Source organism: Glutamicibacter sp., assembly GCF_032154645.1.
In the GTDB taxonomy this organism is placed as follows: domain Bacteria; phylum Actinomycetota; class Actinomycetes; order Actinomycetales; family Micrococcaceae; genus Glutamicibacter.
Genome location: NZ_JALDXV010000002.1, coordinates 169,540 through 227,210, shown reverse-complemented (window position 1 = coordinate 227,210; position 57,671 = coordinate 169,540). Strand labels below are relative to the sequence as shown.

51 protein-coding genes (1 of these 51 running past the window's edge) are annotated in these 57,671 nt (G+C 53.3%); 33 read left to right on the top strand and 18 right to left on the bottom strand.

All coding sequences use genetic code 11. The features are described 5' to 3' along the window. Positions 1-89 precede the first annotated feature (89 nt). The 3 genes from RUH64_RS02915 to RUH64_RS02905 form a co-directional block, all read right to left on the bottom strand. Positions 90-569, bottom strand: a complete 480-nt coding sequence (locus RUH64_RS02915) for a hypothetical protein (protein ID WP_313811157.1) — start codon at positions 567-569, stop codon at positions 90-92. 584 nt (positions 570-1,153) lie between these two features. Next, positions 1,154-1,585 carry an RNA-binding S4 domain-containing protein gene (locus tag RUH64_RS02910; RefSeq protein WP_313811156.1) on the bottom strand — a complete coding sequence of 144 codons (432 nt, stop codon included), beginning with the start codon at positions 1,583-1,585 and terminating at the stop codon, positions 1,154-1,156. 42 nt (positions 1,586-1,627) lie between these two features. After that, positions 1,628-1,984: a hypothetical protein gene (locus tag RUH64_RS02905; RefSeq protein WP_313811155.1), complete on the bottom strand. Its 357-nt coding sequence runs from the start codon at positions 1,982-1,984 to the stop codon at positions 1,628-1,630. A 92-nt stretch (positions 1,985-2,076) separates the two neighbouring features. Between RUH64_RS02905 and RUH64_RS02900 the strand changes: the two genes are divergently transcribed. The 4 genes from RUH64_RS02900 (at position 2,077) to RUH64_RS02885 (ending at position 7,904) form a co-directional block, all read left to right on the top strand. Beyond that, positions 2,077-4,488 carry a Tex family protein gene (locus RUH64_RS02900; RefSeq protein ID WP_313811153.1) on the top strand — a complete coding sequence of 804 codons (2,412 nt, stop codon included), beginning with the start codon at positions 2,077-2,079 and terminating at the stop codon, positions 4,486-4,488. Positions 4,489-4,634: 146 nt separating this feature from the next. After that, entirely contained in the window at positions 4,635-5,132 is a 498-nt protein-coding gene (locus tag RUH64_RS02895) for a ferritin (RefSeq protein ID WP_313811151.1), read from the top strand. Between the two features lie 87 nt (positions 5,133-5,219). After that, the gene (locus RUH64_RS02890) at positions 5,220-5,939 is read left to right on the top strand and encodes an SH3 domain-containing protein (protein ID WP_313811149.1); all 720 of its coding nucleotides are present in this window, start codon (positions 5,220-5,222) and stop codon (positions 5,937-5,939) included. A gap of 495 nt (positions 5,940-6,434) precedes the next feature. After that, complete coding sequence (locus tag RUH64_RS02885) at positions 6,435-7,904, top strand: sugar transferase (RefSeq protein ID WP_313811148.1); 1,470 nt, start codon at positions 6,435-6,437, stop codon at positions 7,902-7,904. Positions 7,905-8,116: 212 nt separating this feature from the next. Here RUH64_RS02885 and RUH64_RS02880 read toward each other — a convergent pair whose 3' ends face one another. Together RUH64_RS02880 and RUH64_RS02875 are read right to left on the bottom strand one after the other, a co-directional pair. Continuing rightward, positions 8,117-8,680 carry a hypothetical protein gene (locus RUH64_RS02880; protein ID WP_313811147.1) on the bottom strand — a complete coding sequence of 188 codons (564 nt, stop codon included), beginning with the start codon at positions 8,678-8,680 and terminating at the stop codon, positions 8,117-8,119. After that, positions 8,680-10,251, bottom strand: a complete 1,572-nt coding sequence (locus tag RUH64_RS02875; protein ID WP_313811146.1) for a polysaccharide biosynthesis tyrosine autokinase — start codon at positions 10,249-10,251, stop codon at positions 8,680-8,682. Before RUH64_RS02875 ends, RUH64_RS02880 begins: the two co-directional genes overlap by 1 nt. Positions 10,252-10,950: 699 nt before the next feature. Here RUH64_RS02875 and RUH64_RS02870 point away from each other — a divergent pair. The 3 genes from RUH64_RS02870 (at position 10,951) to RUH64_RS02865 (ending at position 14,286) form a co-directional block, all read left to right on the top strand. After that, the gene (locus RUH64_RS02870) at positions 10,951-12,111 is read left to right on the top strand and encodes a hypothetical protein (RefSeq protein WP_313811145.1); all 1,161 of its coding nucleotides are present in this window, start codon (positions 10,951-10,953) and stop codon (positions 12,109-12,111) included. Further along, entirely contained in the window at positions 12,108-12,833 is a 726-nt protein-coding gene (lepB, locus tag RUH64_RS16880) for a signal peptidase I (RefSeq protein WP_396275971.1), read from the top strand. Before RUH64_RS02870 ends, lepB begins: the two co-directional genes overlap by 4 nt. 286 nt (positions 12,834-13,119) lie before the next feature. After that, positions 13,120-14,286 carry a nucleotide sugar dehydrogenase gene (locus RUH64_RS02865; protein ID WP_313811144.1) on the top strand — a complete coding sequence of 389 codons (1,167 nt, stop codon included), beginning with the start codon at positions 13,120-13,122 and terminating at the stop codon, positions 14,284-14,286. Positions 14,287-14,288: 2 nt separating this feature from the next. On the opposite strand, the gene RUH64_RS02860 is transcribed toward RUH64_RS02865, so the two are convergent. Then, positions 14,289-15,422 carry a nucleotidyltransferase family protein gene (locus RUH64_RS02860; RefSeq protein ID WP_313811143.1) on the bottom strand — a complete coding sequence of 378 codons (1,134 nt, stop codon included), beginning with the start codon at positions 15,420-15,422 and terminating at the stop codon, positions 14,289-14,291. 242 nt (positions 15,423-15,664) lie between these two features. Between RUH64_RS02860 and RUH64_RS02855 the strand changes: the two genes are divergently transcribed. The 13 genes from RUH64_RS02855 (at position 15,665) to RUH64_RS02795 (ending at position 29,488) form a co-directional block, all read left to right on the top strand. Then, a complete protein-coding gene (locus RUH64_RS02855) occupies positions 15,665-16,681 on the top strand; it encodes an NAD-dependent epimerase/dehydratase family protein (RefSeq protein ID WP_313811142.1) in 1,017 nt (338 codons plus the stop codon). After that, entirely contained in the window at positions 16,668-17,465 is a 798-nt protein-coding gene (locus tag RUH64_RS02850; protein WP_313811141.1) for a WecB/TagA/CpsF family glycosyltransferase, read from the top strand. The genes RUH64_RS02855 and RUH64_RS02850 overlap by 14 nt, the downstream gene beginning before the upstream one ends. A 53-nt stretch (positions 17,466-17,518) precedes the next feature. Further along, on the top strand, positions 17,519-18,403 hold the full coding sequence (locus tag RUH64_RS02845) for an ATP-grasp fold amidoligase family protein (protein ID WP_313811139.1): 885 nt from the start codon (positions 17,519-17,521) through the stop codon (positions 18,401-18,403). Between the two features lie 43 nt (positions 18,404-18,446). After that, positions 18,447-19,328 carry an ATP-grasp fold amidoligase family protein gene (locus RUH64_RS02840; RefSeq protein ID WP_313811138.1) on the top strand — a complete coding sequence of 294 codons (882 nt, stop codon included), beginning with the start codon at positions 18,447-18,449 and terminating at the stop codon, positions 19,326-19,328. Between the two features lie 203 nt (positions 19,329-19,531). Continuing rightward, on the top strand, positions 19,532-20,524 hold the full coding sequence (locus tag RUH64_RS02835) for an ATP-grasp fold amidoligase family protein (protein ID WP_313811137.1): 993 nt from the start codon (positions 19,532-19,534) through the stop codon (positions 20,522-20,524). Positions 20,525-20,569: 45 nt separating this feature from the next. Continuing rightward, complete coding sequence (locus tag RUH64_RS02830; protein ID WP_313811135.1) at positions 20,570-22,039, top strand: oligosaccharide flippase family protein; 1,470 nt, start codon at positions 20,570-20,572, stop codon at positions 22,037-22,039. Positions 22,040-22,103: 64 nt separating this feature from the next. Beyond that, positions 22,104-23,183: a glycosyltransferase gene (locus RUH64_RS02825; RefSeq protein ID WP_313811134.1), complete on the top strand. Its 1,080-nt coding sequence runs from the start codon at positions 22,104-22,106 to the stop codon at positions 23,181-23,183. Between the two features lie 81 nt (positions 23,184-23,264). Beyond that, positions 23,265-24,311: a glycosyltransferase gene (locus RUH64_RS02820; RefSeq protein ID WP_313811133.1), complete on the top strand. Its 1,047-nt coding sequence runs from the start codon at positions 23,265-23,267 to the stop codon at positions 24,309-24,311. Positions 24,312-24,336: 25 nt separating this feature from the next. Next, positions 24,337-25,542, top strand: a complete 1,206-nt coding sequence (locus tag RUH64_RS02815) for an O-antigen ligase family protein (RefSeq protein WP_313811131.1) — start codon at positions 24,337-24,339, stop codon at positions 25,540-25,542. Positions 25,543-25,986: 444 nt separating this feature from the next. Further along, positions 25,987-26,490 carry a VanZ family protein gene (locus tag RUH64_RS02810; RefSeq protein ID WP_313811129.1) on the top strand — a complete coding sequence of 168 codons (504 nt, stop codon included), beginning with the start codon at positions 25,987-25,989 and terminating at the stop codon, positions 26,488-26,490. Positions 26,491-26,646: 156 nt separating this feature from the next. Then, positions 26,647-27,537, top strand: coding sequence for an AraC family transcriptional regulator (locus RUH64_RS02805; protein ID WP_313811414.1), 891 nt, complete (start codon positions 26,647-26,649; stop codon positions 27,535-27,537). A gap of 232 nt (positions 27,538-27,769) precedes the next feature. Then, positions 27,770-28,429, top strand: coding sequence for a hypothetical protein (locus RUH64_RS02800; RefSeq protein ID WP_313811128.1), 660 nt, complete (start codon positions 27,770-27,772; stop codon positions 28,427-28,429). Positions 28,430-28,456: 27 nt separating this feature from the next. After that, the gene (locus tag RUH64_RS02795; RefSeq protein ID WP_396275970.1) at positions 28,457-29,488 is read left to right on the top strand and encodes a MauE/DoxX family redox-associated membrane protein; all 1,032 of its coding nucleotides are present in this window, start codon (positions 28,457-28,459) and stop codon (positions 29,486-29,488) included. Between the two features lie 111 nt (positions 29,489-29,599). On the opposite strand, the gene RUH64_RS02790 is transcribed toward RUH64_RS02795, so the two are convergent. The 3 genes from RUH64_RS02790 to RUH64_RS02780 all read right to left on the bottom strand — a co-directional run bounded on the left by RUH64_RS02790 (position 29,600) and on the right by RUH64_RS02780 (position 32,694). Beyond that, positions 29,600-30,982, bottom strand: coding sequence for an NAD-dependent succinate-semialdehyde dehydrogenase (locus RUH64_RS02790; protein ID WP_313811124.1), 1,383 nt, complete (start codon positions 30,980-30,982; stop codon positions 29,600-29,602). 280 nt (positions 30,983-31,262) lie between these two features. Further along, positions 31,263-32,324, bottom strand: a complete 1,062-nt coding sequence (mgrA, locus tag RUH64_RS02785; protein WP_313811122.1) for an L-glyceraldehyde 3-phosphate reductase — start codon at positions 32,322-32,324, stop codon at positions 31,263-31,265. A 232-nt stretch (positions 32,325-32,556) separates the two neighbouring features. After that, the gene (locus RUH64_RS02780) at positions 32,557-32,694 is read right to left on the bottom strand and encodes a hypothetical protein (RefSeq protein ID WP_313811120.1); all 138 of its coding nucleotides are present in this window, start codon (positions 32,692-32,694) and stop codon (positions 32,557-32,559) included. Positions 32,695-32,849: 155 nt separating this feature from the next. Between RUH64_RS02780 and RUH64_RS02775 the strand changes: the two genes are divergently transcribed. The 3 genes from RUH64_RS02775 (at position 32,850) to RUH64_RS02765 (ending at position 37,452) form a co-directional block, all read left to right on the top strand. Beyond that, on the top strand, positions 32,850-33,635 hold the full coding sequence (locus RUH64_RS02775) for an alpha/beta hydrolase (protein ID WP_313811119.1): 786 nt from the start codon (positions 32,850-32,852) through the stop codon (positions 33,633-33,635). Beyond that, on the top strand, positions 33,632-36,187 hold the full coding sequence (hrpB, locus tag RUH64_RS02770; protein WP_313811118.1) for an ATP-dependent helicase HrpB: 2,556 nt from the start codon (positions 33,632-33,634) through the stop codon (positions 36,185-36,187). Before RUH64_RS02775 ends, hrpB begins: the two co-directional genes overlap by 4 nt. A 197-nt stretch (positions 36,188-36,384) precedes the next feature. Further along, complete coding sequence (locus RUH64_RS02765; protein ID WP_313811116.1) at positions 36,385-37,452, top strand: DUF389 domain-containing protein; 1,068 nt, start codon at positions 36,385-36,387, stop codon at positions 37,450-37,452. A gap of 65 nt (positions 37,453-37,517) precedes the next feature. Here the strand turns inward: RUH64_RS02765 and RUH64_RS02760 are convergent, their stop codons facing one another. Both RUH64_RS02760 and RUH64_RS02755 read right to left on the bottom strand, forming a co-directional pair. After that, positions 37,518-38,750, bottom strand: coding sequence for an acyl-CoA dehydrogenase family protein (locus RUH64_RS02760; RefSeq protein ID WP_313811114.1), 1,233 nt, complete (start codon positions 38,748-38,750; stop codon positions 37,518-37,520). A gap of 102 nt (positions 38,751-38,852) precedes the next feature. Then, a complete protein-coding gene (locus RUH64_RS02755; protein ID WP_313811113.1) occupies positions 38,853-39,542 on the bottom strand; it encodes a TetR family transcriptional regulator in 690 nt (229 codons plus the stop codon). Between the two features lie 161 nt (positions 39,543-39,703). Between RUH64_RS02755 and RUH64_RS02750 the strand changes: the two genes are divergently transcribed. Both RUH64_RS02750 and RUH64_RS02745 read left to right on the top strand, forming a co-directional pair. Continuing rightward, complete coding sequence (locus tag RUH64_RS02750) at positions 39,704-40,135, top strand: hypothetical protein (protein WP_313811112.1); 432 nt, start codon at positions 39,704-39,706, stop codon at positions 40,133-40,135. Positions 40,136-40,193: 58 nt separating this feature from the next. Further along, positions 40,194-40,433, top strand: coding sequence for a hypothetical protein (locus RUH64_RS02745; RefSeq protein WP_313811111.1), 240 nt, complete (start codon positions 40,194-40,196; stop codon positions 40,431-40,433). 111 nt (positions 40,434-40,544) lie between these two features. Here RUH64_RS02745 and RUH64_RS02740 read toward each other — a convergent pair whose 3' ends face one another. The 5 genes from RUH64_RS02740 to RUH64_RS02720 form a co-directional block, all read right to left on the bottom strand. Then, entirely contained in the window at positions 40,545-41,702 is a 1,158-nt protein-coding gene (locus RUH64_RS02740; protein ID WP_313811110.1) for an acyltransferase family protein, read from the bottom strand. A 572-nt stretch (positions 41,703-42,274) separates the two neighbouring features. Continuing rightward, complete coding sequence (locus RUH64_RS02735) at positions 42,275-43,768, bottom strand: LuxR C-terminal-related transcriptional regulator (protein WP_313811109.1); 1,494 nt, start codon at positions 43,766-43,768, stop codon at positions 42,275-42,277. Between the two features lie 262 nt (positions 43,769-44,030). Further along, a complete protein-coding gene (locus RUH64_RS02730) occupies positions 44,031-45,497 on the bottom strand; it encodes an MFS transporter (RefSeq protein WP_313811108.1) in 1,467 nt (488 codons plus the stop codon). 61 nt (positions 45,498-45,558) lie between these two features. Then, positions 45,559-46,557, bottom strand: a complete 999-nt coding sequence (locus RUH64_RS02725; protein WP_313811106.1) for a PhzF family phenazine biosynthesis protein — start codon at positions 46,555-46,557, stop codon at positions 45,559-45,561. Positions 46,558-46,650: 93 nt separating this feature from the next. Beyond that, positions 46,651-47,205 (bottom strand): hypothetical protein, encoded by a 555-nt coding sequence (locus RUH64_RS02720; protein ID WP_313811104.1) that lies wholly within the window; start codon positions 47,203-47,205, stop codon positions 46,651-46,653. A 204-nt stretch (positions 47,206-47,409) separates the two neighbouring features. Here RUH64_RS02720 and RUH64_RS02715 point away from each other — a divergent pair, with 204 nt between their 5' ends. Continuing rightward, positions 47,410-48,507, top strand: coding sequence for a mechanosensitive ion channel domain-containing protein (locus RUH64_RS02715; RefSeq protein WP_313811103.1), 1,098 nt, complete (start codon positions 47,410-47,412; stop codon positions 48,505-48,507). 81 nt (positions 48,508-48,588) lie between these two features. Here the strand turns inward: RUH64_RS02715 and RUH64_RS02710 are convergent, their stop codons facing one another. Together RUH64_RS02710 and RUH64_RS02705 are read right to left on the bottom strand one after the other, a co-directional pair. Further along, a complete protein-coding gene (locus RUH64_RS02710; RefSeq protein ID WP_313811101.1) occupies positions 48,589-49,233 on the bottom strand; it encodes a YqaJ viral recombinase family protein in 645 nt (214 codons plus the stop codon). Positions 49,234-49,296: 63 nt separating this feature from the next. Further along, positions 49,297-49,551 (bottom strand): thioredoxin family protein, encoded by a 255-nt coding sequence (locus RUH64_RS02705; RefSeq protein ID WP_313811100.1) that lies wholly within the window; start codon positions 49,549-49,551, stop codon positions 49,297-49,299. Between the two features lie 136 nt (positions 49,552-49,687). Between RUH64_RS02705 and RUH64_RS02700 the strand changes: the two genes are divergently transcribed. The 7 genes from RUH64_RS02700 to RUH64_RS02670 form a co-directional block, all read left to right on the top strand. Next, a complete protein-coding gene (locus RUH64_RS02700; RefSeq protein ID WP_313811099.1) occupies positions 49,688-50,425 on the top strand; it encodes an ABC transporter ATP-binding protein in 738 nt (245 codons plus the stop codon). Then, a complete protein-coding gene (locus RUH64_RS02695; protein WP_313811098.1) occupies positions 50,422-51,747 on the top strand; it encodes an FtsX-like permease family protein in 1,326 nt (441 codons plus the stop codon). The genes RUH64_RS02700 and RUH64_RS02695 overlap by 4 nt, the downstream gene beginning before the upstream one ends. 637 nt (positions 51,748-52,384) lie before the next feature. Further along, a complete protein-coding gene (locus tag RUH64_RS02690; protein ID WP_313811096.1) occupies positions 52,385-53,242 on the top strand; it encodes a glycosyltransferase family 2 protein in 858 nt (285 codons plus the stop codon). A gap of 15 nt (positions 53,243-53,257) precedes the next feature. Continuing rightward, entirely contained in the window at positions 53,258-55,423 is a 2,166-nt protein-coding gene (locus RUH64_RS02685; RefSeq protein WP_313811094.1) for a glycosyltransferase, read from the top strand. After that, positions 55,420-56,205, top strand: coding sequence for a polysaccharide deacetylase family protein (locus RUH64_RS02680; protein ID WP_313811093.1), 786 nt, complete (start codon positions 55,420-55,422; stop codon positions 56,203-56,205). Before RUH64_RS02685 ends, RUH64_RS02680 begins: the two co-directional genes overlap by 4 nt. A gap of 11 nt (positions 56,206-56,216) precedes the next feature. Then, a complete protein-coding gene (locus tag RUH64_RS02675) occupies positions 56,217-57,278 on the top strand; it encodes a GNAT family N-acetyltransferase (protein ID WP_313811092.1) in 1,062 nt (353 codons plus the stop codon). Next, positions 57,271-57,671: the 5' portion of a glycoside hydrolase family 16 protein gene (locus tag RUH64_RS02670; protein ID WP_313811090.1), read on the top strand. Its footprint extends 547 nt past the window's final position; the window shows 401 of its 948 coding nt (coding positions 1-401); its start codon is at positions 57,271-57,273; its stop codon lies beyond the right edge, outside the window. Before RUH64_RS02675 ends, RUH64_RS02670 begins: the two co-directional genes overlap by 8 nt.

Genomic DNA, 57,671 nt, shown 5'->3' with positions numbered 1-57,671 from the left:
TAGCATCGAGTTAAAAGCCCAGTGGAGACGTCGCTGAATACGAACGCCTCCACTGAAGACAATTTATGGGGTGCGGCGAGCCTTGGTGACTAGGCTCCAGTTACCGTAACCGGATCGGAACTGAGCGTGCCGAATGGACCGGTGTAAGTCGCCTGAATGATAACAGTTCCCGTGACGTCACCCTTGAAGGTGACGCTAGTTTCACCAGGTGGCACGATGTAATTAAAGGTGTAGACGTCGCCATCCTGGCTAGAGCCGTTTGGGGTTGCTCCGGTGACCGAAGGGTTGGTAATAGTGCCGCCATCAACACTGGTGACCGTAATAGTCAACGTCGTTCCTTCGGGGAACGGCACCGGCTGGAAGTTTTCATCAATCAGGTGAGTTTCGATGCCGCGTGAAAGTTGTCCGGACTGGCCGAAGACCGTAACAGCTACGTCGGCAGGGTCTGCAGGAACGGAAGCGGAAGCCATTGGTACAGCGGTAGCTGCGGCAACTACTGGGACTGCCCAAGCAGCGCCCTTAACGATGGTGCGGCGGTCAATGCCAGACTTTGTACCTTGTTCGGTCACGAGATGATCTCCTTGGGGGAAGGCTAATCCTAAGATGTAGAGCCTAACAACCGGGAATCAGCCCGTTCGAGACCAACATTTAAGATTGGGACGAAAACTACACTATCAGTGGTTGGTCGATTGAGTATTAGCCATTCGGATTCTTTTTGAATAATGAACTGATACTCATCAGATTGTTTGATCGTCGAACGATGAACTGTTCTGAATCCTAGTTCCAATTCGCGAATCGTGAAATCGGAATGGAACTTGAACGGAAATGTGGAGTGTAGGAGATTTGAAAGCTCACTCCGAAGTGCTGATGACACTCTGAATCAATTGAGTCAGCCAAGCGGGGAACAATTTGCCTACATCGTGCATGAGGTTTCGTAGTCCAGAACCTGAAGCCACTAGAAGGTCCGGATAATGAGGTTGGGTATTCTAGAACTCTTGCATGAGAACCACGATATGTACGACTTGGTCCGTGACGGCGATGCGTCGCCACCAGCGGCTGAAATGCATTTGTTCAGTGCGGTACGCTGCTTGGATACAACACGTCGGTGAGGAGCCAGAGTTGCAATGCTCAGCTGCAATATCGCGAGTAGAACTCAGATATCCGAGTGAGTTGCATCGGGAAGTTCTAATGGCTCTTCCGGGACCTGCCACGAAGTGCGCAAACGATCCATTTCTCGGCGGTCCTTTTTCGTGGGACGACCAGCACCGCGCTCGCGAACGGGAACCTGAGGAACCATGACTCGTTCGCGCGGCGGAGTATGGTCGATGTAGCACTTGACCGCGAGAGCTGCACTGACACGTTTAGGAATCAGGCCCACGACTTCCAGCTCACGATCGAATCGGTTCTTGCGCACTCGTACTCGATCGCCGGGAACTATGGTCTGGGCAGCCTTAACTGAAACTCCGTTGAGCCGAACATGTCCGGCGCGGCACGCTGTTGTTGCTTCGGAACGGGTTTTGTAAACACGTACGGCCCAGAGCCAAGCATCGATACGAATTTTGCCGCTGGTAGGAATTTCGACCATAGATAAAGTTTAGATCAGATATGGCTGTGCCCTACGTGTTGGCTAGTTGGCTTGCGCAGTTGCGTCATCACAAGCCTGGACCAGCCGATCCTGCAAGGATTTCGAAACATTGTCACCGGAGTCGGCAAGTTCGTTGAGCACGTCGACCAATGACTGCGGCAATCCGCCGCCTTCTACGGAGCCCACCATTGATGAGAGGACGCGCAGTTCACTGGCGTCAATGGTTCCGTCCTGAACCGGTGCGCACGCCTGGCGGACGATTTCTTTAGAAGCTGCATCGGTGAGTTGGCTTGCTGCTGATGATGCGCTATCTTCGATGACCGAGCAGCTGGCGGTCATCAAGGTCAATGCAGACATCAGTACGAGAACTGATGCGTTACGAAGTTTCACTTTCCCCATGAGAAAAAGTGTATCTTCACACTTTTAGGATCTGCTGAATGTGAGCCGAGTTGATCATCAGAACCTTAAGTTGGATGGGGCACAATGGTTCGGTGAGTAGCGAACAGAAGATCAACGCAATTAAAACCTCCACTGAGCAACGCATTATCGAGCAGTTGGCGAAGGAACTATCTGCGGAATCAACCGTGCAGCCGTGGCAGATTAAGGCAGCCATAGAGTTACTGGATTCAGGTTCCACAGTTCCGTTTATTGCCCGCTACCGCAAAGAAGTCACCGGCATGCTCAGTGACAGTCAGTTGCGTTTGCTGGAAGAACGCCTTCGTTATCTACGTGAACTTGAAGAACGACGGGTCACTATTCGCGAAGCCATCACAGAGGCTGGGAAGCTGACGGACCAACTGGACGCCGCCATTGCTGCTGCCGCCACTAAGTCGGAATTGGAAGATATCTACCTTCCGTTTAAATCTAAGCGGCGCACCAAGGCTCAGATTGCGCGTGAAGCCGGCTTGGAGCCCTTGGCTGATTTACTCCTTAACAATCCGCAAACAGATCCCATGGAAGCCGCAGCGCAATACCTGAACGCTGAGGCTGGATTCGGTACGGATGCAGATGTTTTGTCGGGAGCGCGTTCCATCGTAACCGAACGAGTTTCACAAGACGTCGTGCTTGCTGCTGACTTGCGTGAACGCCTTTGGAACACCGGTAAGATCGGCGCAAGTACGGCTGCTGGTGCAAGCGCTGAAGGCACCGGCAAGTACTCCGATTACTTGGATTACGTGGCAGACCTCGACCACCTGCCTTCGCACCGCGTGCTTGCGTTGTTGCGCGGAGAACGAGACGGAGTGCTCAATCTGCAGTTGGCTGAAGCAGATCCGCGTGACGACGACGCGGTCGAGCATGCACGTGCAGGCTATGAGAATGCCATCGCAGCGTCTTTGGGGATCAATGCCCCCGCCGATGCACCTGCCAGCAAGTGGCTATCTCAAACCGTGCGCTTGGCATGGAAAGCACGTCTGCTAACTCGTTTCGAGTCTGACTTGCGGTCCCGACTTTTCGATGCAGCTGAGGATGAGTCAGTCAAGATCTTTGCAGCAAACCTACGCGATGTCCTTTTGGCAGCTCCGGCAGGAAACAAAGCAGTCCTGGGCCTTGACCCGGGACTGCGTACAGGAGTCAAAGTCGCAGTTGTAGACCTCACCGGCAAAGCAATCGAAACCGCAACCATTTATCCTCATGCCCCTGCCAACAAATGGAACGAGTCAGTGGCCATCCTGACTAATCTGGCGCAGAAGCACGGTACCAAGCTTATTGCTGTCGGCAATGGAACAGCAGGCCGTGAAACAGATCGCTTGGCAGCGGACGTGATCAAGGCACTGGGTACCAAGGACATTAGCAAGGTCATTGTTTCTGAGGCGGGGGCTTCGGTGTACTCGGCCTCAGAACTTGCAAGTCAAGAACTGCCAGGTATGGATGTTTCTTTGCGCGGTGCAGTGTCTATTGCCCGCAGGCTTCAGGACCCATTGGCTGAATTGGTGAAGATTGATCCTAAATCAATTGGTGTGGGTCAGTATCAGCATGATGTCACGGCCTCGAAGCTCGATCGAGCTCTTGACGCAGTTGTTGAAGATTGTGTGAACGCTGTTGGAGTAGACGTTAACACTGCCTCGCCGTCGCTGCTGGCCCGTGTCGCAGGCGTCGGGCCACTGCTGAGTCGAAACATCGTCGAGCATCGAGATGCGAACGGCCCCTTCGCAACCCGAAGGGACTTGCTCAAGGTACCCAGGCTTGGAGCCAAGGCCTTTGAACAATGTGCAGGCTTTCTGCGTATCACTGGCGGGAAAGAAAAGCTCGATGCCTCGTCGGTTCACCCCGAAGCATATGAATTGGCGCGCACCTTGCAGCAGGCTGCGGCTGATCAGGGGAGGCGCCTCGAAGAGCTGAGGCCAGCAGATTTTGTCACCGAGCAATTTGGTGAGCCGACCATTCGAGATGTTGTTGCTGAATTGCAGCGCCCTGCGCGAGATCCGCGCGGTGAGTTCGTGACAGCGATGCTCAAAGAGGGCGTGGAATCCGTTAAGGATGTCAAGCCCGGAATGGTTATGGAGGGCACGGTTTCAAATGTTGCAGCGTTCGGTGCCTTCGTTGATCTGGGAGTACATCAGGACGGCCTAATTCACGTTTCAGCGATGAGCAATAAGTTCATTTCTGATCCTCGTGAGGTCGTGAGCTCAGGTCAAATCGTCAAGGTAAAAGTATTGGAAGTAGATACTGTGCGCAAGCGTATTTCGCTGACGCTTCGACTCGACGATGAACTAGCTTCGGGGGAGCAGGGCAAGCGGGCGGAGCGAGGTGATCGTGGACCGCGAGGCGGTGCTCAGCAACAGAAGTCTGGACAGCCACGAGGAACACAGCGCAACCGTTCACAGAACGCCTCCAAGTCTCAGCAACCAGCCGCAAATACTGCAATGGCGGAAGCTCTGAGGAGAGCGGGCTTGGGAAAGTAATTTCCCACGCCTTTGGTAACGGTCGCCTTGGTTAGCACCGGCTTGCTTAACTACAGGCCAACTGTTGGTTATGGCCTAATTCGGAACTAACTAAGTGTGTCCAAACTTCGGTGACAAACCTCTGAAAGCGACCTAGTCTATTGAACATGGAACTTACAGGAAAACTGGCAGAAGCCTTCAACACTCAGGTAACCCTCGAGCTGACCGCGGCTACGGTTTACCGTCAGCTGGCAATTGAAATGGACGTTTTGAGCCTTCCAGGAATTGCTGGTTGGTTCCGCGCTCAAGCTGGCGAGGAAATTGAGCACGCAGAGAAGTTCATGAATCACATGACCGACCGCTCTGCCCATCCACAGATTGGTGAGCAGCATTCTCCTGTCGTCAACGTGAAAACGGTCGCTGACGCATTCGCAGCATCCTTGGCTCATGAGCAGAAGGTCTCGGAGGCCATCCGCGAGCTGTACCGTCTTGCACAGACCGAAGGGGACATCGACTCGATCCCTCTACTGCACTGGTTTATCGATGAGCAGGTTGAAGAAGAAGCTACCGTTGGCGAGATTCTTGACCGCGTGAAGCTGATCGGAAATGACGGCAGCGGTCTTCTCCGCTTGGACGCTGAACTTGGTTCGCGTAAGGAGAGCTAAAACTCAGAAGAAACAACTTCTAAAAATGGAATAAACTTAGGGAAGCAGCACATTTGCTGCTTCCCTAAGTTTTCTTTTGAGGTGGTCGTGAAACAAGTGGGCTATCGGCAGGCAACGGCAGTATCGTCGTCTGCGACGCGTACCCATCGCACAACTGCAACGTTGAAACTCCGCAAAGGAGCAGGACGCCACTACTTGGTGCAAGGCACGTTGGCACAAGGTACAGAACTAGCTTTAGTTGAAATCCAAGGTTCTTGGGCTCATGTTTATGTACACCAAAATTATGGTTGGGTTCCGAATATCTACCTTGAACCAATTCCTGCCGACTTGGAAGAGTCCGTGCAGAAAGTTCAAGGGACGGGCGAAGAGCCAGTGCTCAGTCGCTATGCACTTGTTGAAACTACTCATGAAACGACAGCAACGCTCAATTTGCGCAAGGGGAGCGGAACTGGTTATCCGGTGTTGAAGGTCATCGACCACGGCACTCGGGTACGACTGATCCTGCAGCAAGGCTTATGGTCGCAGATTCAATGTAATCAATTGCTGGGTTGGGTGCCTAGTATGTACCTGCACCGCTTACCTTCGCGCCCTGCTCAAGGTGGACTGATCGCAGTACCAAATCAGCGGGCGCTAACAACTATTCGATTGAATGCGCGCAGGGGCCCCGGAGACCACCACGGACTGGCACGGATACTACAAACTGACACTGCGGTCATCATTGTGGCGCGACAAGGGGCATGGCGGCAAATTGAACGCGATGGTGAACGAATGTGGGTGCCGGCGAGTCAGTTACGTACCGTTTACTAGACCGATAGTTCCTTGATACTCTAACTAGCCTGTGGCATATTGGGGTGAATGAATTTCTTGCAATTTTTCAAATCCTCTTGACAGGGCGAATAATTAGAACGCGACCAAGATCTTCTTTGTTGGAACGCAGTTTGAATCATGGAAGAGTTGTAAATATTCGTTGAGATTCCCATCGTTTCCACGTAATTTACTTATCCGCTAGCTCCATGTTGATTGGCCGATTTTCTGTTCCAACCGTTTACCTTTGAAATCTTAATTGCATTATTTTGGGTAATTAGAAGCAATACATCTGTGTTCGAATGTGTTGATCAAGGTTCAAAAAGAAAAAGTGATTCAAGAAACGTGCTTCGCATTTCTGCTTCAATTATGGTGTTTGATATTTTTGGAGCTAAAATACTGATGAACAGCATCTGATAAATACCTCGTTCACCGTTTTGTTACCTGGGGAAAAGTTGCAAGTACGTAGAGTTTCAAAGCAAGGCAAAGTGGGAATGCATGACCTTAATTGAGAGCGACACTTTACTGACCGATCCGAGCAAGTGGTGTCAGTTTCTTCCTCGTCTCGTCGGTTACGTAGACGCCTTGGCCATTATTGCCGCCATGACTACTGCTCAATTGGTTCGTTTCGGCCCAGATTCACACGCGCAGTTAACTTTTGTAAATTTCGATCCTAGTTATTGGATGATCTCGGTAGTTTTGGCCATTGTCTGGTGGTTGGCCATTGGCAGCTCCGGCAGTCGAGATATTCGCGTACTTGGCACGGGGATCGATGAATACAAGGACGTAACTCGCGCCACTGTGTATTTCTTCGGCGGAATTGCCATCGTTTCTTATGCCTTCCAACTGAACACTGCACGAGGTTACGTGGGAATCGCGTTACCTGTGGGTGCAGTGTTACTCGTCGTGGGACGTTGGGCCGTCAGCAAGTGGATCAGAAAGAACCGACGCAATGGTAGCTTCACGCGCAACGTCTTACTCTTAGGATCGCCCAGCGCTGTAGTTCATCTATTTGAGCGTCTAGAAAGCTCGCCTGAAGCGGGCTATCATGCTGCTGCTGCTGCACTTCCAGGTTTTAGCTTCACTTCGCCGACAGGAAATGAGTTACCTGTACCGGTACTAACTGTGTCGACCGAAGTGAGTGACATTGTATCGGCCATCGACAATAGCGAAATTGACGTCGTGGCAATTTCTGCTGGTTCAAATATCAAACCACGCAAGATCAGAGAGCTGGGTTGGGAATTGCAATCGCGCAGTATCTCAATGGTCATGGCTCCAGCCCTGACGGATATTGCTGGTCCGCGAATTCATACTCAGCCTGTTGCTGGACTTCCATTAATTCACGTCTCCACACCGAAGCTAGTAGGTATTCAAGCCGGAGTAAAACGGGGATTCGATATTGTCGGTGCCCTGCTGGCAATGGTTTTACTTTCACCAGTGTTTCTACTTACGGCGATTGCCATCAAGTTAGGCTCCCCTGGTCCTATTTTCTACAAGCAAGAGCGTGTGGGGACACTCGGTGAAGTATTCCAGATGCATAAATTCCGGTCTATGGTTGTCAATGCGGATGAACTGGTCGAAGAGTTGAAAGACGACTCCACCGGAAACGGTGTTTTGTTTAAGATGAAAGAGGATCCACGGGTTACCAAAGTTGGTGCCTTCATCCGCCGCTATAGTATTGACGAGTTGCCACAGCTGTGGAACGTATTAAAAGGCGATATGAGCATGGTGGGCCCACGTCCGCCACTCAAATCTGAGGTCGACCAGTATGAGCGATATGTAGAACGTAGGCTCTTGGTCAAGCCAGGAATTACCGGCCTTTGGCAAGTCAGTGGGCGTTCGGATCTCACATGGGACGAGAGCGTCAGACTAGACCTGTTTTACGTTGAAAACTGGTCGCTTATTCAAGATCTAACCATTATGGTCCGCACAGTCAAGGCCGTATTCGGCAAAGCAGGAGCCTACTAAACGTTCTCGGCATGGAGCTGCTATTGAAACGCCTAGCCGCTGACACGACGGCTGCAAAAACCATTTGCGGAACTAAGCTTCACAGTTGCGAAAGCTTATGGGGGGTAATTTAGAGTATGAAAGCTTGTCCCTGACCCGACGCACGAGTAGTTGATTCCTAGTTTCACCGGTAGACAAAGCATTGCCCCCCGCCAAGCGGCGGGGGCAATGTTCTATTTGGTGTTCAACAATGCTGGTGCGATCCTGTCGACCAAGGCGACAATTTGATTGCCGACTAGCTCGTGTACACCAGCCGAAGCATCGATCGGATCAGGAACATCGTCGGACTTTGACAATCTGGCTTGTGCCCGACCACGCGCGGCCCGAACGATGGTCTCGGTTGTTGATACTGAGATGTCCTGCTGCAACTCGGAAAGAGTAGCAAATTCAGCCATAGTAAATGTTCTCTGCATGGCGATCGGGAAACGACGAATGAGCTCGTCACGCTGCCCCTTGGTCATGGTGAGTATCAGATCTGCCGCAGCTGCGTGACTCTCTGTCAGCTGCTCACCGCGGAGCCCGGAAGGATTTCCACCATGTGCTTGGAGTTGTAAGGCTGCATCTCGGTCCATGGGGGAACCGACGACGGCATGAAGCCCGGCGCTGCTAACCTCAAAACGAGAATCATCGGCAAGCCGCATTTGCAACACCTGTTCTGCCAACGGCGACCGACAGATATTGCCCGTACAAACAGTGACGATCGTGATGATGTTTTGGCGCTGGGCTCTCCTGCTCATTATTCGGAGACTCGCCTACCTCGTCGAGCCTGCGGAATATCTGCATACTCAGCATCGAAATTGGGTTCGTTCTCAGGCTTAGAATCTGTACCCTCATCCTGCTTTTTCAGCAGCCCATCAAATTCATCGACCTGAATGGCACCGGTGGTTGGTGCCGGCTCTTGGGCTCGGCCGTAGTACGAGCGGTATCGGTATCCGTACCCATCTCCGCCGAGGCCCTTGCCTGTGATTCCGTTGATGATGATGCCCAGGACATGCCCGTTCACCTTGGTGACGTTTTCCAGAGCAGCCTTAAGTTCGTCATAAGTGGTTCGGTTGGCTCGAGTAACAACTAATGCACCATCGGTACGTGCTGTCAGAATTGCAGCATCCGTCACGGGCAACAATGGCGGCGCATCGATGAGGACGATAGCGTGTTCAGCGAGATCATCGATGATGTCGTGGAGAGCCTTGGAAGCCAAGAGTTCGCTTGGGTTCGGTGGAATCTTTCCGGCGCCCAGGACGAACAGTTTTCCGCTGGATCCCCAAGGCTGCAGAACGTCGGTGAGTCGAGCTCGACCAATGAGAACATCGGTAAGGCCGACTCCTTCAAGCAAACCGAAAGTTTTTGCGACCATTGGTCGGCGAAGATCGCCATCAATGACAACGACATTCTGACCCGAAGCGGCAATGGTGTTAGCCAAGTTGGCAATCATAGTTGATTTGCCCTCAGCCGGGAGTGCGCTGGTGATGACAATCTTGCGTGGAGGATTGTCAATGTTCATGAACTGAAGGTTCGTACGCAGTTCACGAAGCGCCTCTGCGATGGCATACTCTTCACGACCTTTTTGACTCTGGTCGTTGCCACCGGTGCTTTCGAGCATTCGCTGTTCGGCAGTGAATCCCTTGTGGTAGGGGATGGTGCCAATAACAGAAACACCCGTCTCACGTTCAACTTCCTCAACTGAGTGAACGCGGCGGTCAAAAATGTTGCGCAACAGTGCGTATCCAAAGGCAATGACTGCCCCTACGAGCAGCCCGATTGCCAGCGCTAACTTGTTATTAGGAAATATTGGGCTCCGAGGAAGGAGCGCAGAGTCCAATGACCTGAACGAAACTATCGACTGGGCATCTTGTGGACTGCCTGAACTGTCCGCATTTTCGATTTCTGAGACTTGCTTGCCAATTGCTTTGATCCAAGCTTCTGCGAGATCTCGCGCGTTTGCCGCGCTATCGGCCTCAGCAGTAACCTTCATGGTTGCCGTATCAAGTGGATTGGTGACTTCGATTTGTTGAAGAAGCTGATTGGGGGCAATATCTAACCCAAGTTCATCAGCCGCAGTCTGGGCCACAGTTGTGGATTTGGCAATGTCAATATAGGACTTAACGCGGGACTTGGCATAATTCTCGCCAATAGTTGCAGTGCTGATGTCGCTGTTAACACCGGTAGTCAATAGCCCACTGGCGGAGGCAGCATAGACCTTAGGCTGCATTAGAGCCCATCCAACGCCGATTAATCCACCTGCGACTGTGATGGCGACAATCGTAATCCAGTGAGCACGAAAAATTCGCCAATAGTCCTTCAACTCCACGAGCGTGGGCCTTTCGATCTTCTGCCCGAAGAGCAGGGGAAAACTATAAATCGTCAATTATCATGTTAGCTCAGTAGCTAACACGGACTGAAACATGAAGTCGGGCAAGTCCAAAGACTTTTCCCCGCACATTGAAGCACGTCAAATAATAGGAAGCATGAGCGGAAGCATCTCGAGGATTCTACCGGACAGTCCATTGACTTCGCATTAAATATTGAGATCTACTAGCTATTTAATTCAAAAAGCTTCTCTGTAATGCATCGGTGCTGATGGCTATTCAAGATAGTAGAGCATTCATTGGAACTTTTAGATATACCTTTCCGCAATATTCATGGTGGTTCTGTTGTCCTGATAACCTACCCGTGGAAACGATTGCGAGCTAAGAAATAACGGAATCTAGGAACTGTCACCAGCTGCCTCAGACCAGGTGAATTTCGTATGACCGGTCAGAATTGGTTGACGCTTAAAGCGCCATAGGAACGAATGACAGGCAATCTTTTGGGGAAGGAACATTCGTAAGCTACCACTACACCTAACTGCGAAGGTTGGCGGGACATGCCGAGTTGGAAATAGTGCTGGACCTGTCGCCCCGCGCATTGCGGTTTCAACTAAGCCACTATTCACGAGCCAAATATGAACATTGATTATCGTGAGCACTGGAGTTCACTGATTTCTTGATTGCCGTGGGAGGATATACGAGTGAGTGAGAAAGATGTGGTGGTAGTGAATCGCCTGACTCAAGAGACAGCTGAGCGCACCGTCAACGCTTTCGGAGTTCGCGTTTTAGTTAGGATCAAGGCTCCCCATGGTGCTGCAACGGGCTCTACTGCTGCCATGATCGAAAGATTGACAACGGCGTGGAGCGATTCGCCCCAACCGAGGTGTCAGCCGACGGAATTGCCAGTTGTCGATTTGGGCGAAGTTCACGATGAAAACTTCGAGCGAATTCACTCTATTATGAGCACTGAAGTCACACTCGCTGCTCTAGAATTCAATGCCGGAAGATTGCTCATGTTCCATGCAGGAGGCATTGCCCGTCACGATGGAAAAGTGGCTCTCATTACTGGTCCGTCAGGGCGAGGAAAAACCACGACACTACGTCACCTTGGACTTCACTACGGATACGTTTCTGACGAAACGATAGCAATCGATTTTGGCGGCACTGTTCATCCATACCGTAAACCACTCTCAGTTATTACTGAAGGTCACCGACACAAACTGCAGATTTCGCCGTCAGAACTAAACCTGCGGCCGTTGCCGAACGTACCGCTCAAAGTAGGCGGGATCGCGGTTTTGGAGCGCGCTGGTAGAAGCGATAAAAAGTCGACAGTAACTCAACTTGGATTTGCAGCTGGAATTGTCGCAGTCGTTGAACAGTCGAGTTACATGATCAGTTTGGAGCGGCCTCTGACGCAAGTTGCTGAACTTGCAGCCTCGATTGGTGGCTTCAAGATCTTAACTGTCGGTAAGCCTGAGACCATCCATCTAGTCGCCGAGGAGTTGTTCGTCCCAGGCACAGACACAAATTGGACGCGAGCGATGCCTTCCGACAACGCATCGAGCTTTCATGATGCTGCGTACCTAGTAGCGGACGTCATTGACGCCGTTGCATGCGATGACGGCACGGTAGTTTTTACTCAATCTCTCAAAGTAGTTTTGCTCGATGGGATTGGGCCGGAATTATGGAGCGCTGCGTGCAAAGGGGAAAGGTGGGAAGAGCTCGTTGACCGCATCGAATCCGTACATGGTCCTGCCCCGAGTTTGGATACGCGCGGTGCTGTCAAAGAAGTTGCCGAAGAATTGGTCTGTGCCGGCATCTTGCGTCCGGGTAAAGAGAGAACCGTAGGGGTTCCTGGATGATGAGTGAGAACACTGAATCGAGCAAACCGAAACCGACCCTCTGGAAACGTGTCCGATCCTCGCCGTGGTTTCACCTAATTGCGGCCCTGCTGGTAATTGCCACAGTTCACGGATTTATCGTCAAGCCGTATGCGGTGCCGAGTGGATCGATGGAGCGAACCCTTGAAGTCGGAGACCGTATATACGTAAGCAAATTGCCAACTGCAAAAGCGGAAGCGCAACGCGGCGACATCGTAGTATTCAACGCATCCGATGCGTGGGGCCAAGTCCCATCTCGGACGGGAGTACGTTGGTTCGTTGGCGAAGTCGGAGATTTTTTCGGAATCGGGCCTTCTAATCAGCATGCCCTGGTCAAACGGGTTGTTGGCACGCCGGGGGAGACTGTGAGCTGTTGCAGTTCTCAAGGAGCTGTCGAAGTGGACGGGGAAGCTCTGTCCGAACCATACATATACGAGGACTTGCCATTTGAAGCAGGTGCGTTGGACTGTTCGTCGACGCCTCGATCGATGCGCTGTTTCCCTCCCATAACTGTTGGTACCAACCAGTATCTAATGATGGGAGATCATAGGTCGAATTCTAATGACTCGGTGTTTGCTTGTCGCGGAGCCCCCACAAAACAAGAACCCGACGAGCAAAACTGCACAAAGTTCGCTGCAAATGAAGATATTGTCGGAAAAGTAATATTTCGAGCCTGGCCGTTATCGAAGATTCGCAGTTTTTGACATAAGTATCTTTACTTAATTTCCTGGGTGGGTCTTCCTATTAATAGAATTTAGTTAAAAGAGTATTCAGGTCGTTTCGAAGTTACCTGCTGATGCCAAGTTGTGGAGATAGCTGCCAAAACTTCGATCGTATGTAATTCGCGGCACTGGACTGGATTGCAGATTCGTCATTTAGAAAGCATTCATTGGAGCTCTTTGGCGAATCTAAGTATGTTCATTGACGAACCAGCGTCGTGTGTAAGACAAATTTGTAGGATTTTTGGAAAACGAGTATTGGAGTAAGTGGATGAAGATCGTAGTCGTTGGCACTGGATATGTCGGATTGTCTAATGCAGTCATTCTTGCTCGTCATCATGAAGTTGTCGCGGTTGACATTGATGCGGATCGAGTTAATTTGATTGCTGAAAGAAAGTCACCGATTATCGATACTGAATTGTCGGATTATCTAGCCAATGCTCCACTAAACCTTCGCGCAACCCTAGATAGCAAAGAGTCTTACATTGGTGCGCAGTACGTCGTCATCGCAACGCCTACGAACTACGATACCGAAACGAACCACTTCGATACATCAACGGTTGAGAGCGTTGTTGCAGATGTAGTCGCATCAAACCCAGATGCGAATATCATCATTAAGTCAACGATTCCAGTTGGATTTACGCAGGCGCTTCAGGAACGGTATCTGGATACGAAGATCATCTTCTCACCGGAGTTCCTCCGCGAGGGCCGGGCATTATTTGATAATTTGCATCCTTCGCGAATTGTCGTGGGTGATCGTGGACCGGTTGGACAAGAGTTCGCGGCGCTACTACTTGAGGGCAGCTTGGAGACTGAAGTTCCAGTTTTGTTGACTGACCCAACTGAAGCCGAAGCGATCAAGCTCTTTTCTAATACCTACCTCGCGTTGCGTGTTGCTTACTTTAATGAGCTGGATACTTATGCCGCTTCGCGAAAATTGGATTCGTCGCAAATTATCAACGGAGTGGGCTTAGATCCTCGAATTGGCTCGCACTACAATAACCCGTCGTTTGGCTATGGTGGTTATTGCTTGCCCAAGGACACGAAGCAGCTGTTGGCCAATTATGCAGAAGTACCGCAGAATTTGATCACCGCGATTGTGGATGCCAACCGCACGCGCAAGGACTTCGTAGCAGATGACATTCTTTCACGTGAACCGGAGGTCGTTGGCGTCTATCGCCTCATCATGAAGGAAGGCTCTGATAACTTTCGGGAGTCGGCAATCCAAGGCATTATGAAGCGCATAAAGGCCAAAGGTGTCCCAGTCATCGTTTATGAACCAACCCTTCACTCTACAGAGTTTTTCCATTCGGAAATTGTTGGTGATCTCGATGAGTTTAAGAGCAGGGCCAGCGTCATTATTGCTAACCGACGTACAGACGAACTTGATGACGTTGCAGAAAAGATCTATTCACGCGATATTTACGGTCGAGACTAGACTCATACGCGGTGCTTGGACGAGAATGTCGCGAGCACCGCGTATCTAAACCGGTTCATTCTTGCCTGGAGTGGAGTTCTTGACCTACCTCCGTGCAACTTGTCGAAACGCATCGCAACCGTGTCTTCGGGCCACACTAGGCGTGATATGAAGCGTGGCCATTCGCTTGCCTTTACTGAACGTGATGCCAAGAAAGTTCGTTTGATGGGGTTTCCTTCTGCACGGTATCTCCAATTAAGTGGTGGAAGATAACCAATTTTTAGTTCTGTGTCAGGGAATGCCCGCTGAAATGCAGGAGCTAGTGCTGCAGTAGATCTAATACTGTCAGAGAACGCAAGCGTTTCGACACCGACAAGATCCAAAACTCTGACGGCGTTGTCTTCAGAACTTTGAGGATTTGGCGTCGGATGCGGTCTCGTGAAGTGCAGTGCGGAAATGACCGCATTGGCAACGCGATTAGGCGCGATGACATCTACGCCCGCGAATTCCACTGTACTAGTTTCATTGATCAGAATATTGAAAACATCGCTGTCAGCTAGTGAACAACCTGGCATATGCCGATGCAAATCAATCTCGCACCCCCACGTTGTCGGAGCAAGCGTGAGCGAATGGTAGGTCGGAAGGTCGCCCCAGAAACCAGGAACTAATTCCCAGCCCCACACTTCCAAAAGTGAAGCGAACCGCTTAATTTGAGACGGATCCACCCACACGTCAACGTCGCCCGAATGCTCGCGCGTGCGTAGTCCCTGCTGATGAAGAATGGGTCCCTTAATGAAAATTACTCGTACGTTATTTGCTGCTGCAACTCGGGCAATTAGCGAGTGAATGAGCTCATGAAACGGAGAACTTAACCAAGGTTTTGGGATTGACCTTTGCCTCCACGGACTGTCGGTTCTAGAACTGGCAATTCCAGCAGACTCGAATTCGTTGATTAACTGAAGCTCGTCGTCCGTCAACGATTTAGTGTGGAGTGGACCTTCGGTAACTAAACGACGCCATAGACTGGCAGGCTGTCCGGCTAGGCCCAAAGGTTCAGAAGGAATAGTACTTAGAAGCATGATTTCAGCGCCTGAGTTGTTTTCAGATAGCTCTGTCAGGTCTAGTGCCCCGTTAGCTGTTGCAACCCAATTAGTCATCGAAGAGTGACTCCATATTTTTCCCATGCTTCGTTTCAAGTTCATGCTACGCCTAGACTAGGGGTTTTCGCGCAACCCGACAAACGAAGCGTATGCGCTCCAAAGCTATCTGGTTTCTAGATGGTTGAAATGAACAATTGCGTAGACATTATTCAATGATGCTTCACGGAATTGCCGTCTGAATCGTTCCCGAATAAGCTGGACAGGACTGACAGTTCTGTGCAATTTTAGGGAAACAACATATGAGCGTACTTATCACTGGTACTGCAGGATTTATTGGTTTTCACACGGCTAAGCGTTTCCTTGAAGAAGGCCACAAAGTCGTTGGCTATGACGGATTTACTGACTACTACGATCTTACGTTGAAGCATAAGCGGGTAGAGATCCTTGAAAGCTACGAGAACTTTACCTCTGTTGTTGGAATGTTGGAAAACGCTCATCTACTTACAGAGACCGTTGAAACGCACAAACCTGAAATTGTAGTTCACCTCGCTGCACAAGCTGGTGTTAGATACAGTATTGAGAATCCCAGCGCCTACATCAGTTCCAATGTGCAGGGCACATTTAACTTGCTGGAAGCCCTTCGGCACAATGTACCAAAGCATCTCTTGCTAGCTTCAACATCTTCCGTCTACGGCGGCAACACAGTATTCCCATTTGAAGAGACTGCACGCGTTGGATTCCCTGTGTCTTTATACGCCGCAACCAAGAGCGCTGGGGAAGCAATTAGTCATTCGTATGCAGGGCTTTTCGACATACCGACGACATGCTTCCGTTTCTTTACGGTCTACGGACCCTGGGGGCGCCCAGATATGGCTCTCTTTAAGTTCGTGGATCGCATGTTGCGCGGCGAAGAGATTGAAGTCTACGGCAATGGCGCAATGTCCAGAGACTTCACGTATATAGATGATATTGTAGAAGGCATTGTGCAATTGTCTCGCACTGTCCCAGTAGTCGGTACGGGTGATTCCGAAGTGGGAGAACTCGATTCCATTTCACCGGTAGCTCCTTGGCGCGTTGTCAATATTGCAGGTGGTCAGCCTGTACCACTGATGAGCTTCATAACTGCGATCGAGAATGCACTAGGCGTCGAAGCTAAAAAAACAATGCTACCTATGCAGGCAGGCGACGTTACAGATACTCTGGCGAGCCCTGAGCTGTTAGAGGCCCTGACCGGTTTTATTCCCAATACGCCATTGGAAGAAGGAATTAGTAACTTCGTGGATTGGTACCAGGAGTATCACGATGACCGTAACTGAATCTCGCTATCCAGAAGTGACAGTCGGCGGTTTCAAAACGATTTCATGTGACAGAACCGAATTGGCTGAATACATGTTGGAGGACTGTCTCGTTGCCAGAGACCAAGGCGATAGTTGGCTTCCAAAACTAGTATTTTCGTCAAATGGCCAAGGTCTTGCCCTTGCCGGCAAATCTGACGAGTTCAAAAAAACAATGGACAAGGCGGACATCATCCATGCGGATGGGATGCCGGTAGTTTTTGCGTCGAAATTCACCGAAGCGCCATTGCCAGAGCGTATCCCTACCACTGACTTTTTCCATGATGCAGCAAAGGTCGCAGTACCAAACGGTTTGAGATTCTTCATGCTGGGTGCAACAGAAGAACAAAATGATCTTGCAGTCAAAAACATGCAAAGTAAGTATCCGGATATAAAAATCGTTGGTAGCCACCACGGCTATTTTTCCGAAGATGATGATGAATTCGTTTGTGGACTGATCCGACAGAGCCAAGCAGACGTAGTATGGATCGCACTGGGGAAACCACGGCAAGAAGCTTGGTGCGTACGAAATCGTGAGCGTCTACGTGGTGTTGGTTGGCTTAAGACCTGTGGCGGGTTGTATTCGTTCCTTGCGGGTGACGCTCCGCGTGCCCCTCAATGGATGCAGAAAACCGGCTTGGAATGGTTATACCGTTTGCTTGATGACCCCAAGAGACTTGCGTGGAGATACTTGACGACCAATCCGCATGCAATGTATCGCTTGGTACGGCACACCAAAAAGTCCGGTCAAAGTTCAATCGCCTGATGCTTCACTGAAACTATTCGAAGACGTTGGCCTGAAAGGTCGTATTCACGCTGATGAGCAAGAGCCGCAGTTATCCTCAATTCGTTAAGAACGTCGTGCGAAAACTTCCCGACACGGTTTACCTGCAACTTCGATACTTCTCAAAGTTCAAAACTTTCTATAGTATGCGCCACCCCCGAACTTACAACGAGAAGCTTCAGTGGTTGAAAGTTAACTATAGAGTTCGCGATGAACCATTACTGGTTGACAAATATGAAGTTAAATCGATTGTCGCTAGAAAAATTGGAAACGAGTACGTGATTCCCACTTTAGGGATTTACAATTCGGTTGATGAAATTGATTTTGACTCTCTTCCCAGTTCGTTCGTATTGAAATGTACCCACGATTCTGGTGGTGTTGTATTGGTTCAGGACAAGAATGATGCAGACATAGAAAAAGTTAGGGCAAGACTGGCGAAATCTATGCATCGAAACTATTTTTACAGCGGACGTGAACCACATTACTTGCAAATCAAGCCTCGGATTATTGCTGAACCATATTTTGCAGATGATCGAAGCGGGCAGCTTCTAGATTACAAATTCTTCTGCTTTGACGGGCAAGTGAAAGCGATGTTCGTTGCGTCTGATAGGGCATCAGGCAATGTTAAATTTGATTACTTTGATCCACAGTTTGAACCGCTTGAGCTGAAGCAACCATATCCGAATTCTGCTGTGCTCCCCTCAAAGCCAACCCAGTTTAATAAGATGATCGAACTATCGAGAATACTTTCCGAAGGTCATCCTCATGTACGGGTTGATCTATATGAAGTAAATGGAAAAGTATTCTTCGGAGAACTAACATTTTTTCATTTCAGTGGAATGGAACCTTTCAAACCTGAAAAATGGGATCGTTTGTGGGGCGATTGGTTAACTCTCCCTGCGGCCATAAAGAGTTATTAAGAAATTAAATTATAGGACCTACCTTCGGAAGACTCTGAAATCTATGAGTAGTAGCATCTATTTAAAACCCCTAAAGCAAGTACTCCGACACTTGCCAGATCGGGCTTATATTCAGCTCTATTACTTCGCAAAGTTTGGCAAATTCTGTAATTTAAGAAATCCTTCAACATTCAATGAAAAACTTCAATGGCTCAAGTTGAATTATCGGATTATTTCAGATCAGAAGCTGGTTGATAAATCTGAGGTAAAACAGATAGTCGAACAGAAAATCGGAAAAGAATATATTGTCCCGACATTAGCATTATATGATAATGCCGAACAGATTGATTTCAGCAGTCTTCCAGATTCGTTTGTTCTAAAGTGTACGCATGATTCCGAAGGCGTCGTGATTGTTGAGGACAAGAAGGATCTAGATTTAGATGCTGCCCGAGAAAAATTACGACGAGCTCTTAAACAGAATTTTTACCCGATCGGTAGAGAGCCACATTATCGTGATCTAGAGCCCAAGATTATTGCTGAACCATATTTGAAAGATGAAGTTCATGGTCAGCTTCTGGACTACAAATTCTTTTGCTTTGACGGCGAAGTCAAGGCAATGTTCGTTGCATCAGACCGTGTATCAGGTAATACTAAGTTTGATTACTTCGACGCTGACTATCATCCCTTGGAGATGCAACAGGCGTATCCAAATTCGAGTTCAAGACCTAGTAAGCCGCAGCGATATCAAGAAATGCTAGACATTTCGCGAATACTGTCCGCTGGACATCCGCATGTCCGAGTCGATCTTTACGAGGTCAATGGTCGGGTCTACTTTGGAGAATTAACGTTCTTCCATTTCAGCGGATTTTCACCGTTCAAACCAAAAGAGTGGGACCAACGTTGGGGAGATTTGATTTCGCTCCCGGTGGCTAGAGTCGAATACTAGTTGGTATTAAAGTTACTTGCGATGGTGGAATGTACAATTGATCAAGAGGCATAAGATCTAAATGGTATTCGCATGGGCCTAATCTCGATCCATAGTGGATATTTCCAAAGATACCGTAGCCGCCTGGACACGGAATAAGTTCAGTTATCCCGTGACTTGATTTGGACTAATGAATAGTTATTCGACGCGGGAAAGAATTTTGAATGAGTTACAAAAAGCGCATTAAGAGTAAAATACTATATTTGCTAAAGCTGGAAAAGCATCTTAAAAAATGGGATGACGAACGCTACCTAAAGCTTATTTACTTTATTCGCATGGAAAAGAGGCTCAATCTAGAGCCCCCAAAGTCATTTAATGAGAAGATTCAATGGTTAAAAATTAATGATCGAAAATCAATATATACGACATTAGTTGATAAGCATGCTGTGAAAGCATGGGTCTCTAGATCGATTGGTGAAGATCATATCATTCCAACTCTAGGTGTTTGGGATACATTTGAAGAAATAGATTTTGATTTATTGCCCGATCAATTTGTACTTAAATGTACACATGATTCAGGTGGGCTAATCGTGTGTGAAGACCGAGACTCTTTTGACATCGAAGCTGCAAAGGCAAAGATCAAGCGATCTATGGCTAAAAACTATTTTTATTTGGGGCGCGAATGGCCCTATAAAAATGTCAAGCCTCGCATCATTGCCGAAACCTACTTCCCTTCCTGGATTCCAACTGGCAATTCTCGAATAGACGGTATCGAGGATTTACAGAATAAGAGTAAGCAACAGATTGCTGATTTTGCTCATCCGCAAGGACTGATCGACTATAAATTTTATTGCTTTCATGGTGAACCAAAATTCCTCTCGGTTTCGCAAGGCCCAGTAGGACCACAGCCAGGAGCCAGAGATTTTCTCAATCTCAATTGGACTGAAACTGATTTTGAAGGCCCAGGTTTTCCTAGCTTCAGTACGAGACCCCCAAAGCCAGCGCATTACGATGAGATGATTCGAATCGCTCGACAACTGTCAGCTGGCATTCCATTCGTCCGTGTTGATTTGTACGAGCATTTAGGGTGCGTCTTATTCTCAGAGATGACTCTGTCTCCAGCATCGGGAATGGTTTGGCTTGAACCAGCGTCTGCCAATCTTGAACTTGGTGACCTTATCGATCTATCTGAGGTTGGTCATGACAAGACTAAGTAAGAAGGCTGCGAGTTACTACTGCTACTCGTTAAGTACAGCAGCTCAGTGAATGAAGATATCAGTCGTACTGCGACTAAAGCTGTCAAATGGTCCTTTGCCTCTGAGGCCGCGGCAAAGATTATTATTCCGGTTACGCAACTTGTGCTGGCGAGAATTCTAGCGCCGGAAATTTTTGGTGTTCTAGCAATCGTAGTGATGATTACTAGTTTTGCTGAAATGTTGGCTGACGCGGGATTTCAAAAATACTTAATTCAGTATGAGTTTTCTGACAAGAGAAAACTCTATGAAGCCGCGAATGTAGCCTTCTGGTCAAGTATGTTCATCGCAATTCTGTTGTTGGCCCTTATAGTAGTTCTCAGGGACAACCTGGCAAGTTTAGTGGGATCACCAGAGCTGGGTCTACCTATTGCCATTGCAGCACTGTCCTTACCAATATCCGTATTCGTGAGCACGCAACAGGCATTGTTTCGACGCGCGTTTGAATACAAAAGATTACTTCCGATTCGTGTAGTTGTAGCTACTATCCCTCTTGTGGTTTCAGTCCCTTTGGCACTTGCAGGATTTGGCTATTGGTCTTTGCTTGCAGGTACCCTTGCGGCGAGCCTTTATAACGCTGTTGCTATGACCGTCATTTCCGAATGGAAACCGCGTTGGAGCTATTCTGTCTCCTTGTTAAGGAGAATGTTTTCATTCAGCGGGTGGTCTCTACTTGAAGCGATCTCAATCTGGGCCACTATTTGGTCGGGTACATTTGTCGTTGGAACGCTACTCACTCCTTATGAGCTTGGGCTTTACCGGCAACCGATCCTAGTGGTCAACTCCGTCTTCGCACTAATTACAAATGCGACAACTCCAGTTTTATTCGCCGCTCTTTCCCGTTTACAGAATAACATGACGGAATACCGACGCTTCTTTTTCTCTTTTCAATATTCAGTTGCAATTATGCTATTCCCAATCGGGGTTGGAGCATTCTTCTATCGTGATTTCTTCACTTCGTTATTATTCGGCCCTAAGTGGGCTGATGCCGCACTCATGTTCGGATGTTGGGCGTTTGTTACAAGTTTAGGAATTGTATTCTCACATTATTGTAGTGAAGTATTCCGTTCACTAGGAAAACCGCGCGTTTCGTTTCTGTCCCAGTGCCTGTATATGTGCGTGATGATTCCCGCAATTTATATTGCAGCATCAGAGAGCTTTTCTGCCTTAGTGATTGTGAATTCAGCAGTAAGATTCATTGGAATGGGTATAAGTCAGTTGCTTATGTACTTAACTGCTGGATTCGGATTTTTACAGGTGATGAAGAATCTCTATGCACCGTTACTTTCTGCCTTAATAATGGGGATTGCGGCCTTCTATTTATCAAATTTTGCTGGTGGCAAAGTTTTATGGTCTGCAATTGGAATAATTGTCTGCGCCCTGATTTATATAGGAGTAAGCTTATCATTCCCTCGTTCGCGAAAAGTTATCTTTGCCTTCGCTGGTAAAATCTATAAAAGAAACAATAGGGTAAGTTAAGTCGTTTCGTCGAATTACTGTTTAATAAAGATTATCGAATGGAAACTCTAATTTAAGGGATCGAATGAAACGTAAGATTTTGTTCTTCACAACAGGCATGACTGTAGGCGGTGCCGAACGTGTGATTGCGACGTTGGCTGACAGGCTGCATTCGCGCGGATATCAGATAGTTATCACGATGCTCAAAGGTGAAGAGAGCGAGTATCCGCTAGCGGACGGGATCATTGTTCATTCAGCGCGCCTTGAGGCTGGAGCCCGCAATTTTCCACGGGCTCTACGATTCTATCGCCGCATCGTAGCTTTAGAACGTCCAGATGTCGTCATCTCATTCTCAACAAAATCAAACTTGCTTTCGTTGCTCTCCAAGCGCGTTTTTAAGACCCGAGTACCGTTAATAGTGTCTGAGCGCTCAGATCCGCATACTCGTGACAATAAGATGCAACGTGCTTGCAATTTCTTCTATAGATTTGCCGACAGCGTTGTTTGCCAGGGCAAGAAAGTAGCTTCGTACTATGAGCATCATTTGAACGGAACTCAGGTACTAATAGTTTCAAACCCACTTAACGAGGAAAGTACAGGAGCAGTGACCGGGACGGAACGGGATCCAGTTATCGTTTCCGTTGGTCGACTAAGCCGAGAAAAGAATCATAAACTCGGGATTGAAGTTTTTTCGAAGTTGCAAGTCGAGCGTTCTGATCTGAGAATGAGAATTTATGGAGCGGGACCACTTCAAAAAGAACTGGAGTCTCAGATTGCTGAGATGGGTCTTATCGGGAGGGTGACTCTTGAAGGTGTCGTTCCGAATGTCCTGTGTTCTAACGAGAATGCTGCAATTTTCCTATTTACTTCGAACCATGAAGGTTTTCCCAACGCACTGCTAGAAGCTGCGGCCACCGGAATACCGTCAGTTACCACTGACTTCTCGCCGGGGACAGCACATGAAATTATCAAAGATGGTGTTAACGGCTTCATCGTCCCCGCAGGTGATGGAGATGCATTGATAACGGCTTGTCGAAAGGCACTTGACGGAGAAATTGATCAAAACGATCTAGAAGTCGCCTCTAGGCGTATACGAGAAGTGCATGACGTTGAACAGATTGCTGATTCGTGGATCCGTGCTGTTGATGATGTCTTGGTTAACTAGAGCATCCTGAAAATCGCTAGAATGTACCAGCCGTCAATATTGTTTGTTGTTTGAAGATTGGTGAATATGAAACTCTTGTTCGTGAATTCTAGCCTGAGCGATGGCGGTTCGGAGAAGGCGTTATTGCTAGTTGCGCAATCGTTGGTTGAACGCGGCCACGACGTTACTATGGCGCTCGTTCGAAACAAGCCGCGGACGTATAAGGCTGATTCAAGAATAAGAATTATCCAATTTGAGTACGGACGAGCGAGTAAGGTTCTGATGCTATGGCATCGGATGAGGCAACTCAGGTTACTTAGTGATCAGGAAAAATTTGATTATGTAGTTTGCTACATGTGGGACCTAAATGTCATGACATTAATGGCAACGCTTGGGCTAGATACTAAAGTCGTTGTCTCAGAAAGGGCATATCCGGGCGCCAAATCCAGACGGTCCTACACTCGGCTTCTTGAGCGTCTCTTCTATAGAGGTGCGCATAAAATTATCTATCAAACAAATGGTGCTAGAAAGTACTGTCCTGCTGAACTAACAGACAAGAGCTTCGTAGTACCAAATATTATAGAAGATCTTGAATTGAGCAATCCTACAGGGAAACGAGAGCGGCGAATCGTTTCAATCGGGCGGCTGGATACACAGAAAAACTTTCCGCTGCTGTTGAATTCATTCGCTGAGTTTCATCGAGTAAACAATGAATGGACGTTGGAAATTTACGGGCAAGGCCCTCTTGAGCAATCCTTAAAGTCGCTAACATCGAAGCTTGGTATTGAGGACTTTGTTCATTTTCGTGGCTATGTGAGTGATATCCCTGAGCAAATCAGAAATGCTGGAATGTTTGTTCTGACCTCCGACTTTGAAGGTATCTCGAATGCAATGACCGAGGCAATGGCAGCAGGTATCCCAACGATCTGTACCGATTGCCCTGTTGGCGGCGCATCCTTGATGATTGAAAATGGAAAGAGTGGAATTCTAGTTCCAGTTGGAAAGCAGGACGAGATTGTTGCGGCGATGAATCGAATCGCCCACGACTCAGAATTAGCATCAAATCTCTCAATAGGTGCAATCCAGTCGGTTCGTCGGTTTACTCCTGCGAAAATGTCAGTTTTATGGGAAGACGAGGTGTTGAAGTAGGATGGAGATCTCTTTAAACCAGAAAATGAATAAAACGCAGCACTCCAAGAAAGGAGTAGCGTTCTTAGTATTTTTGGCAATTCCGCTTTTCTTGTCTGTCGATCTTTATAATATTTCCTTGTCACTTGATCGATTTATGAATACATGGAAAGTTGCCAGCACGGTAATTATTCTATTTTTACTCGTCAACAGTCTGATAGGTAGAAAGAAGATTTCCACAAACATTCTTCCAATGTTTGTGTTAGTAGTTGTTCTTTTGATATCAACAGTAATTAATGACGGTAGCTTAGGTCGTTTCTTTACGGTTTGGGGTGGTTTTTTAGCGGTATGTTTGCTAGTTGAAGCCAATATAAGAGAGCGTCCGCTACAACTGTTGCTTGCACTTAAGATCTCACTAGGTCTAATTCTTTTCATAAATTTTTCGACCGTTCTCATGGCACCAGAGGGCCTCTGGAGAACGGCAACCGAAGGTTATTGGCTATTAGGGCACAGAAACAATTTTGGTGCCCCAATTATTGCGACGATTGTCGTATCTGTTGCGTATGACTTACTAAACAAAGGTCGTATGACCTTTTCTACATTGCTTATCTTAGTCGCATCATTCGCATCTGTTATGTTGACATGGTCTGCAAGTTCTGTTGTTGCCACGGCACTCGTTATTATTGCTTCTTTAATGGTCGTTTTTGGGCGCGGTATAGGGTTTATTAAACCTATTGTTCTTCTGGTTGTATATATCGTCATTGATATAGGTATTGTCTTTTTTCATATACAGGATCGATGGTCAGATTTTATTGAAAACGTCTTGAATCGTTCGACGGACCTTACAGGACGAACTAGGATCTGGGGTCTTGTAATGGATCGAATTGAGGAGTCCCCGATATGGGGCACGGGGGTTCAACTAGCTGAGAATAACGGGTTGACACAATATAATGCCAACTTTGTTCACGCACATAATGGCGAACTAGATATCATATTTCAAGGAGGGTTTGTAGCGTTCATTCCATTTGTTGTAATGATTCTAATGGCGACAATCAGGGCAGATCGTTTCTATTCCTCACGCGCAGTTCAAATATTGTTTATTGGTTTGATTCTTATAATGTTCCGAGCGATCACTGGATTATTCTTTAGTTCTTATGCTTGCCTCCTTCTTTATCTTGTGCTCAATTCTTCGACCATTTGGAAGCATGAGCCCAACGGGATTGGGCGGAATTCTGCGCTTAAACTGAAATAGGTGTTCACCTACGCCGAACCAGTTGCAAACACTTTGCATGCGAACTTGCGTAGCTCCCATGCACTTATCGAATTGCAATAATTGGCGAGTAAATGGCACTTGTATGAATTCGACGATAAGATGTTCCCATTTCTTGGCAGTACATACCGCAGGACTATGTTCGAGTCGAAGATCGAAAGTTCATCTTTAGTAGATTGCGGCGTGTAACTGAGAATTATCGTCACTATCCTCAGGCAGGTTCAACCATTCTATGAGTATTTCTTCCTGTCTTGACACCCAAACAAGATAGAAATTCTTAACAATGCCAGCCAAAGCAGATCAGTCGGTGGCCTCTGTCGAAGTCAGCACTGGTACTTTTTGGACGGAGCATGAGTACCATTTCGTCCTAAGTGGCTGCGATACTAGATTCTGCACAAACACATTGGATTTATGCTTCCTTCCACCATGAAGACTTCCCATCTCAGGCTTTCCATAGCCGTCTTTTTGACTTATCTGATCGCTGTACTTCTAGTCGCTTTTTGGCCAGTTCCCGTCGATCGCCCGATACGTGGCAGCTTGGACGGATTCATTGAATGGCTTCATCGCCATGGATTGCCGAAAATTTTCGGATATCGTGAGATTGAATTCACCGCTAATATACTCTTCTTTGTCCCAATGGGATCCATCCTCGCAATGTGGAACAACAATCGTTTTGTGGCTGTATCTATCGCAACGTACGTTTCGATTTCTATCGAGACGGTTCAAGAGTTGGCTTTGCCACAAAGGTACTCTTCCGTATTTGATATCCTCGCAAATACTTTAGGTGCTGTGCTGGGCACTTTCCTATTCTATCCCTTGGTCAATTTGCTTATTACTAGGTATGATCACTACAAACTTGTTCGACGGATCGATGAGGTCGAAGAACAGGAAAATGCTGGAGCGTGGCTTTCTGAAAGATTGACGGATTAGTCCTGATGCATTGAGCAAAAGCTTGGAATGAACAGACCGGTCAGTTTGGACCTTCATTGGTTTGACCTTGCTTTAATCCAAGTCTTTTATTCACAATTATTCGATTAGCGATCATTTTGTGAATATAATTCGGTTGAGAACTTTAGGGGTCGAGTGATGTTTGCAGCTGGGTTGCAAGAATATAGCCTGAATGACTATTTTGGGGTTTATGGAAGGCCCTTGCGTCAGCCCGTAGAAAATTATGGACACGCACGAGTAATTGGACAATCGACCGTAATTTCGTTGCGCGGAGAGGCCACGGAATTTGTCCTGCATGCCGTGAGCTCTGGGAGCCCGCATCTCGATTTTATCTTTTTTGTCTCCGGCGGTTGTTCATATTTCGGCGTTGATGATTGGGTTACAGTCAATGCGCAATTGATAGTGGTACCCAATGGGCTAACCAAAAAATTCCGGTTCGAAGGTGACTGGGATGTTCTCATTATTCGACTACCTCGTGAGGCTACGGTGTCGATGACTCCAAATCCTCCAAAAGTCGTTACAGCTTTCGATCGTGCCAGCGTTCTGGAACGCGCTATGTACAACTTTGCTTGCACTTTGCTCGAAGAAAAGGACGAAGTTTCAGCGGTGGAGCTCTATGCCTTTGAACAATTGTTGCTTGAGATGGGTGGTGCAAGCATTCTTGACCGCGTTGGTGGAGGTTGGGCGCAAGGTGCGCCGCATTCGGTAATGCTGGATCGGGCGAAGGCAATTATTGCGCAGCAATGCGCTGATCCGACCTTATCGCCAGCTACTGTCGCTTTCGAAGTGCAGTCGTCATTGAGGCAATTGCAGAGCATTTTTAGTGAGGCAGGAACAACGATAGCTGCGGAAATTCGATCCAGGCGTGCGTATGAAGCGTATTCATTGTTGAGGGACGCACGCTATGACGTACTGACTACGGATCAAGTTGCGGAGCGTTCAGGTTTTGGGACGACGATGAGTATGCGTCGTGCACTTGTCGAAATCTACGGATTAAGTCCTAAGCAGGCACGTCGACAACGAGATTAAGCGAACTTTCTGAAGCAAATTCAAATCGCGGCCAGACTATCTTTTATCGCTTTTACGCATTGAAAACTAACTTTTTGCGCAGGGAAGAATCAAGTCGCGCGGAATAATGAAAGAAGTACTTAAATTGCTTTCTGGCTGGACTATATTGAAATTTGTTCGGCATTGACATCGGGAAACCCGCTTTGGGGCTCATTCCGAACACCGCACCGTATTTGAGATCAAAGGGGAAAGTGTGTCTGAAAAGATTGACATGAGTAAGGGCCTATCACGCCGCACCATGGTGAAGGGCGCGGCATGGTCTGTTCCTGTAGTTGCCACCGCAGTTGCCGCACCAATGGCTGCCGCTTCGACGGTAAATCCAGCTTGGAATGGCCGCGTTACTGGTTTCTGCTCGAACGACTATGACCTGAGCCTTCTTCGAAGCATCGTCGGCAACGTGCTGGTTGGTACCGTTCAGACCGCATTGAAGACGCTCTTGGGGCTTGATCCTGGAGCTGCTCGTGGATTCACCATTGAGGCAACTGTTCCTAACGAACCGATTCCAGCAGGTACTGTGTACCGAATGGTGACACCCCCTGCGCTAATTGATCTTAGCCTGCTTCAGGGCTTGATTAACGCGAATGTTCTCGGCGTTGTGTCGGTGAATAGCTCGACTTTTGATTTCACCCTCTTGCAGCCTATTGCTGTCGGTTCACCAGTGACTATCAATCTCTTCGGTTCGATCATTGATGCAGGTCTTGCATCGACGATCACTCTTAGCCAGGTGGATGCGGATGCGAATACCGCTGACAACTCTGGATCAGTCAGCTCGCTTGTAGGTGCTGCAGTCAACCTTGGTTCCCTTGGAATTCTAGGAGTCAGTGGTTCACTCGCAGTGCAGGTATGTGGCTAATAACCGCTGAATAGATAGACTTTGTCTATGCAGATAAGTCCCGTTGACCTAGTAACAGCTTGGTTGACGGGACTTTTGGTTTTTTCATTCATAGTTTCCGGATGCGTCAAATTATTTACCGTGTCTAATACCATCGACGCAATGTATGCGCTTCGTGTTCCTGCGATGCTTCGGAACAAGTTCGTTGCGTTGGCCGTACCGATCTGCGAGACCTCATTGGGTCTGTTGCTGTTATTTGGCTCCGGAATACTTCGGAGCGGTGCAGCGATTCTGTCCGCGCTCATGCTTGTGATCTTCTCGGTGTTGCTCTTGGGCGTTCTCAAACGTGGGGAACAGGTTGATTGTGGCTGCTTTGGAGGTCTATGGGGGCAGTCCAACGTATCGGTTTGGTCTATTGCAAGAAATTGCTTCCTCATAGCTGCTGCCATCAGCACCGCCGTTTTTAGTCTCGGTAATAGTAGTCTTGCCGCCGCAATTTTCATGCTTGACTGGGAACAACTCATGACATTGTTGTTCGGGTGGTCAGCCGTGGCAACTATTCTACTTTCAGCGACCCTCAGACGAGAGCGCAAGAGGCAAGCGCACAATGAGCCCTTTGGGCATTCTTCGCAACTTTCGGAAGCAGGCTCGGACCTACCAGAAATGGGCGACCCGATTCCGAAAGCTGAAGTTGTCGGCGCTAATCTACAAACCACGCTCTTGGAGAATGTCGGTCGTGGTAAGCCTGCACTCTTGATTTTTCTTAGTGGTGAATGTGGAAAATGCTCGCAAATCGCCGAACAAGTTCCATTGTGGAGTGCGAAGCTTGCACCCATCAAGATTGCTGTCGTTACGTCGTCACGGCCGGATATCGTTGATGCTCGGCTTGCTGCTGCGGTTCCGTATATGTATTACGGTGCAAAGTCGGCCCGTGAGGCGCTGGGGGTCAGTGCTCTACCGGCCGCTGTTGCCTTAGGGGATGCAAATCAGCCGATCTTGGCCTCTCCTGTAGTTATGGGGAAACACGACGTTGAGGGCCTTGTCGCAGCGCTCGGTGCGGCGCTGTCGTCCACAAATTGAACTATGGCGTTGCTCGCGTTGTCACTCAGATCTTCATTGGTGCGGCAAGTGAAAAGAGGCCGTGTTGGAAGCTTTCAAAAGCTTCCAACACGGCCTCTTTAGCAGACTGGATTAGTCGGCAACGAAGAACAGGCGCTTGTTGACGAATTCATCCATACCTAGTGGGCCGAGCTCGCGGCCGTAGCCTGAACGCTTGACGCCGCCGAATGGCATTTCGGCGCTCTCGGCAGAAGCGATGTTCACGTTGGACATGCCAACCTGCAGCTTCTGAGCTACCTTGGCTGCACGGTTCTCGTCCGTGGAGTGCACCGAGCCGCCCAAGCCATAGATGGTGTCGTTGGCCAGCTCTGCTGCTTCCTCATCGCTGGCGACCTTGTAGACCACTGCTACCGGGCCGAACAGCTCCTCGTAGTAGGCGCGCATTTCCTTGGTGACGCCGGTGAGTACTGCAGGGGAGTAGTAGGCCGAAGGGCCGTCGTGCAGGACGCCGCCTGCGTGCAGGGTTGCACCCTTGGAAACTGCATCCTGAACCTGAGCGTTCAGGTCCTCGGCCGCCTTGCGGGAAGACATTGGAGCGAAGGTTCCCTCTTCGCCCTTCATTGGGTCCCCGGCCTTCAGGCCATCTGCACGCTTGGTCAGTTCTGCAACGAACTCGTCATAAATGTCATCCATAACGATCATGCGCTTGTTGGAGTTGCAAGCCTGGCCGGTGTTGTCGATGCGGAAGCCCCATGCTGCATCGGCGGTAGCCGAGACATCTGAGGAGTCGAGAACCACGTATGGGTCCGAGCCGCCGAGCTCCAGCACAGCCTTCTTCAGGTTGCGGCCTGCCTGCTCGCCGATGATGGCGCCAGCGCGCTCCGAACCGGTCAGCGAGACGCCCTGGATGCGGGAGTCCGCAATGATGGTGGCGATCTGGTCGTGGGTGGCGAAGACGTTGTTGTATGCGCCAGCCGGGACACCAGCGTCATCCATGATCTGCTGGATGGCCAGTGCCGAGCGTGGACAGGACTCAGCGTGCTTAAGCACGATGGTGTTGCCCAGCATCAGGTTAGGAGCTGCAAAGCGGGCAACCTGGTACAGCGGGAAGTTCCACGGCATGATGCCCAGCAGCGGGCCTACTGGAAGCTTCTGGACGATGGCCTTGCCACCGGAGAAGGACTTGATTTCCTGATCTGCAGCCAGGGTTGGACCTTCGGTAGCGAAGTACTCGAAGATGTCCTTGCAGAACTCTGCTTCACCGATGGCTTCTGCCAGTGGCTTGCCCATTTCGGTGGTCATGATCTTGCCGAGCTCTTCGGCGCGTTCTGCGAAGAGCTGCGCAACCTTGTTGACAACCTTGGCCCGCTCGTTGATGTCAACGTCCTGCCATGCCTCGTAGGCCGATTGTGCAGCGGTTAGCGACTGCTCAATCTGCTCATCGGTGGCTGCTGGGAATTCCTCGACTACCTCGCCGGTGGCTGGATTCAAAACCTTGTACGTTGGGGCGCTCATCGATGCTCCTGTCATAGTGCATAGTTGTCGGTTTTACGCGAACTTGGCTAGTTGTTAATGAACTATAGCCAATAAATGAATGTAATTCACTTCATACCTCGTCCACTCTGAGCTTATCCATAGTCCGGGCAATCTGCTAGCAAGAAAACGGTCTGCTAAACCAAGGCTTGTCGGCACGGGGGACATGAAACAGCAAATGTCGCACTGCCTAGGACTTTGATCCAAAGCGGTGCGACATTTGCGAAGCTAGTTCTAACTTCGAGACGGGTGCAGAAATCGCTTAGCCGATGGCCGAAGATTTCCACCAATCAATACCTGCGTCACCTTGCGTGATGGCAGAAATCTCGTCCAGCTCGGCCTGAGTAAACTCCACATTCTTCAATGCGCCAAGGTTTTCATCCAACTGCTTCGTGGATGAAGCTCCGATGAGCACCGAGGTGGCTGCCCCCTCACGCAGCAGCCAGGCAATTGCCATCTGGGCCAGGGACTGGCCGCGGCGCTGGGCAACGTCATTGAGGCTGCGTACCTTCTTGAGATTCTCCTCCGTAAGATGGGCTTCCAGCGAGCGGCGGCCACCCTGACGCTCTACCTCAGTGGTGGTGAGGTATTTGTCGGTGAGCAGGCCCTGAGCCAGGGGCGTAAAGGCAATGGCTCCCATGTTCTCTTCTTGAAGGGTCTGCAACAGGCCATGTTCAACCCACGGGTTGAGCATGTTGTAGGAAGGCTGGTGAATGACCAACGGTGTTCCAAGCTCCTTGGCGATCGCCTTGGCATGTGCGGTGCGCTCAGCAGAATAGGAGGAGATCCCTACGTACAGTGCCTTGCCTGAGCGGACCAACGAGTCAAGTGCGCCAATGGTTTCTTCTAGGGGAGTCTTTGGATCAAAGCGGTGCGAGTAGAAAATATCCACGTAGTCCAACCCCAGCTTTTCAAGGCTCGAATCGCAGGAGGCCATCAGGTACTTGCGTGATCCGAAGGTTCCGTGGGGACCTGGCCACATGTCCCAGCCGGCCTTGGAAGAAATGACTAGTTCGTCGCGGTAGGGCTTGAAGTCCTTGCGCAGCATGCGTCCGAAGTTTTCTTCGGCTGCACCCGCGGGAGGACCGTAGTTGTTGGCAAGGTCGAAGTGGATGATGCCGTTGTCAAAAGCGTGGCGGAGTACTTCACGCTGGGAATCAAAGGTTCGGTTGTCGCCGAAGTTCCACCACAGTCCCAGGGATAGCGGGGAGAGCAAGAGTCCTGAATCTCCCACACGGCGGTAGCCGTAGTGCTCATAACGGTCAGCCGCTGCGACGTAGGGACGGTGCGAGTCGGCTACCGGATTGACGATTTCGTATTCCACAAAATACCTTTCTGCCAGCTTGGTCTACTTCCACCCTATGCTAGAAGCCTTGGGCCGAGGTCGAGTGAGAAATGTGATTAAACAAAGAACCGATCTGTCAGGCCAAGGAGGTAACGCCTGCGCAGATCGGTTCTTTTAGATCACTCGCACCTTGAGAAGGTACTACCAACGATACGAGTCGACTCTTGGTGTTCACTGAGAGCACGGTGTGCCCTCACTTAGGGCTTGCTCCCTAGTAGTTCGATGGTGGGTCAGAGGCTGGGAATGATTCGTCTTCCCACTCCTCAACAAGCTCTTCATCATGCTCGTCGTGAGCCTTCTTCTCTAATTCCTCTTTTGTTGGTTCTTCGCCCAGTGGTTGCTCGCTCATCATTCTTCTCCTTTCCTAGTCTCCCAGAGTGTGGCAGCTGGAATGCGTGGCCCGGTAACTTCAGTCTTCCCCTACTTCGCTCCATTGTCGAGGGGTAGGCACGAAACAAGAATTTCCTTCGGGGCAGGCGAAGGGATTTAATCGAAGATATGCCTATGATCAACAATCCAGTAGATAACGCAGAGATCTTCTTTGATGACGACAAAGCCGAGGGAGAGCCCATTCTGTTTCTCCACGGCTCGGCGCTGTCGCGTTCCATCTGGCGTGGATTGGGGTACACCAAGGCGCTGGGGGACGGGCACCGCACCATCCGCATGGACCTGCGTGGCCATGGACGTTCCTTCAAATCCTATGAAGTCTCCGACTACACCATGGAAAAAGTCGCCAGCGACATCCATGCACTGCTTGATCATCTGGGGATCGAGAAGGTGCATATCATTGGCTATTCCTTTGGTGCACGTACCGGGCTGCACCTGGCCATGAAATCACCGGAGCGAATGGCCTCGTTGATCATGCTGGGCGGCACCTACGAAATTTCCGATGGCGAGATTGGAAAGCTTTTCTTCCCGGGCTACTTGGACGTCTTGCGGGCGGGAGACATCGAAGGATTCGTCACAGGTCAGGAGACCCGGGGTCGACTTGATCCTGCAACCCGCCTTGCTTTTATGTCCAACGACCCGCTGGCGCTTGCCGCCTACTATGAGGCGGCGGAAACCCTGCAGAATATTGACGTGGGTGAATTGGCGAAGATCCGAATTCCCACCCTGCTGCTCATCGGCACCCGCGACCAGCCGCGCTTTGATCAGAACAAGGTCATGGTGCACGCCATGCCCAATGCCCGCATGGTCGCGCTGCCCGGACGCACCCATGGAAGTACCCTGTACCCGATAGAGCCGGTGGTGCAGGCCATCGAATCGTTCTGGACCGGACGCAGGCCATGAGTACTGCCGCATTCGACCTCGACGCCATTGCCAAGGGGCTTGCCTTCGGTCCGAGCCGGGACGAGATTGCCCGGGCACTGCACGCGGACGTTGCCCAGCCGCTGGTGATCCATGCTCCGCCCGGTTCCGGAAAGACCACTATTGTTCCGCCCACGGTAGCCAATGTTTTGGCGGAGCAATCGCTGAATGGGCGAGTCATCGTAACCCAGCCTCGGCGGGTTGCGGCCCGTGCCGCAGCTCGCCGCCTGGCCCACCTTGACGGCAGCGCACTGGGGGAGCGGGTTGGCTTCTCGGTGCGCGGGGAACGCAAGGCCGGTGCAGCCACCCGCGTCGAATTCGTCACCGCAGGTCTGATGCTCCGCCGACTGCTCAATGACCCCGACCTCGACGGTGTCAGTGCGGTCATCATCGACGAGGTCCATGAGCGATCCATCGACACCGACCTGTTGGTGGCAATGGTCAATCAGGTATCGCAGCTGCGTGACGATCTGAGCTTGATCTTGATGAGCGCCACCCTGCACGCCCGAGAACTCTCCGAACTTCTCATACGGGACCAGCCGGCACCGGTGATCAGCGCCAATACCCAGCAATATGAAGTGGCTGAATGCTTTGACAGTTTCTCTGGCCAGCGCAATAGCGAACGCGGATTATCGGATGGCTACCTCAAGCACGTCGCCCAGGCCGCGTCACGGCACTCAGCCTTCGTCAACCAGACGTCCGCCGAACCGGTTGATACCTTGGTGTTCCTTCCTGGCGTGCGCGAAGTGCAAAAAGTCTGTTCCCATCTAGAGCATTCCGGCCTAAAGGCCCTTGCCCTGCATTCGCAGATTTCTTCTCAGGAACAAGACGAGATCCTGAGCGAGCCGGCGGCGGGAACCGCTGCGCGGATCATCGTTTCCACCTCCATCGCTGAATCCTCACTGACCGTTCCCCGCGTGCACCTGGTGGTTGATTCCGGCTACGCCCGTGAACCGCGCAGAGATACCGGCCGCGGGTTCAGCGGGCTGGTGACGGTGGTCGCCAGCCGCGCCGCCGCCACCCAGCGCGCGGGTCGTGCCGGACGTCTGGGCCCCGGCCAGGTGGTGCGTACCTTAGATGCCAAATCGTTTGCCGCAGCCCCGGCACATTCAACTCCTGAAATTCGCACCGGCGATCTGGTGTCCGCCGGCCTGCAGCTTGCAGCCTGGGGTACGCCGCGCGGCGAGGGGCTGAGCATGTGGGAAGCCCCCGCGCCAGCTGCCATGAAACTTGATGAGCAGGTGTTGCGCTCGCTGGACGCGGTGGACGGTGCCGGACGGATCACCGCCCACGGCGAGAAGATGGTTCGGATCCCCACCGACCCGAGAACAGCACGCGCGCTGCTCGATGGCGCCATGCATTTCGGGGTGCAGCCCACAGCCGAAGCGGTAGCCTTGCTGGCAAGTTCCGAGCGCGTCGCCAGCGCGGATCTTGCAGAACTTCTGGCCGCGATCGGCAGATCTTCACACCCAGGTTACCGCGCATGGAAACAGGAAACACGCAGGCTGGTTCAACTGGCCGTGGGCCTAGAGCGCACCCCGGCCGCTGACGACCGGCACTCGGCAATGGCGGGCGTCTGCGCCTTGGCCTACCCGCAATGGGTGGCTCGGAAAGTTGGGGACAACGAATACCTTCTGGCTTCGGGAACCCGCGCGCTGCTGCCCCGAGGCAGCCATCTGGGGCATAGCGAGTTTTTGGCGGTGGCAGAAGTTTCCCGCACGGGAAATACCGCAATGATCCGCCGTGCCGCAGCACTCGAAATAGAGCTGGCTCGCGACCTCCTGCCGCATATGTACCAGGTGCGGGAGGCGGCTCAATTCACCGACGGGAAAATCAGCGCCCGCAGAATTGAGGCTTTTGGCCAGATCGAATTGTCCTCAAGACCAATCAAGGTTACCGAAGAACTCGGCGTCCAGGCAGCAAGGTCGGCCGTGCAGGAACACGGGTTGGCGCTATTCGGACCGCAAGAGGAATTTGACGCGCTGCGCCGACGGTTGGCGGTGGCCTATCGAATCCTCGGGGAACCTTTCCAGCCTATGGACGAGGACGCGTTGTTGGCTCGGGCAGATGACTGGCTCGCCCCGGCCCTGCGCTCGATGGCTTCAGGAAAGCCTGCGGAGAAGGTTGATTTGCACTCCGCGCTGCGTTCGCTGATGCCGTGGGAACATGCACATGACTTCGACCGGTTGGTTCCACTCCGACTGCAGGTGCCTTCTGGCTCATGGATCAGCATCGAGTATCCGGCGGTGGGGGAAACCGGCCCAGCCGTGGTGGCGGTCAAGCTCCAAGAATGCTTTGGGTTGCAATTTTCTCCGCGGCTGATCAAAGACCAGCTGCCGGTACAGTTCCATCTGCTTTCCCCGGCGGGGCGTCCGCTGGCAGTCACGGAAGACCTAGTGAGTTTTTTCAACGGCCCCTACGCCCAGGTGCGTGCAGAAATGCGTGGACGCTATCCGAAGCACCCATGGCCTGAGAACCCGTGGGAGCATGAGGCCACCGCCTTCACCAAGAACAGGCTCAAGCGCGAAGGCTGAAACAACGTCCGAGATTTCCTCGGTGAAATCTTTTCTGCATTGTTCGGCAGACAATCGTTCGTGCATTCCTGATTGAGCCATCAATTGTTGATTTCGCATTTAAAGAGTTCTCACGAATTGTGAAATATTCATCATTAATAATCGGAAGTACGCGTCAGAACACTTTGAATTGAACAGTCCGAGTACGATACTGAATCATGGCCACAGAACCACACGAGCACGTGCCTCCATCAGCGAATATGGACACGTCAAAAGGCACTTTCTTCGCCTCAATTTTTCGCGCAGCTGATGCAGATGACCTGCGGCGGATGCGCAGCAAGCTGTACCTGACGGATGGGAATGCGGCAAGGAATCTATCGGCCTTCTGCGTCTTGCTGTTCCTCGCGGCGGTCATTGCCACCGCAGGTGTCGTAGCTGACTCCACCGCTACCGTCATCGGCGCGATGATCGTCGCCCCGCTGATGACCCCCATTCTTGGCACCGCCTTGGCAATGGTGCTGGCCAATAGGCGACAGATCGTCCACAATCTCTTGCTGGTGATCAGCGGATCAATTGTCGTGATCTGCATCGGCTATCTTCTTGGCATGATGGATCCTGTGGACGTCGTTGCTGCGACGAACTCGCAGGTGGCATCCCGCATCAGCCCACGCATGATCGACCTGGTGGCAGCGCTCGCCACAGGTTTCGTCGGCGCCTTTGCCGTCACCCGAAGCGACGTTTCCGATGCACTGCCTGGCGTGGCCATCGCGATCTCGTTGGTCCCGCCACTCGCGGTTGTCGGTTTGACCGCTGAATCCGGCGCCATCGATGAGTCGCTCGGAGCCTTGCTGCTGTTTGGCACCAACGTTGCGGCAATCATTTTCACCGGATTGATCTTCTTCCTCGTCTCACGACTGCGGCAGACCGCCCTGGACGCCCGCATGCAGATTGGCAAGCTCAGCGTCCGCTCGATGACCTATGTTGTCGTGGCGCTGATCTTACTTGCCATTCCCCTGAGCGTTGGCAGCGCGAAGGTGATTCAAGAGCAAATGACAATCAACAAGGCGCAGCCGGTGGTCAGCGCCTGGGCTGATGAACAGGGATCAGATATCTCCTCGGTGGCCTATAGGTCGGGGACCCTGGAAGTAGTGATCGTCGGGGAAAGCATTGAACGTACTCAGGCCCTGCGCAACACCCTGGACCAGGCCGGACTTGAGGATGTTCCGGTCGATGTCACCCTCATCCAAGGGAAAACCGAACATCTAGAGCTCACGCCCTCGGCATAGTGCCGGAAGCGAGTCAGGTCCCTGCGGGGCAACCGCAGGGACCTGAAAATTTTTAAGGCTCGAATTTAGGCAAAGGCAGAGAAGCCTGTGATGTCGCGGCCCATGATCAGTGCCTGGACCGTCTCCGTGCCCTCATAGGTATGGATGGCTTCAATGTCGGCAAAGTGGCGCGCCACCCGGTTGCTGGTCAGGATGCCGTTGCCGCCCAGCAGGTCGCGGGCGTTGGAAGCAATCGAGCGCGCTGTGCGGGTTGCGGTGTACTTGGCCAGGGAGGCCTGTGGACCGGTGAGCTCGCCGGCGGCCTCGCGCTTGGTAGCCTGCATGGTCAGCACCTGAATGGTTGCCAACTCGGACTGCATGCGGGCAAGGCGTTCCTGAACGATCTGGCTGGCAGCCAGGGGACGGCCGAACTGTACGCGCTGCTTGGCGTAGTTCACCGCCGACTCGTAGCACGCAGTGGCGTGGCCCACCGCTGACCATGCGACGCCCAGACGGGTGGCAAAGAGCACGCGGGAAGTATCCTTGAAGCTCTTGGCCTCCGGCATGACATCCTCATCGGGTACGAAGACGTTCTCCATGCGGATATGCGCCTGCCAGATGGCCCGCAGCGAGAGCTTGTTTTCGATGGTGGTGGCACTGTAGCCCTCGGCATCCTGGTGGACGATAAATCCGCGGACGTTGTTCTCCTCATCGCGGGCCCACACGATGGATACACCGCCCACCGAACCGTTACCGATCCACTTTTTCTCGCCGTTGATGAGATAGCCGCCGTCGACCCTGCGGGCGCTGGTCTCCAGAGACACCGAGTCGGAACCATGGGTCGGTTCGGTCAGCGCAAAGGCGCCCGGAAGTTCGCCGGACAGCATCGGCATGGCGTACTTGGCGATCTGTTCCCTGCTGCCGCAGTACATGACCGAACGTACCGCCAGTCCTGCCTGGACGCCGATGATCGTTGCCACCGAACCGTCACCGCGGGCCATCTCCATATTCACCAGTCCTGCCGCCAGCGGGCTCATATAGGAGTAGCCGTCGACGTTTAGGCCGTCGCGCAGAAGGTCGGCGTCGCCGAGCTTCTTGAGCAGGTGCAGCGGGTATTCGGCCTTGTCCCAGTACTCGTGGATGTCCTTCTTGACCTCTTCGAGCACAAAGCGGCGGGCCTTGGAACGCCAGGCCGCATCTGCCTCATTCAGGTCGGCAAATACACCGGTGGGGTCGGTGTTGACCTCGCCCGTCCACAGATCATAGTCGGGCTCAACGACTCCGTTGGGGAAGTCAATACCGGTGTGCTGCGCGGTCATCGGGGTGCTCCTTATAAGCCTGGGTAGTAGTTCCACCCCAAGCCTAATGGAACGCAGTGTCATGTCAAGGCACTAGGTTTCATGCACTGTGATGCGTGTGGGCTATCCCTGACTCTTCTTGAGTGCCTGGGACACTGCATCGAGAATCGACTGTTCGTCGGCTCCCGGGGAAAGCACCGAAACAACAATGCTCGGCGCGGCGCTCGCCGGCGCCGCCTGCGGCTCACCGGGCTGCAGCAGATCAGAAAAGCGTGTCAGGAACAGCAACACATCGTGGGCGAGTCTGGTGCGGTCGGTACTCTGCGCATCGCGCAGCCACATTCTCAGGTGATCGTTGTGAATTGCCACCAGCCCCGCACACAACCCGAGTCCCAGGGCGCGGTTGGCCTGCGTCGTGACAAGATCCCTGCGCGCGAGGAAGTCAAAGAATGCCTTTTCGTACCTGTGAGTGGACACCAGTTCGCGCTCCCGCAGCGACGGAACCGACGACAGCAGTTTGTGGCGCAGTTGCGCGGCTTCCGGGTTGGCGGTGTATTGGTCGAAGACCACATGCGCTGCGTCAATGAGAGTCTGAACGGCATCAACCGAGGAAGCCGCCAGGGTTGTCTGAACATGCGTGATGATCATTTCCTGATCGGCAAAGACCATGTTCTCTTTGGACCCAAAACGTCTAAAGAACGTAGAACGGGAGATACCTGCCGCGGCTGCCAGTTCATCTACGCTCGTCGCGTCAAAGCCCTGGGTTATCAGTAGATCAAGGGCAGTGGAGGGTACAGCAGAAGCAGGGATCATGATTCAAAAATTTAGCATGATTACCCACTGCATTTTCTTGCCCTTTGCTGAATGGGGCGGCGTGGTCATTGTGTCCTCTCATCGAGATGACTACGCTGATCAGCAGGAAGACCTAACAATTGAGGTCAGCCAAACTACCACTTCTAGAGGAATGAGAGCCCGTGGGAATCTCGATTGCAAACGCAGCGCTACGTTTGGTCAGTGGCGCGTTCATTCTGAACAGCGGTATTAACAAGCTTCGCTTGGATGAAGCCAGCTCCGCCGGCTTGCAGCAGATGGCTGCCAATGGCATCCCACCGTTGGCTGAAATTGAACCAGCTACCTTTGGCAAGATGCTTTCGATTGGCGAGATTTCGCTTGGCAGCGCTCTGCTGCTGCCGATCATCCCTTCGAAGTTGGCAGGTCTGGGGCTTGGCGTTTTCTCCGGCTCCCTTCTGGCCGCCTACCTGCGTACCCCGGGAATGACCGAATCGGACGGCATCCGCCCAACGCAGGACGGCACGGCCCTTGCCAAAGATGTCTGGCTGGCCGGCATCGCCGTGGCATTGATTTTCAGCCGCAAGTCTTCCAAGAAGGCCAAGAAGAATAAATAAACCTGCATCTCGGGCAGGCTAGCTCCTGCACCTGGATCATATGTTGAAGGAGAAGCCTATGGGTTTTATGGATGACGCAAAGAAGACGCTCGGTGAAGCAACCGAAAGCGTGAAGGACTTCGCCGAAGATGCTACCGAAAAGGTCAAGGACTTCGCCGGAGAAGCCAGCGAAAAGGTCAAAGAATTCACTGTCGAGGCCACGGAGAACGTCAAAGAATTCGCCGCTGACGCGCAGGAGAAGATCGGCGACAAGGTCAGGGACCTCAAGGGCGGAAACGATTCCGAACCCAAGCAGTAGCCGTTAGAGCCGTAGCGCTTTGACTATGCTTCGAAAGACAGAAGAGACTCATTGCTCCACCACGGTGGCGTAATGAGTCTCTTCGTTAATAGCTATCTGCAGGTTCGCTGATCAACGCGGATCTAGGGTAGGAGATGGCTGTTGCGCATTCTTCGGGGCGAAGCCGAAGTCTGCGAGGTTCGCCGGCGCAGCGGCGAATGCCCAACGCATATTGTGCCGCAATGAGAAGACCCCAAGGAATCTCTCGACGGGGCCCACGCCAAGGGTCAGGCCCCACAACACGGCAAAGCCGAGGCAGAGGACAAAGACGACCAGCGGCCACAGTCCCTGTGGGCCAGAAAGAGTCCAGCCTCGGCTTTCAAATGTGAACAGCAGCAGCACATGGAGCACATATAGCGTCAACGGGATGCGCCCAGCCAGCGAAATGGGCATGCTGATTTTCTTGAATCCGCTGGAGAACTTTGGATTCTTTACGGCGGCCAGCCACAGGCACAATCCGTACACCGTCATGGCACGGGCAAGGTCGAAGGTCATTTCTACGTAGCTTCCGCGCACATAATGCCCAGCGATCTGCTGCGGATTCACGTAGAGCAGGAAGACTCCCGCGGTAAGTCCAAAGCCAACTAGGCCGATGGTCTTTGCCGGGAGCTTGTGCGCGAGCAGCTGGCGTCCTGCAACTATTCCCAGCAGCAGGAACGGCAGAAGCCAGGTGGCGTGGTAGGCCCGGCCCGTGAAGGTCCATTGGAGCAAGAACGCAATCGGATTGTTACTTACCTTTGCGTAGAGCAATTCCGGGGTTGTGATGAGCGCTTGGCCGATAATGCTTGCAAGGATCGGCGAGGCGGCCAAGATGGCTACCGCAGAGATGCTGAGCACTTTCGAGCTGGCGAAAAGGAACGGCACAGCCAAGATGAATGTGACGCCAAGATAGGAAAGTACAACATCGACCCGGCCTCCCCAGGGGAGGAGCGCCAGCCCGATGAGTATCAGGCCGACCCCACGCAGAAAGTACTCCAGCCTGAAATGCCAGCGCTGTTTACCTTCCATCGGCTTACGCGTCAGGATCGCTATGGTCGTACCCGCAACCAACATGAACAGCGGTGTGGCCGCACCGCTCATCTGTGAAATCGCTCCGGTAATTGCTTCGGGAAGCATCCTTGGTGCAAGGCCGTGAACGTGAGCCCAGATCATTCCGAGGATCGCCAAACCACGCAGTGTATCAACGACGACGTAACGGGACTGCTTGGACAGTTGGGTACCGGTGCTCATAAGCAACGAGTATAGGATGCTGCAGGTTCTTCCATCGCATCGTGTTTCGACAATGACGTGATGAGTGAATATTTACTGCACTGGATTAAAGCTCGGCAACAAGTCTCCAAGGCGCCCCGGAAAGCTGCAGCCAATTTCTTGGAGATCCAACAGGAAACGCCGCTGAACGCAGAACTTTTCACGAATAGACAACAGCTGCGACGACTGTCAGGTGGGGTGAGAGGGAAAGGTGAATTTCCTGTCTAGATTCGCTTTACATGTAGAAATAAAGGACGAGGTCTCACCCGATGGTCGACAATAGTTGAAGGTACTAGAAATAAATCCAAGACTCTTGGATTGCTATTACTTGAGCTCAAATCGCACCTTGGGGAAGGGCATGGGGATCCGGTAATGGCAGGATGAGAAGCTCGGAGATTGGACGACGCTGCCACTCGCAAGTGCGGTGTTTATCCAAAAAGCTGATACCACTCGCAATTGCCTGAACTCCTCTCATGCAGTTGCCTTCGCGAGAGGCGATCTTTTTGGGGGAAGATCGTTTCTCGCGAATTTAAAGCGGCATAACAAGTGGCTGGCTAGTCAAGTAGTCCCAGCTGCATGGCAGTCTGCACTGCCTCCGCTCGGTTCTTGACCCCGAGTTTGAGGTATATATTGCGCAGATGTGTTTTGACCGTATTGGGCGATATGAACAGCGACTCAGCCAATTTGGGGAAGCTGGGATGCGTGACCAGCTGCGAGAGAATCTTCAATTGCATTTCGGTCAAGGTCACCTTGGGTTTGATGCCTTGATCTGGACCGTGCGCGAAGTTTCTTAACTGATCGCCTAGTACAGGCGAGTGTCGCTGCAGCAGGAAGTTGGTTTCAGGTCTTGGCCCGTAGGCGAGCACCGATGGCAGTCCGCTGTGCTTCACTGTGGCAGCCAGCTTCACGGTTGATTCATCTGCCAACTCGGCAAGGCCCAGACGGTGGTATGCAATTGCCTCAACCAGCAGGCTTTCGGCATGCAGTCTCAAGCTGCAATTGGAATCCCATTCAGTCCTGGCCAGTTTAAGAGCCGTTATTTCATCATGGTTCATGGCAGCTCGCGCAACTGCCATGTTGAACGCCGGTAGAGATGTCTTAACTGTCTCCTTGAATCGGGCCGCGCGCTCGACAAGCTCAGCCGCGTTGAGTAGATCGAGGTAGGCGGCATTGAGCATATCTAGCGCGGAGGAACCGGCTCGCTGACTGGTGCTTTCCATCATGGAATTGCGGATCTCGTCTGCGGCGGTTACCGGGTCTCCGGCAAAGATCAGTGCTCTTGCCCGAACAATCAAAATAAATGCCCAGTGATCCACCACGTGAAGGAACTCGTTGAGATCATCCAACCGAGCTAGGGCCGCGTTCGGATTTGCATCTTCAATGGCTAGCAGCGCTGAACTGACGTGATAGCCGATGGCATTGTAAGAACCTTGCCAGTTCTGGGGAAGGCAGCCGTCATCGAAATGATGAATCAGGTTTCTGGCCGAAACCATGTCGCCGTTCAACGCATGAGACAGGCTCACCAAAGAACGGACGTGCAGGTGCCGCAAGCGGTTTTCGTCCTGGTCCAGACGTCGCGCGGCACTGATGGCTTCGGCAAAACTGCCGCCATGCGCATAGGCGGCAACGCACTGCACTGCGAAGACAAAGTACATTTTCTTCTTGGCCAAGTTGACTATTGGAGACAGGACATCCACCACCCGTTCCCAGTGTCGGGCAGCTTCCACTGCTTGGTCAGCGAGCATCAAGACGCGCATGACGCTGAGCTGCAAGCCAGCAGTTCGAAGGCGGATGATCGGGTCCTCACTCCCAGCTGAGGCTTCGGCAATTTTCTGCAGCGATAGCTGGACCTCCGCCAAATCAATGGGGCGGTGAGGGTGAATCACCGACTGGCCTACGGCCCCAATGATGGCCAACTCAGGATGGGCCTCTTGGGCACTTGCCGGAATCTTGTTGATGAGGTGCGCAGAATCGAGGCGGTGCTGACTGTAGAGCTCGGTAAAGTTCTCGATAGCAAAATCAATCAGCAACTCGTACTGCTCAGCCACGATGTAGTGGTTTAGAGCATCCAGCAGATTCAACGTCTACCCCAAATTCTCATTTCGAATCTTAATTTTCCCCGACTCGACTATTAGTTCGATTCTGGGTCTGTTTAGTCAGAATAATTGATTATTTCGTATTCCTATTGAATCGGTGCGGATCACTAAGCGAAGCTCGAATAATTAGCCCTGAAAACAAATAAGCAGCCAGGGGGCGACGTCGGTCGTCGTCCCCTGGCTGCGAGGCTAAGCAGGTCTCAGCTTATTGACGCTACTTGCGCCTAGCATTGTCGTCCACCGGATGGGAGTTGAAGAACACCACTGCAACGATGGCGGCAAGGGCGATGCAGCCCGGCAGCAGCAACGCCTGGCCAAGGCCCACCGAGGTTGCCTCAAAGATCGAGGCCTGATCGGCCGGCTGGTCCAGCTTGGCGATCTGCGCCGATACTCGCGAATCCATCATGAATGCAATGAGCGCAGACCCGAGGACCGAACCAATTTGGCGGGTGGTGTTGTAGATGCCCGAACCAGCTCCGGCATCAACTGCCGTCAGGTCGCGGGTCGCGGCCAGGGACAGGGACGGCCAAATCATCGCGGAGCCCACACCCTGAATGGCCGAAGGAATTAGCAATGTCCACAACGGGATGTCTGCATGCATCATCAATGCGTAGGCAATGGTGCCGCCGCCCAGCAGAATGAAACCAGGTAGTGCAAAGGTCCTCGGGTTGACCTTGTTGATCGCCTTGCCCAGGGGAGGAGCCAAGAAGATGCCGACAATCGCCATGGGGGAGATCATCAGCGCCGACTCGGTGGGGGACAGGCCGCGCACGCTCTGCAGGAAGAACACCATCGGCAGGCTGATGGTTGCGACGATCAAGCCCATGAAGGTGATCGAAATATTGGCCAGGGTGAAGTTGCGGACCTTGAACAAACGAAGTGGGACCAACGGTTCGCTCTTGGTTTTCGACTGCCACCATACGAAGACGAACATCATCAGGACGCCGAAGACGATCAAGTGCCACGAACCAATGGGGCCGAGGAACGGCTCCCAGTTGGTGGAGTCGCCTTCCTGAATGCCGTAGACCATGCAGAACATGCCGATGGCTGACAGCGCCACGCCAACCCAGTCGAACGAATGCGCCTGGGGCTTCAACTTTGGAACAAACTTCAGCACCATGACGATGCTCAGCACCGCAATCGGAACGTTGATGAAGAAGATCCATTCCCAGCCCACGGAGTCAACCAGCAGGCCGCCGGCGATCGGTCCAACAAGTGTGGCGATGCCGGCCACCGCGCCCCACAGGCCCATGGCGGCGCCGCGGTGGGCGTAGGGGAACATACGTGTAATCAGGGTCATCGACTGCGGTGAGATCATCGAAGCACCCAGGCCCTGCACCGCGCGGGCGAAGACCAGCGACGCGAGGGTCGTTGAAAGTCCGCTCCACAGCGAGGCAAGGGTGAACACGACCATGCCGATCAGGTAGATATTGCGCGGGCCGAAACGGTCGCCCAAGCGGCCGGTCACCAGCAAGGGCACGGCAAACGTGAGCAGGTAGGCGCTGTTGACCCATAGGATGCTTGAGATATCGGCATCAAGGGCGCTCATAATGGCGGGCATGGCGGTGGACACGATGGTGGTGTCCAGAAGAATCATGAAGAAGCCGATGACCAATGCCCACAGGGCATTCCAGGCGGCCTTCTTATCAAATTCGATTTCAGGATTTGCAGATTGTGGCACTGGTCAAGACTAGTGCTTTCGAGCTGCTCAGAACATAGATAGTTTCTCTATCTTTGATTAATCAGTCGAAGCTCACAGTACCGTCGACCCGGGTGACAATGTCGCCGCTGACCCACACGCCCTGTTCATCAGCTTCGATGTGCAAGATGGCGTTGCGTCCCACTCGGGTTCCCTGCCGCACCGTATAGCGCTGCGGGGCATAACCAGATTCGGTGAGCCAAAGTCCGAAAGCGGCATTCAGGCTGCCGGTGGCAGGATCCTCCGGAACGGCTTCACCGGGAACGAAGTTGCGCACCTCGAAGTCTGCCGGCGGTTGCAGGACCACCGAACCGAAACGCTCTTCTGAACGTTCAAGGTCTGAGGAATCCAAGGGACGCAGCTCCTCGCGGGTACCGGCAACCCGCGGCATCACCGATTCGCGAGGCTGCCAGGTGCCGAAGGAAACACTGGAAGCGGTGTACGGGCCGATGACGCCGACTTCCAAACCTTCCAGGGCCTCAAAGTCAGGCTCGATCGCCAACACAACATCGGCATCGCGCAGCACCAGGCCCGCCGGTTGCGGCCCATTGGCCAGCCACGCATGATCCACCACGTCTTCCGGCTGCAACCCCAGGCCGGAGATGGCCCACTGCAGAACATCTGGTTCCAATGGGCCGGAACGGGTCAACGGGGGAGCGAGGAAGGCAATACGCGCCGAGTGCTCTTCGCTTGCCTCACGTTCGATGCGCAGCTGGATCAGCCCGCCCTTGCACTGCTGGACCAGATGTCCGCTTGGGCCGGGTTCGCCGCCGGCAGCCAGCCATGCATGAGCTGCACCGAGGGTTGGATGGCCTGCGAAGGGCAGTTCCGTGGAGGGGGTGAAAATACGGATGGCGTAGTCTGCTTCTTCATCCGTTGGTTCAACAAAGAACGCTGTCTCTGCCATATTGATCCACTGGGCAAAACGTTGCATCTGGTCGTCGCTGAGCTTATCGGCTTCAAATACAACGGCAAGGCCGTTGCCGTTGAAAGCTGTGGGCGCAAAAACGTCAACCTGCTGATAGGCAAATTTGCTGCTCATACATAGCATCGTGGCACATTATTCAGCAGGTTGACCGGGTGTTACGCGGTACGTCATCAAAAAGTGGCGAACAGCTCGAATTAAATGTTGTGCTCACCAACGGTGGGCAACGTCGATCACCAATCGGGAGCCAGTTCCCGGCCCGTCAAGGAGGAATACACGCATCGGAAGCCGTGCACGGGTGGAGATGCCGAGCATGGTTTCTCCCTCGAAACTTCCCAGCCACACTTGCTGCTTGAATGTGGTGTAGCCGAGGTTCTTCACAGTTGCACGCGGGGAGTAGGAGGTGCTGACCGGGGCATGGACGAGGATCTGTAGATTCGCCCCACCGGTGGTATGAACTGGGATGCCTGAAGCAATGCCGCTGAGGGTATCGACATACTTCACGCTGTAACCAGCCGGTTTACCCGACAGGTCGATGACCATCCGGTCGTAGCAGCTGTGCTGCCCGGTGCGGACGTTGAAGATGGGCGAGGTCGTAGACAAAGTCTTGGACTTGGCCAGCGAACCCCACCATACGGTTGGGCAAGTGGTCGCGGTGGTGGTGCTGACAGCGACACTGGTCGGCGCCGCAGCTGCTCCCGGGGTGAGAGTCAATAACGCGGCGGTGACAGCGGCAGCGAGTAGCGCAAACTTGGGTCGATGCATTGGGGAAACACCTGCTTTCTAAGGTATGCAACACCTGGCATTTGCTATGCCGGTCAGACTAGTTCACCGCGCAAAAACAGTGAATTCAAGCCCCTAGAGCGATTGAAATACTACTGTTGCGCAACTGCAATTCAAGACCGAACGTTTCGAATCACACAAGGTCGTACACAGCGTTCAATAAGCGGGCTATGACATGCTTAACGGATGACTGAAACCCCTGTTGCGCCTATCGACGAGACCGTCCAAGACGTCGTTAAAGCATCAAGCTTCCTCCCCGAAACGTTGCAATTCTGGGCTGTGATTGCGGTTGGTGCGGTGATTGCCGCCATCCTTACCTTTGTTTTCAGCGGAGTATTCCGCAGGGTCCTTGCCCACATGGGGGTGGAAGATGCCCACGTGAACTCCACCCGCTGGCCGTTCTTCGGCACCGTGACGTCGATCGTGGCGAAGTCTGCGTTTGCCATCTTCTATAAGGACAAGTCTTGGTACAACGGCTGGCAATTCGTCATCCTTGCGGTGCTGGTCTTCTTCCTCACCTGGCTGATCATCCGAATAGTCCGAGTCATCGAAGAGGTCCTGCTGGCCCGCGTTGGTGCCCGCTTTGGTTCGGGTCGAAAGCTCGCCAAGGTGCAGACTCAGGTGGGCTTGCTGCGCCGGGTCATCATTGCAGTTCTATGCGTTGTCGCCGTAGGCGTCGTTCTGCTTTCGATCGAACAGGTCAGGGCGCTAGGCGCAGGTTTGATCGCCTCTGCGGGTCTCGCCTCGGTGATCGTTGGTCTTGCAGTTCAGTCAACCCTGGCGAATGTCTTTGCAGGTCTTCAGATTGCCTTCACGGACTCCATCCGAGTGGACGACACGGTAGTTGTTGAACAGGAACGCGGCACCATTGAAGAAATCACTCTGTCCTATGTGGTGGTATTGCTGCTCGACGGGCGGCGCATGATCCTGCCTTCCACCTACTTCACCACCACGCCATTTGAGAACTGGTCACGCCGCAGTACGGAGATCGCCGGCAACGTCGTATTCCAGCTCAAGCTCAATGCGCCGATCGACTACCTGCGTCAGCGCACCACCGAACTGCTCGAGTCCTCGGACTGGTGGGACGGTCAGCGCAATGCACTAAACGTGACAGACGTACAGGGTGGACTGCAGACGGTAACCATATTTTTATCTGCGAGAAACCCCGGGGATCTGTGGGACCTGCGCAATATGATCCGAGAAAAGCTGCTGAGTGAATTGATCACCAGCTACCCGGAGTGCTTGCCTGATCCGCGCACCATCCCTGCTCCGCCGGCCGTCTAGGCGGACAACGGCGATAACAGGCAAACGCGCTGGGTGTGAAGTTTACGAACTTCACACCCAGCGCGTTGCTCTTTGAAGTCCTTAGAGCCTCAGGGCCGCTGGACCATAGTCGTTGTAGCGCTCCTGGCGGGCGGTGGCCTCGCGCAGCGCAGCGATCAACGATTCAGCTTTGTTGATCAAATCCTTGATCAGGTCGTCGTCGCGCTCAACCCACATGTACTCCGGGACATCGCGCAGCGGAACAAAATTATCGTGTTCTTCCCAAACGAACAGGGTGCGCTCCGCACCGATTACATGCTGCTGCCACAGCACCTGGCGCAGGTAGTTCTTCGGGATTTTCTTGAACGGTTTGTTCGTGGTCTTGATTTCGGAGAGCACCGGAACCCCTGCCGCATCAAAACCCAAGCCATCTGGGGTGGCAAGGTGCAGCCGTGAATTCTGTGAATGGAACAGCTGTGTTGAGGGGAAGATATTGAAGTTCTCCTGAACCCACGCGGCAATTACCGGTTCGCGTTTGCGACCATGATCGGTATAGGGATTTCCGGAGAAGCTGTTTCCGTACAACTTGTCCCAGGCGGCGTTCTTCACCGACTTTTCGGTGGACAGTTTTGCCACGTCGGTGGCGGTGACGCCCTGCGCCCTTGCCCGAAGCCATTCGATGCGGTTTGACGAGTCAGCAAGGACTCGATGGAAGCATTCATGGTCGACGCCGGGCACAGTTATCACCTGTCTATTCTTCCCCATCACGGGGCGGAACCCGTGCATCTTGGGTCAAATATCGGCGTGAGACTAGTCGCCAGCGTGGGCGATGGCCGTCAAAAGCTGGTTTAACGTGGGAGTATCTGTTCCCCGGAATTTCTCATGGCCATCGATGAGCAATCGAATGACCGGCGTGGAGATGATCCCGAGCTCTTCACCACGCTGCACCTGCTCCACCATGTTGATTTCTTCGACCTCAAGGTCAGCCACCAGCTCCTGGGCGCGGTGCACCACCTGCCGGGCCCGGGTGCATGGGGCGCAAAACGGCTGGCTATACAGTTCCAACTTCATTCCTGATCAACAACTCCTGCGTGGGGCTAAGCCCGCCAACCCGTGGCTCCTACCAAAGTATGAGCAAGCGACAACGAACATGGAACCTTTCTCCGATGTCCGAGGTCACCAGCTTTGAAAACATTGAGTCATGCTAGAAAATTCCTTGGGCCTACCACCGGTCATCGCAGCCAGCGGGCTGTTTCGCAGCTTCGGCACCACCACCGCCTTGGGCGGTGTAGATCTGAATATCCAGCTCGGCCAATCACTGGCAATTATGGGTCCGTCAGGCTCCGGCAAGTCGACGCTGCTGCACGCCCTGGCAGGAATCGAGCTTCCCGATGCAGGACGCATCACGCTAAACCTCCCGGGACATCCGAATGTCCAGGTTGAGACCTTGAACGACAGGGCGCGCACCAAGCTGCGCCGCGAAGCGTTCGGCTTCGTCTTCCAGTCGGGGCTGCTCATCCCGGAACTGACGGCCATCGAAAACGTCGCCATGGCCTTGATGATCAATGGGGTGCCGCGCTCCGCGGCCATGGGCAACGCCCAGCAGGCGCTGGTGCAACTGGGACTTGCCGGCATGGAACAGCGCCGCATCGGCCAGCTCTCCGGCGGCCAACAGCAGCGCGTAGCGATTGCCCGCGCCCAGGTCACCGGGGCCAGCGTGGTCTTTGCCGATGAACCCACTGGCGCGCTGGACTCCACCACCGGTGCCGAGGTCCTGGAGATCCTGCTGGGCGCCACGGTGGGAGCAGGCAAGTCGCTGGTCATGGTGACCCACGACCGCAGCGTGGCTGAACGTTGCGACCGCATCGTCACCCTGCGCGACGGGCTTATCGTCACCGACAGCCTCAAGGCCGGGCAGCAGACGGGGAACCTGTCATGAACACCCTGCACCTTGCCTGGATGATCGGCCGACCTTCGGCCGCCCGAAGCACTCCGCAGATCCTTACCGTCAGCGCTTACGCCATGGTCAGTGCGGTGTTGTTGATCGTGCTGGGAGGCGCCTACTCCTTCACCAGCTTCGAACCCGAAGCCCAGGGCATGTACCTTCCACTGGCGGCCTTCGCGTTGGTGCTCTTGATCGTTCCACTGGTGGTTCTCGGCGCCGCGGCCGCACGACTCTCCGCCCGGACCCAAGACCGCGCGCTGTCTTCGCTGCGCCTCTTGGGATCCACCGGAACCCAGATCAGTCAGATCGCGATGATCCAGGCGGCGGGCACCGCACTGGTCGGCGCACTGCTGGGCGTGGTGCTCTACCTTGCCGCTTCTCCCTTGGTTTCCATGATCCAGTTCCAGGGCGCACCCATTGGTAGCGCGATTTACCTGCCGTGGTGGGTGATTGCGCTCGCCGTGGTGCTGGTGGTGTTGCTTTCGGTGATTAGCGCCGTGGCGGGACTGCGCAAACTGGTCATCACCCCGCTGGCGGTTGCCACCCGCCAGAGTGTGCCGGTGCCAAGCTGGGCCAGGGCACTGATTACCGTGGGCGTTATAGCTGTCCTGTACTTTGTGCTCAACAACCTGGCCGTTATTGCCCAGGACCTTGCCACGATGATCGGCATCATCGTCGGCGGTTTCGGGATGGGGCTGCTGGTGCTGAATCTGGTCGGCCCGTGGCTGGTTGCCAGGGTGGGTAAGAGCAAGCTCGCCAAGGCTCAGAAGCCCGAAGAACTCCTGGCGGCGCGCATGATTTTAGAGAATCCTGCGCAGTCCTGGCGCCAGGTTTCGGGTGTTGCCATGGCTTCCTTCGTCGCGGTGGTCGGCGGCAGCGGGGCTGCCCTCATGGGGATGGGCGGCGGTGAGGTGTCTGAACCTGGGTGGATGCAGTACCTGAGCGCCGATGTGCTCACCGGCGTGCTACTGACCCTGGCCATCGCCTTTATCTGCGTCGCCGCCTCGGCCGCGATTACCCAGAGTGCCAGCACCCTTGACCGCGCTGAACTCTACGATGGCCTGCACCGTTTGGGCATGAGCTACAAAGTTATGAACGCGGCCCGCACCAAGTCGTTGATGATCCCGGCTCTGACAGCGTCCATTGGCTTCGCCATCGCCTCGGCTGTCTTGGTCCTCCCGCTGGCGGGTATCGCGGTTCTGGTCAAGCCGGTAACTGTGCTAGTGGTAATCCTCGCGGTGGTGTTAGGCCTGCTGTTGGTCCGCGTTTCTATTACGGTGGCCAACCCTCAGCGATTGCTGGTGGCTAGAAGCTAAAAATATAAAAGCCAACTAACTGGCTCATGAAGATGGTCCCAAGGAAATAAGGCGCCGGACGAAACTCAGTATTCGAGTTTTCGTCCGGTGTTTTTCTTTGTGGCACTCAAAAGGCTTGTGTTTGCGGTGCAATGAATATGAAGCAAGTGTTACGTAGGTATTTTAAGAATTAAACGAATTTGTATTTCTTGGTCATTTCTTGAGCGTCGAGCTGAATGCTCGAAACTTGATTATTTTTCTTGGTCTAATTCTGCTGGCCGATAAACCAGTAATTATCAGGATTGCGGCGGGTTGAGAAGGGTGAAAGTACTCGGGTAGCGCGGACCGCTAGTGGAAGGTGGAGGGGTGCCCTACTTATGGAGACAGTTCCTGCCATTGAGGGGAAACTATTAAATTCACCTGCTTTACATGTCACAAGAAAGTTCAATCGATAGCTTTTTTCGAAAACAAGAAAATTCATCGGAAATTACGTGCTGAGATTAAGCAAAGTGTGTGTAATACTTGAGCTCTCGGTGAGCATTGGGAAATTCACCGAACACGTTGGCGCACTCGCACGTGCAATGAGGACTGGGGAGTCCACGCTGCACACAGCGGCAGACGTACATCTGAATAACGAACTTCTTGGGGGAAGATCAAAATGGCACTTGCCAATAACCATGACTTGGTATCGATCCGTTCCGGATCGGAGCAAGAATCAAGCGACATGCTTTTTCTTGCAGATGCATCCGCAAAAGCCGACGCATCAGCCCGACCAAAAGTCAGTCTCATCATTCCAACGCTGAACGAAGCTGAAAACCTGAATCTGGTTTTGCCAACCATTCCATCAATCGTTGATGAAGTGGTCATCGTTGACAGCGAATCCACCGATGGAACCCTTGCTGTGGTCCGTGAACTCTGCCCAGATGCAGTGATCGTCACAGAAACTCGACGCGGCAAGGGCCATGCACTGCGCACCGGCTTCGAGACCTCCACCGGAGACATCATCGTGATGATGGACGCCGACGGGTCGATGAATGTCGCAGACATCGGCGTGTTCGTTGCAGCCCTTAATTCGGGCGTCGACGTGGTGAAGGGTTCACGTTTCCTGCAGGGCGGCGGAAGCAGTGACCTGACGCTCCTGCGCACCGCGGGAAATCTTGCACTCACCCACGCGGTACGTTTGGCATTTGGCGGTCGTTACACTGATCTTTGCTACGGATACATGGCGTTCTGGCGCCACGTCCTTCCTGCCTTCGACGACGAGAGCGTCAGCGGTTTCGAGATCGAAACCTTCCTGAACATCCGCGCCCTGGCAGCAGGGTTGCGCGTGGCAGAAGTTGCCTCTTTTGAGAGCCCGCGGGTGCATGGAGAAAGCAACCTGCGCACCTTCCGCGACGGCGCCCGCGCCCTGCGCACGATCGTCCGCGAAAGGATCGGCCTGCGCCGAGCCCGGTCGGGACTTGGGGTGCCGCGTCCGCTGGTTCCAAGAGTTCAAACGAGCACCCTGACGAAATAGCCGGGGCGTAGCGACATGAACACCGCAAAAGTTTCCGTGGTGATCTGTGCCTACACAGAACGCCGCTGGAAAGAACTAGTGTCCTGCGTGCGCTCGGTGCAAAACCAAAGCACTGCCAGTGATGAAATCCTTCTTGTCATTGACCACAACCCCGAACTGCTTTCCGCCGCACAGGCAGAATTCTCCGGGGTCAAGGTCTTGGCAAGCACCGGACCCAAGGGGCTCTCCGGTGCCAGGAACACCGGCGTAGCAGTTTGCACCGGAGACATCATCGTCTTCCTCGACGATGATGCGAGCGCGGAAAGCACCTGGCTGGAAGAACTGCTGGCCCCCTACGCCGACCCCAAGGTCTTGGGCGTCGGCGGGGCGGCAATGCCGGTGTGGGAAAGCGGGGAGCCATCGTGGTGGCCCGCCGAATTCGGCTGGGTCATCGGCTGCAGCTATACGGGCCAACCCGCGCAGCGCAGCGAAATTCGCAACCTGATGGGCTGCAATATGTCGGTGCGCCGCGAGGTTTTCGATGCCGTCGGCGGCTTCAACCCGGAGTTGGGCCGCGCCGCCACCGGAGCCGCAGGCTGCGAAGAAACCGAACTGTGCCTGCGGGCTAGGAACGCATTCCCGCAGGGAATGTTCATCCATGAACCGCGCGCAGTGGTTCACCACCAGGTGCCCGCGCAGCGGGCGGCCTTCAGGTACTTCCGCGAACGCTGCTATGCCGAGGGGCTGTCCAAGTCCTATGTGGCCCGCACACTGGGCTCCGATTCGGCCTTGTCCGCCGAGCGGGCCTACACCACCAAGGTGCTGCCGGCAGGCGTGCTGCGCAATGCGGCACAGCTGCCTCACCGCGGACTTGCGGGTCCTGCCACCGCCGCAGCGATCGTTGCCGGGCTGGCAACCACCGCGGCAGGCTACGTGGTGGGAAGCATCAAGAACAGCTCCGCGGTTCCGGTGCTTGCCCCGGTTCCTCCGGTGCTGCCGGTGATCGTTGACGTCGCCGCAGCGCCGGCGTACGCGGCAGAACAGCCTTTGCCCGATGGATACGAGAGCGCCCTGTGCCTAGTCACCGAAAACGGCGGACCGCTGGCGAAGATGAGCGTCGATTTGAACAGCCTGCCTTCGGCGACCCTGTGGCAGCTGCAGGCCCACGTGCGGGAACATTACCGTGCAGGGCGGTTGGGGGAGGGCATCGAATCGCCAGCGCTGCCCACCACCGAGGCTGCGGTGGTTATTGCCACGCGCAATCGGCCGCTGCAGCTGGCCCAATGTCTGGATTCCCTGGATGCAGGGACCTATCAGCCCTCGCAGATCATCGTGGTGGACAACAATCCCAGCGATGCCGAAACCGAGCTGATGATCGGGCTTCGGTCCATGGACGACCCGCGCCTGATGTACGTGCGGGAGAACCGTCCCGGGCTGGCCCACGCCCATAATGCAGCGCTTGAGCACATCACAGCACCGATTGTCGCCTTCACCGATGACGACGTACTGGCGGATCAGCATTGGCTGGCAAGCATCGTGCGGGTCTTTGAGGAAGACCCGGATGCCGCCTGCGTCACCGGGCTGATTGCCCCGCGCGAACTGGATACCCTCGCCCAGCAGTGGGTCGAGGGCAACCAGACCTATGACAAGGGGCTTGAACGCCGCAGCTTCCAGCTGCCGCAGAACTCCTCGGAGGCGGGGCTGCTGCCCTACGCCTCGGGGGCCTGCGGTTCGGGGGCGAATATGTCGTTCAGGACCTCCTACATTGTGCCGACGGGCTTCGACGTATCGCTGGGAGTGGGCACCGTTGCCATGGGCGGGGATGACCTCGCCGCCTTCTACGATGTGCTGGCCTCGGGAAACAAGCTGGTTTACGAACCCGCGGCGGTGGTATTGCACCCGCATTACCGCGACGTCGACGCGCTGCAGCGCCAGATGTACGGCTACGGTGCGGGGCTCGGCGCGCACCTGACCCGCTGCCTGCTGCGCGACCCGAAGATGCTGCTTCGCTTTGCCGGCAGCAGCGTCAGCCTGGTGAAGCGAACCGATGAAATCCTGCGCCCGTCCATCGTGGACGGCCTGCCGCCCATGCCCAGGGCATTGCTGGCGGCGCACCGCAGGGGCATCGTCTCGGGGCCGGTGCGCTACCTGCGCAGCAGTTATCGGGTGCGCCGGGCGCAGAAGGCGGCAGGCCAGAAATGAGCACCGACATACCGATCCTTCTCTACCACTCGGTCCGCGATGACGCACCCGAGAAATTTGCGCCGTTCGCGGTCACACCGCAGCTTTTCGCCGAGCACATGGGCGCGCTGGCTGCGGGCGACTGGAACGTGCTCAATATGAGGCAGCTGGTCACTGTGCTGCAGAACGAGGAAGAAATTCCCCGAAACACCGTGGTGATCAGCTTCGATGACGGGCTGTCTGATTTTGCCGAGCATGCCTGGCCGGTCCTGCGGCGGCACAACCTGCCGGCTACCCACTATGTGGCCGCCGGGCGCCTCGGAGGGACCAGCGCCTGGTTGGAAGATGCCGACGCGGGCCACCTGCCGATGCTCAGCGCGGAACAGCTGCGCGAGCTGTCGCAGGACGGGTTGGATATAGGCGCCCACAGCATGAGCCACCCGCAGCTTGATGCGATCGGGCGCAGCTTGGCCAGGGCAGAAATCCTGGTCAGCAAGCTGGTGCTGGAAGACCTTCTGGGCACCGAAGTCACCGGCTTTGCCTACCCTCACGGATACCACGACGAGTCGGTGAAGCAGATGGTCAAGGACGCCGGCTACCAGCACGCGGCGGCGGTGCGCAATGCACTGAGCCACCCCCAGGACGACCTCTTCGCCCTGGCCAGATACACCGTCATGAACGACTGCAGCACCGAGCAGCTTGTGCAGGTCCTGAACGGCCAGGGCATTGTACGGGCCGCCGACCGCGAACTTCTGCAGACCAAGGTGTGGAGAGCCGTACGCCGCGTGAAAGCGCGCATATAAAGGTTTTGACAGTGAACGAAGTACAGATTGTGTCACCCGCACCGCGCACCAGGTGGCGCGGGCTGCATGCGGCCGATCCGCTGGCCCTGCCCGAACAGTCTCCTGACTGGGTCGATGCGCTCGTGGCCGGTGGAAAATACCTGGATGCCAGCAGGCAGTATTCCTTCCCGGACGGCAGGCAGTTCGTGATGCCGCTGGTCAAGCGCCGCGGCTTGCTGGGACTTGGCGGCCGGCTGCAGTCCTTCCCTCCCGGCTGGGGCATGGGAGGCATCCTCGGCGAGCAGGAACTCGACGCCGCCGCTGCCCGGGAGATCCTCGATGACCTGCGAGGGATCAAGGCTCAGCAGATAGCCATCCGGCCCAACCCGCTCTCGTGGAACGCATGGGCGAAGGCGCTTGAAACACGCCGCACACACCGCGGTACGATTTTCATCCCGCGCCATGCCCACGTGGCAGACATCGGCTGTGGCATGGATGAGCTCTGGGGCAAATTCTCCAAGTCGGCGCGCCGTGCGGTGCGTACCGCACAGAGGGCGCAGATTCAGATCAAAACCGGCTTCGGCGGGCAGCTGCTCGACGAATACTATGAGTTGTTCCTGCTGTCGGTTGAGCGCTGGGCCGCCCAGCAGAACGAACCGCTCGCGCTGGCCAGGTCTCGAGCCAAGAACCGCGACCCAATCGAGAAGCTGCAAGCCATGGGCGCACACCTGGGCGATGACTTCGTGGTCTCGCTGGCCACGATCGACGGCCGTGCGGTGGCCGGCTCCATCCTTTTGCTCGGTGCTTCCACCGCTCACGAAACTCGGTCAGCCATGGACCGTGAGGCAGTAGGAAATACCGGTGCAGGTGAACTGCTGCAGTTCCACACGCTGCGCCTTGCCTGCCAGCACGGATGCCAAAGCTTTCATATGGGCGAATCGGGGCAGTCGAACCGGCTGGCCCTATTCAAAGAGAAATTTGCCGCCAAGGGGCATCACTACGCGGAGATCCGTTTGGACCGTCTGCCATGGACCCGTACCGACACGATGCTGCGAACTGCAGTGAAGAAAGTATTGAGGTTCAACGATGTCTAAGCGCCATACGGTCATAGTGGGGGCAACCCTGAGCCTGTTCATGCTGTTCTTCTTTGGATCCAGCGTCCGAGCCGAAGAACAACACGACCTCAGTGCAAATGTTTCAAGCTTTTCAGCACCCGCGGAGCGTCAGAATTCCACCTCCGATTCTTCGACCGACGAAAAAAATGTAAAGAAAGCCGACCCCGATCAGCTGGCCGTCAGCGAAGCGAGCGAAGGCAAAGTGCTGCTGGATGAAAAATTCGACGGCAGCTCACTGGACACCAGCGTGTGGAACTACTGCCACTGGTGGAACGACAAGGGCTGCACCATCGCTTCAAACAACGAACTTGAGTGGTACCTTCCCGAGCAGGTGTCCGTGAAATCTGGCACCCTGCGCCTGAGCGCGAAGCA

Excerpts from the sequence above, each read along its gene's own strand:
- RUH64_RS02910 (WP_313811156.1), bottom strand. The coding sequence starts at position 1,585 with ATGGTCGAAATTCCTACCAGCGGCAAAATTCGTATCGATGCTTGGCTC.
- RUH64_RS02905 (WP_313811155.1), bottom strand. The coding sequence starts at position 1,984 with ATGGGGAAAGTGAAACTTCGTAACGCATCAGTTCTCGTACTGATGTCT.
- RUH64_RS02895 (WP_313811151.1), top strand. The coding sequence starts at position 4,635 with ATGGAACTTACAGGAAAACTGGCAGAAGCCTTCAACACTCAGGTAACC.
- RUH64_RS02885 (WP_313811148.1), top strand. The coding sequence starts at position 6,435 with ATGACCTTAATTGAGAGCGACACTTTACTGACCGATCCGAGCAAGTGG.
- RUH64_RS02880 (WP_313811147.1), bottom strand. The coding sequence starts at position 8,680 with ATGAGCAGGAGAGCCCAGCGCCAAAACATCATCACGATCGTCACTGTT.
- lepB (WP_396275971.1), top strand. The coding sequence starts at position 12,108 with ATGATGAGTGAGAACACTGAATCGAGCAAACCGAAACCGACCCTCTGG.
- RUH64_RS02865 (WP_313811144.1), top strand. The coding sequence starts at position 13,120 with ATGAAGATCGTAGTCGTTGGCACTGGATATGTCGGATTGTCTAATGCA.
- RUH64_RS02860 (WP_313811143.1), bottom strand. The coding sequence starts at position 15,422 with ATGACTAATTGGGTTGCAACAGCTAACGGGGCACTAGACCTGACAGAG.
- RUH64_RS02855 (WP_313811142.1), top strand. The coding sequence starts at position 15,665 with ATGAGCGTACTTATCACTGGTACTGCAGGATTTATTGGTTTTCACACG.
- RUH64_RS02850 (WP_313811141.1), top strand. The coding sequence starts at position 16,668 with ATGACCGTAACTGAATCTCGCTATCCAGAAGTGACAGTCGGCGGTTTC.
- RUH64_RS02845 (WP_313811139.1), top strand. The coding sequence starts at position 17,519 with ATGAGCAAGAGCCGCAGTTATCCTCAATTCGTTAAGAACGTCGTGCGA.
- RUH64_RS02840 (WP_313811138.1), top strand. The coding sequence starts at position 18,447 with ATGAGTAGTAGCATCTATTTAAAACCCCTAAAGCAAGTACTCCGACAC.
- RUH64_RS02835 (WP_313811137.1), top strand. The coding sequence starts at position 19,532 with ATGAGTTACAAAAAGCGCATTAAGAGTAAAATACTATATTTGCTAAAG.
- RUH64_RS02825 (WP_313811134.1), top strand. The coding sequence starts at position 22,104 with ATGAAACGTAAGATTTTGTTCTTCACAACAGGCATGACTGTAGGCGGT.
- RUH64_RS02815 (WP_313811131.1), top strand. The coding sequence starts at position 24,337 with ATGAATAAAACGCAGCACTCCAAGAAAGGAGTAGCGTTCTTAGTATTT.
- RUH64_RS02810 (WP_313811129.1), top strand. The coding sequence starts at position 25,987 with ATGAAGACTTCCCATCTCAGGCTTTCCATAGCCGTCTTTTTGACTTAT.
- RUH64_RS02805 (WP_313811414.1), top strand. The coding sequence starts at position 26,647 with ATGTTTGCAGCTGGGTTGCAAGAATATAGCCTGAATGACTATTTTGGG.
- RUH64_RS02795 (WP_396275970.1), top strand. The coding sequence starts at position 28,457 with ATGCAGATAAGTCCCGTTGACCTAGTAACAGCTTGGTTGACGGGACTT.
- RUH64_RS02790 (WP_313811124.1), bottom strand. The coding sequence starts at position 30,982 with ATGAGCGCCCCAACGTACAAGGTTTTGAATCCAGCCACCGGCGAGGTA.
- RUH64_RS02780 (WP_313811120.1), bottom strand. The coding sequence starts at position 32,694 with ATGAGCGAGCAACCACTGGGCGAAGAACCAACAAAAGAGGAATTAGAG.
- RUH64_RS02775 (WP_313811119.1), top strand. The coding sequence starts at position 32,850 with ATGATCAACAATCCAGTAGATAACGCAGAGATCTTCTTTGATGACGAC.
- hrpB (WP_313811118.1), top strand. The coding sequence starts at position 33,632 with ATGAGTACTGCCGCATTCGACCTCGACGCCATTGCCAAGGGGCTTGCC.
- RUH64_RS02765 (WP_313811116.1), top strand. The coding sequence starts at position 36,385 with ATGGCCACAGAACCACACGAGCACGTGCCTCCATCAGCGAATATGGAC.
- RUH64_RS02760 (WP_313811114.1), bottom strand. The coding sequence starts at position 38,750 with ATGACCGCGCAGCACACCGGTATTGACTTCCCCAACGGAGTCGTTGAG.
- RUH64_RS02755 (WP_313811113.1), bottom strand. The coding sequence starts at position 39,542 with ATGATCCCTGCTTCTGCTGTACCCTCCACTGCCCTTGATCTACTGATA.
- RUH64_RS02745 (WP_313811111.1), top strand. The coding sequence starts at position 40,194 with ATGGGTTTTATGGATGACGCAAAGAAGACGCTCGGTGAAGCAACCGAA.
- RUH64_RS02740 (WP_313811110.1), bottom strand. The coding sequence starts at position 41,702 with ATGAGCACCGGTACCCAACTGTCCAAGCAGTCCCGTTACGTCGTCGTT.
- RUH64_RS02725 (WP_313811106.1), bottom strand. The coding sequence starts at position 46,557 with ATGAGCAGCAAATTTGCCTATCAGCAGGTTGACGTTTTTGCGCCCACA.
- RUH64_RS02720 (WP_313811104.1), bottom strand. The coding sequence starts at position 47,205 with ATGCATCGACCCAAGTTTGCGCTACTCGCTGCCGCTGTCACCGCCGCG.
- RUH64_RS02715 (WP_313811103.1), top strand. The coding sequence starts at position 47,410 with ATGACTGAAACCCCTGTTGCGCCTATCGACGAGACCGTCCAAGACGTC.
- RUH64_RS02700 (WP_313811099.1), top strand. The coding sequence starts at position 49,688 with ATGCTAGAAAATTCCTTGGGCCTACCACCGGTCATCGCAGCCAGCGGG.
- RUH64_RS02695 (WP_313811098.1), top strand. The coding sequence starts at position 50,422 with ATGAACACCCTGCACCTTGCCTGGATGATCGGCCGACCTTCGGCCGCC.
- RUH64_RS02690 (WP_313811096.1), top strand. The coding sequence starts at position 52,385 with ATGGCACTTGCCAATAACCATGACTTGGTATCGATCCGTTCCGGATCG.
- RUH64_RS02685 (WP_313811094.1), top strand. The coding sequence starts at position 53,258 with ATGAACACCGCAAAAGTTTCCGTGGTGATCTGTGCCTACACAGAACGC.
- RUH64_RS02680 (WP_313811093.1), top strand. The coding sequence starts at position 55,420 with ATGAGCACCGACATACCGATCCTTCTCTACCACTCGGTCCGCGATGAC.